Raw genomic sequence first — 50,812 nt, forward strand, 5'->3', positions numbered from 1 at the left:
GAGCAGGGAATGATCTCGCGGTTGATCGAGGCCAAGCCGGAAGAGTTGCGAGTGTATATCGAGGAAGCGGCGGGGATCTCCAAGTACAAGGAGCGGCGCCGTGACACCGAAAACCGCATGCGCCGCACCCAGGAAAACCTGGAGCGCCTGACCGACATTCGCGATGAGCTGGAGCGTCAGCTCAGCCGCCTGCAGCGCCAGGCACAGGCCGCGGAGAAGTACACCGAATACAAGAAAGAAGAACGCCAGCTCAAAGCCCAGTTACAGGCCCTTAAGTACCGAAACCTGGACGATCAGGCCAAGGCAAAGCAGACCGGTATCCGCGACCTGGAGCTGCGCATGGAGTCTTTCGTCACCGATCAGGTGAACAAGGATACCCAGATCGAGAAGTGTCGCAGCCAGTACACCGAACTTCAGGATAAATTCAATGAAGTTCAGGGCCGGTACTATGCCATTGGCGCGGACATTGCCCGCATTGAACAGACCATCCAGCACGCCCAGGAGCGCAGCCGCCAACTACAGACCGACCTGGAGCAGACCGAGCGGGACAGCCGCGAAGCCGAAGACAGCCTGCAGTTTGACCGGGAGAAAGCCGAGGGCTGGGAAGCCGAGCTGATGGAAATAGAGCCGGAGCTGGAACTGGTTCGGGCCGCCGAGGAGTCCTCCGGGGACGCTTTGCAGGAGTCGGAAGAGGCCATGCAGCGCTGGCAGACCGAATGGGATACCTTCAACCAGCGTGCCGCCGAGCCCCGCCAGCGGGCGGAAGTTCAGCAGTCCCGGATTCAGCATCTGGAACAGGTTCAGCAGCGCCTGCTGCAACGGATCGAGAAGCTCAAGGAGGAGAAATCCAACCTTCAGTTGGGCTCCGACGATGAAGAAATCGAACAGCTGAACGAACAGTTGGCCGAACTGGACCTGGTGGTCGAGGAAAAACGCGGTCGCAGCGAAGCGTTGGGCGAGGAACTGGAAACCCGCCGGGAAGACAACAACCGCCTGGCGGACGAGCTGGATCAGGCGCGCAGCAAGCTACAGAGCCTGCGCGGCCGCCACGCCTCCCTGGAAGCCCTGCAACAGGCCGCCCTGGGTGAGAAGAGCGAGGCCGTCGCCGACTGGCTGGCCGAGCAGCAACTGACCGACCAGCCGCGTGTGGCGGAAACCCTGACCGTGTCCGACGGCTGGGACAAGGCGGTCGAGACTGCCCTGGGCAACAGTCTGCAGGCGGTCTGCGTGGACGGTTTTGATGCGGTAGCCAATACCCTCGGGGGACTCAGCCAGGGTGAACTGGTATTGATGGATACGGCCCGCCGGCCGGGCGCCGTCACCGGTGACAAGGCGGAGCGCCTGCTGGACAAGGTTCAGGCCGACTGGGATCTGAGTGAGTTGCTGCGCGGTGTCTACATCGCCGAAGACTTGCCCTCCGCCCTGGCGCTGCGCTCACAGCTGGAGGCCGGCGAGTCGGTGATTACCCGCGACGGCCTGTGGCTCGGTCCCCAGTGGCTGAAAGTGGCCCGGGACACCGACGCCAGCGACGGTGTGATTGCCCGCCGTCAGGAGCTTGAAGAGCTCGACGCCAGCATTGCGGAACTCGAGGAAACCGTTGCCCGTCTGGATGAGGCCCGCACCGAAGGCCGCGAGGCCGTGCAGAACCTCGAGCGCGAGCGGGAAAACCAGCGTCGGGAATCCGACGAGCAGAGCCGCCGCGCCGGTGAGTTGCGAGCCCAGTTGAGTGCCAAGCAGGCCCGTATCGAACAGATCAGCGTTCGCCGCGAGCGCACCGAAACCGAAATCCGGGAAGCCAGTGAACAACTGGACCAGGAGGGCGAACAGCTCGCCGAAGCCCGGATGATCCTCAGCGAAGCCATCGAATCCATGGAAATGGACACCGATGAGCGTGAGCGCCTGTTGCAGCAGCGGGATGAAATCCGCTCCGGTCTGGATCAGGCCCGGCAGAAGGCCCGGCACGATCGCGACAAGGCCCATGAAATGGCCATGCGCGCCCAGTCTCTGAAAACCCAGCTGGACAGCATTCGCTTGGGTATTACCCGCCTGCAGGAGCAGACCCAGCGGCTGCGCGAACGCAAAGAACAATTGCTGGAAGCACTCGGCGAAACGCGGGATCCCGCCGAGGAGCACCAGCTTGAGCTGGAAGCGAATCTGGACAAGCGCCTGGCGGTCGAAGGGGAGTTGAGCGAGGCTCGCCGCGCCCTTGAAGAGGTCGAACAGGAGCTGCGCACCGCCGAACAGGCCCGGCACAAGGCTGAGCAGGAAGTTCAGGCGGTGCGGGCCCATCTGGAACAGGAGCGCCTGGCCGCCCAGACCTTTGAAGTGCAGCGGGCCGGGCTCGCCCAGCAACTGAAAGAAGATGAGTTTGACCTGGACACCTTGTTGGCGGACCTGTCCGAGGACGCCGAAGTGAAGCCCCTGGAGCAGGAGCTGGAACAGGTGGCCGGCCGCATTGCGCGCTTGGGCGCCATCAACCTGGCCGCCATCGACGAGTACCAGACCGAGTCAGAGCGCAAACAGTACCTGGACGCTCAGGATGAAGACTTGCGCGAAGCGCTGGAAACTCTGGAAAACGCGATCCGCAAAATCGACCGCGAGACCCGGACACGGTTCAAGGAGACCTTTGACGAGGTCAACAAGTCCCTCCAGGAGCTGTTCCCTAAAGTGTTCGGCGGCGGACACGCCTATCTGGAACTTACCGGCGAAGATTTACTCGATACCGGTATTGCCATCATGGCGCGGCCACCGGGCAAGCGGAACAGTACCATTCACCTGCTCTCCGGTGGGGAGAAGGCGCTTACGGCCATTGCCCTGGTATTCTCGATTTTCCGCCTGAATCCGGCACCATTCTGTATGCTGGACGAAGTGGACGCGCCGCTGGATGACGCCAACGTGGGCCGCTATGCCCGCATGGTGGAAGAGATGTCCCAGCACGTGCAATTCATTTATATTACCCACAACAAGATTGCCATGGAGATGGCGCACCAGTTGATGGGTGTTACCATGCACGAACCGGGCGTATCCCGCCTGGTTACTGTGGATGTGGACGAAGCCGCGGAACTGGCAGCGGTATAATGCGCCTCGGGCGAGCAGACAACGGAGTAATTGACGGTTAACGCTATGGGTGACTGGCTGACGATACTGATTATCCTCCTGATCCTCGGGATTCTGCTCGATGGCTGGCGGCGTATGCACAATGCCCGCAAAGACTCCCTGAAGGTTTCGCCCTCGGTACGCCGCTCAGCGGGGTCGAGCAAGGCGGCCGCCGACGACTATAGCGCCGAGCTTCCCAATGGCGGTGCGCGCGTGGTGGCCTATCGGGAGACGCCGGAGGATGAGCGTCCTTTCCATCACGCCCCCGTGGATGAAGTCGATGACGATCGGGACCTTGATGGTCAGGATTTTGATGATAGAGCGTTTGACGATCGCGAAGCGCTGCAGGAAGAGGACGGTGAGCTGGCCGAGGACGACGAAACCAACCTCGATCAGCAACTGGCCGAACTGGACAGCGAAGCGGCCGAAGCCGAGACTCGGCCGCCCGCCACCTCCAAGCTGACCTCTGAACGCCAGCGCCCGGAAACCCACCGGGGCATTCCGGAGCAGGTCACGCTGAATCTGGACGAATCGGTGCCCATTTTGATGGAAACCACCGGCGAAGATACCTTTGAGGACGATCCGGAGCGGATCGAGCCCACCTTGGGTGGAAACGCCGACAGCAGCGTATCCAGCGCCAGGGCGGCCAAGCCGGAACCCTCGAGCCCCGCCCGCAGTGAGGCTAAAAAGCCCGAAGCGCCGGTGGCAAAATCGCCCAAACCCGCGCCCGCAAAACCCGAGCCCCGGAAAGCCGAAAAAGGGCCCTCTGACCGTCGCAAAGCCAAACCGGAGGAGCCGCCGAAGGCGCCACCGCAGCCCGATGAGGTGCTGATCGTGAACGTGATGGCGCCCACCGGTGAGCAATTCCGCGGGGACGCTCTGTTGGACTCGCTGGTGTCAGCGGGCCTGCGCTTTGGTGACATGAACATTTTCCATCGCTACGAAGGGGCCAAAGGTGGCGGCCCGATCCTGTTCAGCCTGGCCAATATGGTCAAGCCCGGCGTCTTTGATCTGGACACCATGGCGGACTTCACAACGCCCGGCGTCAGCCTGTTCATGACGCTACCGCTTGAAGAGCGGGTCGAGCTGGACAATGTGGAAGTGTTCGACGAAATGCTCGAAGCCGCCCGGGCCATTGCCCTGGAGCTGGGGGGCGAGCTCAAGGACGAAAACCGCAGCGTCATGACCCGGCAGACCCAGGAACACTGCCGCCAGCGCATCCACGAGTTCGAGCGCAAGCAGCTGTCCCGGATGCCGCACTAGGCGACCTGGGCACGAGCCCACGCTGAACCGTCTGACAATGAAGTAACCCGACTGCCAGGATAATTCCGTACATGGCCAAATCGACCTCTGCCATTCCGGCCGAGACCAGCGCCCGGGCGCAAACGCTCCGGGCCGAGATTCAGGAACACAACTACCGCTACTACGCGCTGGACGAGCCCCGGATTCCCGATGCGGCCTATGACCGGTTGATGCGCGAGTTGCAGGATCTGGAAGCCGAGTATCCCGAGTTGGTGACGCCGGACTCACCTACCCAGCGGGTTGGACAGACACCGCTGAGCGCCTTCGCCACGGTCACTCACGAACTGCCGATGCTCTCCCTCGATAACGCGTTCGGCGAGGACGACCTGATCGCCTTCGACCGGCGGGTCCGGGATCGGCTGCAGGACGACGCCACTATTGAATACGCCTGCGAGCCCAAGCTCGACGGCATTGCAGTGAGCCTGCTGTACCGCGATGGCCTCCTGGTGCGCGGCGCCACCCGGGGAGACGGCACCCAGGGCGAAGACATTACCCAGAATGTCCGCACCATCGACTCGATTCCCCTGAAACTGCGTGGCTCCGGGTACCCACGGGTGCTCGAGGTGCGCGGTGAAATTTACATGCCCAAAGCCGGCTTCGAAGCCTTGAACGAAAAGGCCCGGGAAAAGGGCGATAAATTGTTCGTCAATCCACGCAATGCGGCCGCTGGTAGCCTGCGGCAGTTGGACGCGCGCATTACCGCGACGCGCCCCCTGGAGATGTGTGCCTACAGCGTGGGTTATGTCGAAGATGGCGAGGTACCCGCCAAGCACTCGGAAACACTCGAGGCGTTCCGTGACTGGGGCCTCAAGATCAACCGTGAAATGCGGGTAGTGCAGGGCGCAGATGCCTGTATTGAGTACTACCAGCAATTGGGCGAACGGCGGGCGCAGCTGGATTACGACATCGACGGTATCGTGTTCAAGGTCAACCGCCGGGACCTGCAGGACGAGCTGGGCTTTGTGGCCCGCGCGCCGCGCTGGGCGATCGCCTATAAATTTCCCGCTCAGGAAGAAATGACCCAACTGCTCGACGTCGAGTTTCAGGTCGGGCGCACTGGCGCGGTCACTCCGGTGGCGCGGCTGGAACCGGTGTTCGTCGGCGGCGTCACCGTTTCCAACGCCACCCTGCACAACCGTGACGAAATCGAGCGACTGGGCGTCAAAATCGGTGATACCGTCATCGTGCGCCGCGCCGGGGATGTGATTCCGCAGATCGTCTCGGTGGTCACCGACCGCCGCCCCGACGATGCGCGTGAGATTGAATTTCCCGACCACTGCCCGGTGTGTGGCTCGCCGGTCGAACGCGTACCCGGCGAGGCCGTAGCCCGCTGCGACGGCGGCCTGATCTGTGCCGCCCAGCGTAAAGAGGCCATCAAGCACTTTGTCTCCCGCAAAGCACTGGACGTGGATGGTCTTGGCGACAAGCTGGTGGATCAGCTGGTGGAAAAAGGCCTGGTTAACGCGGTGGCCGATCTTTACCACCTGACCCGTGAAGACCTGACTGGGCTGGAACGCATGGGCGAGAAGTCCGCGGACAACCTGCTCAAGGCCCTGGACAACAGCAAACAGACCACCCTGGCCAAGTTCATCTACGCCCTGGGTATCCGTGAAGTGGGGGAGGCCACCGCCCGCAATCTGGCCCAGTACTACGGCAGTCTGGATGCCCTGGCCCAAGCGGATGAAGAGCATCTGCAACAAGTGGACGATATCGGCCCTGTAGTAGGCCACTTCGTCGCCGAGTTCTTTGCCCAGCCCCACAACCGCGAGGCGGTAAAGGCTCTGCGCGACGCCGGCATTTCCTGGACGGAACAGGCGCCCATTGACCGTGGGTCCTTACCCCTGGCGGGGCTGACCTACGTCCTGACCGGATCGCTGGAATCCCTGACACGGGATGAGGCCAAGGAACGTCTGCAGGCCCTGGGTGCCAAAGTGGCGGGCAGTGTGTCGAAGAAAACCGATTACCTTGTCGCCGGCCCCGGGGCCGGCTCCAAGCTGAAAAAAGCCGAGGAGTTGGACGTGGATATAATGGACGAGGCCGGCCTGCTTGAGTTGTTGAACCAGTGGGAGCAGAACTGATGCGAGCGCTGAGTCTGATGCTGTTGGCACTGACCACACTGGTTGGTTGCGCCTCCGCTCCGCCCAAGAGCAGCGACAACATCTGCGACGTCTTTGACGAAAAGCGAGGTTGGTACAAAGACGCCCGGCGCGCCGAGCGCCGTTGGGGCTCGGACATCCCGACGTTGATGGCCATGATGTACCAGGAATCAACCTTTCGCCCCAAGGCCAAGCCGCCGCGCACGAAAATCCTGTGGGTGATCCCGGGTCCGAGAAAGAGCAGCGCGTTTGGCTACGCGCAAGTGAAAGACGAAACCTGGAAAGAATATCAGCGCATGAGCGGTAATCACTGGGCCAGCCGCAGCTATTTTGCAGACGCGATTGATTTTGTCGGCTGGTACAATGCCCAGAGTAAAAAGCGGGTTGGCATCGACAAAAACGACGCCCGAAATCTGTACCTGGCGTACCACGAAGGTCACGGCGGCTTTAAACGGCGAACCTTTGATCAGAAAGCGTGGCTGGTGGGTGTTGCCGGTAAAGTGGAACAGCGGGCTCGGCGCTATCGCGAGCAATTGAAGTCTTGCGAAAGGCGTTTCAAAGGCCCTTGGTGGTGGCCGTTGCGGTAACTGATGTCGGATTACGCGCTGTGCGCTAATCCGACCTACGGAACTGCGAGTAGGTCGGGTTAGCGAAGCGTAACCCGACAAAAACATTGGTCAGGCAGTCGTGAAAAGGAGCGGCTATGGATCAAGAATCGATTGTGTATGGTTGCATCAAGGACATGGCGTATCTTCCCTCGGAAGGGCAACGCCTGCTGGTCAATCGCGACGCGATGTTGACGTTGCCGCACGCGGACGATTGGCCGTTTTTGTCCCAGGAGATGTTTTCGATTCCGCAGGTGGAGGTTCGTCCAGGACACTACCAGACGGAGGTGATGCATTTCGGCGCATCCTATAAAGCCGTTGAGTATGAGTGGGATCAGTGGATCGCACAGTTTGAGGATTTACTGAGCAAGATGTATTGGGTCTCGGCCACGGTACACCTGGAAACGGAGTTGTGCGGCACGCATACATTCACCTGGGAGTCTACGGCAAGCTACCACAAGCCGGGCTCAGGAGATATGCAGGTACGCTGCGAGTGGTCGCACGAGGGTGCTCTGGCGGTTTGAAGGCGACGATACGATAACTTTCGGTTTAACCCGAGAGCCCGGCGGCTACGGGGTATAGCCATTGGAGACCCGCCGTGAACCCATCCATGGGGGCTTCTCGTCGACATCCATGTCTCCGAGAGTCTCCAATGGCTATACCCCGCATCCGCCTCAGCACTGACGTAAGCGAGTTGGGTGCGGCACCGGGATCGCTACGACCGCACGGAGGCGGATGCAAGGTAAGGGGTTTCGGAACCGTCGCTTCAGGGAGAAGCGATGGAGCCCCATGGGCCGCTCTTTGGCATCCATGCCATCGCGGCATTCGTGCATCCATGCACGTCACGGGTTTATGCGTTTCCGAAACCCCTTACCTTGTAGCCGCCGGACCTTCCGGCTAGCACGTAAGGTTTGTGTCGGATTACGCTTCGCTAATCCGACCTACGGGGTCATCCCGTGAGTAGGTCGGGTTAGCGAAGCGTAACCCGACAAGCCCGGCTATTTTGCATTCGTACTTGTTACGCTAAGAATGTTTGGCGTTGGCCACAATCAAAAATCGATCAGAGGTAATCAATGACCAACGATACTCATCCCGAATTTCGGTTTCGTCGGCTGCGGCGGACGGGCGCGCTGCGCGACATGGTTCGGGAAACCCGGCTTGAGGTCAGTGACCTGATATTGCCGTTGTTTGTCGAAGAAGGCATTGATCAACCCGTCGAAATAGGCAGCATGCCCGGCGTGGTTCGCTACCCAGAAGCCCAGCTCGCCGACAAAGTCACCAGCGCCTGGAAAAAAGGCATTCGGGCGGTACTGCTGTTTGGCGTGTCCCGGCATAAAGACGCCGAAGGCTGCGACACATGGAACCGCGAAGGCCTGATGGCGCGGATGATCCGCACCGTCAAAGCCGCCCAGCCCGAGATGTGCGTCATCAGCGACAACTGCTTCTGCGAATATACCGATCACGGTCACTGTGGCGTCGTCCATGGGGACGATGTCGATAACGATGCGACTTTGAAGAACCTGCAGAAGCAGGTCGTGGTGGCGGCCAAGGCCGGGGTCGACATGATTGCCCCCTCCGGGATGCAGGACGGCATGATCGCCGCCATCCGTGCCGCACTGGATGCCTCCGGTTATGGCCATATTCCGGTGATGTCCTACTCCACCAAATTTGCGTCCGCCTTCTATGGTCCTTTCCGGGACGCTGTGGACAGCAATTTCAAAGGCACCCGGGCCAGCTACCAGATGGACCCCGCCAATCGTCGGGAAGCGCTGGCGGAATCCCTGCAGGATGAGGATGAAGGGGCGGACATTCTGATGGTCAAGCCGGGTATCGCCTATCTGGACGTGCTGGCGGACATTCGAGCGCATTCCGCTCGGCCGCTGGCGGTGTATCAGGTCAGTGGCGAGTACGCCATGATCAAGGCCGGCGCCGAGGCCGGAGTGATTGACGAACGGGCGGTTGCCATGGAAAGTCTGTTGGCGTTCAAGCGCGCTGGGGCCGACTTGATCATTACCTATTTTGCCGAAACCGTAGCCGACTGGCTGAACGAATCCTGAGGTAGTCATGAAAGCGATTTTTGCCCTGATGGGCGCCAGTGTCCTGATGATTGTTGTCGGCGTGTTGCTGATTCTGAATCAGCCTGAATCCGAACCAGAGGAGCCGGCCCGGGATATCGCGGTCATTCCCGCGCCCGCCGAGCGTGATTCTGAAATCCCCCAAATCGAGGTGAATGCCGAACCCGGCAGTGAGGCCTGGTGCGAGCAGATGATGAACGTCCCCAATGCCGACTGGTCGCGGGAGGATTCCCAGACCTTTGCCGACCAGTGTATTTACGATTAACTGCTGAATGTTCTTCACCGACGAACGTCCCCATTTCTTCAATCCGCTGACGGGAAAGTACCGTGAAGTGGTCGCGGAATGCCTGCGTCTGTTGTACCAACGGCTATACACCGATCTGCGGGATTATGGCGCAGGCCTGAATCGGGAAGGGCTGCTGGATATTTTCAAGGAAGCGATAGCCCGCACTCCGGTTCTGGACAGTCGCGACGAGCCCGGTGACAGCGAGGGGCGCTTCAAAACCCAACGGGAACTGGCCGGTTTTATTGTCAATCGACTGCTCGAAGCCGGCTGGCTGGAGCGTCGGGTAGATGATGCCAACCTGCAGAGCAGCTACGGCTTTTCCCGCATGGGACGGCTGTTTACTCAGCCCTTTGCAGCCAACCAGCACAATGACTTTCGCACCCGGCACCGTAACACCCGCAATACCCGCAACAGTCTCCAGGCCTTTCTGGATCGCGGCGAAGTCCACGACCTGCTGGATGCCTACGAATACTCCGAGCGGATCATCAGCGACTTCACCGATGTGATTGCAGAGCTGGAGGAACGTAAGCGGCAGTTGGTCCGCGATGTTGAAGCCCGGCAGTTGGTGCAACAGGCCAGCGATGAATTTTTCGACTTTATGGAAAAAGTCTTCAAACCCGATCTGGAAGTCCGGCTGTCCGCCGATAGCGTAGAGAAATACCGGGACCAGGTGGCCCGGATCATCAGCCGCATTCGGCGCAAACGCAAATACGGAGAAGGCGACCCCGAAACGGCCGAGAAAGACTGGCGCGCGGTGATGGAGTTGCGCCTGCGAGCACTCTTGCCGCAACGGGTGGTGCCGGGTAGCTCGCTACTGGAAACCCTGCTTCAAACCATCGAGACGCGACTGAAAAATGCCTGCGATGTGATGTTGCCGGCCCTGCGCAAGGCCCTGAATACGTTTACCCAGCGGGCCGATATCATCATCCGCCAGCTAAGCTATATTCATGCCCAGAGCGGTGACGGCGCCCTGGAGCTGTGTCAGTTGTTGGCGGCGCAACCTCGCGAGCGACAGGACGAACTGTTGCAGCGTCACGGCGAGGACTGGTCCGCACTGCACTTGCGCTATATCGACCCAGGCCAACTGGTGCTGCGTGAGCGACGCGCCCGGGCCCCCATTCGCAGTGACCTGGACGATGATCAGCCCCTGGACCGGGACGCGCAACGACAGCTGTATATTCAGCAAGCCCTTGAACAGGCGTTTTCGCTGCAGGGCAAGGATGTGCGCGCCTACGTACAACAGGCGCTGGACGAACAGGGGCAGGTCAGCAGCCGGTCGCTGACCGCCGTGAGTCTCCCCGAATTGTTGAGTCTGGCGCGGGCCACCGAGGTGGGGGCGGCGGCCAACCTGTCCTCCGAGTTCGGTTTTCGGGTGCGTCAGGATGAGGCCTGGTTGGCGGAAAGCCCGCGCATTACCGAGGGTGATTTCTTCACCCACCGCGACGAATACATTATTGAACTGACCGAGGATGCCAATGAGCCCTCTGACCGATAGCCTAGAACGGGCCCTGGAGTCACACAACCTGACCCTCAAGGAGTGGCGGGAGTTGATTCAGCGACTGCTGGACTATGGCGTATTGTGCCGGGACGACAGTCAGGTGGAAGCCGAGCTGTACGATCGCTTTGAGCGCATTGAAGCCCTGGTGGATGACTACCTCAGCCTGATGGGGGTTCGTCTGCAACACGATACGCGCTTTCAGTTTGTCCGCCTGATCCCGCCCGGTGCGAGAGTGCCCGGCATTGAAGATGAAAGTGACGAGCCGTTTAACGGCGGTTTTCGCACCCGCCTGAATCAGGCGGAAATCGCCCTCGTGCTGATTTTACGCGCCGAGTATGACAAGGCGGTGCGCGAGGGTGTGATTGACGAACAGGGCTGCGCGACCCTGTCACTGGAAGCGGTGGCGCTGGCCAGCAAGAACCTCCTGCAGCGCAGCCTGCCCGAAGCCCTGGCGGAGCGCCGTCAGCTGTTCCGCCGGCTGCGTCAGTTGCGGCTGATTCATTACGCCCAGGAGGCGGATCTGGAGCAGACCGATAGTTGGATCAAGGTGCGGCCGTTGATTGTAAACCTGGTGAACAACGAGTGGCTGGATAATTTGCGGCATGACATTGAAGCCGAAGCGCCGACCGCGGAGGTGTCCGGCGAGGCCGAACCGGAAGGCGCATCGATATTTTCCGGGGAGCGGTGATGGCGGCCGAGATGGGTTACGGCGGATGCGCTGCGCTTATCCGCCCTACGCAAACCACGGCAGTCCGCGTAGGGCGGATAAGGCCAAAGGCCGCATCCGCCGTAACCCAAACTTGCCGTAACCCCAGCCACATGACCGAACAAGAACCAAGACGCACTTGGTGAGACCTGATTTATGTATCTGAAGAAGTTCATCTACATCCACTGGGGCAACATCCCCAATACCGAATGTGAATTCGGCCCGATCAATCTCTTCTCCGGAGGGAATGGTTCGGGTAAAACCACTGCGGCGGATGCCATTCAGACCATCATGACCGCCGCCCACGACAACCTGTTCCATTTCAACCCCGGACAGGACGAAGCCAGCCAGCGCGGGCGGGGTGGCAAACAGGTGCGCACGCTCGCCTCCTATGTGCTCGGCTGCGACGACGGTGCCTACGCGCGGCCCGAAGGTTGTGATGGCTACCTCGGCGCGGTGTTTTACCCGACCCCGGGAGAGACCAGTGAGCCGTTCACCGCACTGATCGGAATGCGTGCCCACCTGGAAGGCTCCGGCCAGCAACGGGTCGCGCGTCTGGACGAGCTGCAATTCATGTTATTGCCGGGTGTTCAGCTCGGCTTATCCGATTTACTGAAGAGCGATACCGGTGGCCGCTATGTGCTGCCCCTGGATCGGGCGTATGGCCTGTTGCGGAAACAGTTCGACCCTGAGTCCGTCGAGAAGTATGACAAGAAAAAAGCCTATCTGGGCCGATTGTATGGTCTGATCCGGGACCGACAGGATGCCGTGTCCGAACGGGAGGCGATGAACGCCGCCCGGGCCTTTTCGCGCTTTATGGCCTACAAACCGATCAAAGGCATTGACGAGTTTGTGGCCAACGAAGTGCTGGAACCGCGCGATCTGGGCGAAGCCATTCGTTCCGTGTCGGCAATGCTCAAGCGCATTCACGGCATGGAAGCCGATGCCCGACAACTGCGCGAAGCCATTGAGCGGCTCAACCAGGGCCGACTCACGGCCGGTCACTTTGTCGATCAATGGCTCGATTGGCAATTGCTCCATTACGGCCTGGCCCGGCGCCGTTACAACGACTGCCAGAACCGCTACCTGACCGAAAAGCGTAAGCAACAAACGCAGCGCGAGGCGGTGGAAGCGAACCGGCAGGCCATTGAGTTGAGCGAGCAGCGCCGGGATGACCTGCAGCAGCAGTTGTTGGATCTCAACACCCGACGCCTGGGCATTCCCGGGTTGCGGGAAAAAGACCAGTTGGCTCAGGAACGCAAAGCGGAGGAGCAACGGCTGCACGCGACGGTGCCGAAGCTGTTGGAACAACTGCAGAAAGTCGATCGCAATCGCGAGAGTGCCAAGGTATTGCACGACGGCTTGCGCCGCACCTCTTTGTCTTTGGTGTTGCCGGAGTTGGCCGATAAAACTCGCAATGCCCGCCTCAAAGCGATTGCCGAGGATGACACTCGGCTGGACGCCCATGAGCTGCTCAACCGGGACTGGATTGACATCAGCCCGTTGGAATCCCGTCTGGATCAGGCTCTGACGCAACAACAGCAACACCGCCAGTTGTGGTCGGACTGGTTTGAGAGTGAAGAGGGCACCGCCAATCTGCGGGATCGCCTGGCGCGCGAGTGTGACAAGCGCCAGCAGGCCTGCGATCAGGTACAGGCGCGAACCGAGCGTTTGGGGCGGGAAATGGGCGCATTGGAAGCCCGGGAAGTGAGCTATCCGCCCTACGTGCAGCAGGCATTGGCGGAACTGCACAAGCAGCTTCCCGAAGCCGATGCCCGGGTGCTGTGCGATCAGGTGGAGGTGACCGAGCCGGAGTGGCAGTCCGCCATCGAAGGCTATCTGGGCGGCGCCCGTTTTGGTTTGATTGTGGACCCGGATTATGAGGCCGAGGCCATTCGATTGGTTCGCTCCCTCAGTGGCGTCGGTCAGAAGGCCCGGGTGATTCAGGGCCACAAGGCCCGGCGGGATAATGAAAAGCTGGGTGCCTTGCCCCAGGGCAGNGTGGTGGAAGTGATGCAGTTCAACCACGACACCGCCGAGCAATACCTGAAGGCGAGCTACGGCTCAGTGCAGCGGGTACCGGATGCGGANACGCTGCGCAATACCCGNCGNGGNGTCACACGGGACTGCCTGGGCTCGGGNAATTANTCNCTGTTCCGCTGCGATATNGCCGACAGCGANCTGGTGTTCGGNCAGAGCGCCCGTGAGCGCGCCCTGGCGGCCCGCCGACNGGAGCAGGANGCGTTGACCCGNGANTGGCAGGCGAGCCGGGANCTNGCCGTCGAGGCGCAACAACTGCTGGCCGCCGTGGACGGACTGCGTGTCCCCGAGCATGGCGACTGCCTGCAGACCATGCTCAGCGCCCAGCGNCGCNTGCAGTCNNTGGAGCAGCAGGCNGAGCAGCTCGACCTGAGNGCCGGTGANGCNCTGGAAGAGGAGCTCCAGGCGTTNAAGGGCCGGGTGGATGANCAGGCNGCTCAGGCNCGGGCGCTGAANGAGGAGCGNGCCAACCTGCTNGCGGAATTGAAGAANATCGACAGTCGCTGCCAGACTCTGGATCGGGATCAGGACCAGACTCTGGCNGTGGTGGAGCAGTGCGAACAGAGCCTGGAAGGCCTGGATGCGCTCGCGCCGGGGTTCGATGCCGAGGNNNGGTTGGCCGAGGTCGACGAGGANCTGCGCGAGGCCCGCTATTATGAGGCCCGTCTCGCGGACGTGCAGGGCGAGCTGAAAAGTGCCCTGCACAAACTGCAGCAGNGNGTNNTGCAACACAATCANCAGTGCCGCCCGGCGGACGCNTTCGCGCTGGAACTGGACTTCAGNGACGAGTTCGGACGGGAGAATTTTGCCCGCATCTGCCAGTTACGCCGCCAGTTCGACAGCCTGTACAACCGGGACAAGAACCACATCCTGGCNCAGCGNCACAGCGAACTGCAATCCCTGCGGGACAGCTTCAACAANGCNTTTGTCACCAACCTCTGTCACTCGATCTACCANGCNATCAANGATGGCAAGCGGGTACTGGAGGACCTTAACCGGGAGCTGGAGCACCACCGTTTCGGNGCGGACCGGGAGCGNTTCCGGTTTGATTGGCAGTGGGTGCCGGAATTCAAAGAGTACTGGCAGTTTTTCAAGGCGATCATCGATAATCCCAGTCTCGGCGACGGTGCCACCCTGTTCGATATCGAGCTTGAACCNAAGCANCAGAANGTGCGCGAGCGGCTGATGACCATGCTGCTGGATGAGGACGAGCAGAAGGCGCTNNGGGATCTGGAGCGNATCGCGGATTNCCGGAATTACCGCCGCTACGAAATCTACAAGGAGCCGGANGGCAAGCAGCCCATNGCTCTNAGCCAGTANGGNACCGGTTCTGGTGGCCANTTGGAGACGCCNGCGTATATNATCCGCAGTGCGGCCATTACCTCGGCGTTCCGCTTTGGCGAGGGNAACAGCCATTTGCGNATGGTNTTGGTGGATGANGCCTTCTCNAANATGGATGAACACCGCTCNCGGGAGGTNATTCACTACCTGACCGAGAGCCTGGGNNTNCAGTTATTGTTCATCATGCCCAGCAGTAAATCCGGTCCGTTCCTGGAGNTGATNTCCAACCAGTTTGTGTTCAGCAAGTGCGCCACCCGCGAGCGGGTAGGGGAGTTGCAGACCCGGGTGGTGTTGGATCGACAGGANTGCGACCGGGAGCGGATTCAGGAATTGATGGCNAACCACCGCCAGACGATTCGCCAGCAGGCGGAGTTGGATTTTCTGGAAGAAGTCGAATGATATCAAACGATACNNTNCAATCCCGGTTCAACCAACTGCGTACCAACAAAGCCTTCGAGCTGTTTGTGGTGGGCATNATCATCTTCTCGGCTCTGGTCATCGGGGCCAAGACCTATGATATNCCGCCGCTGATCTCCAACGCGATTGTCATTACCGACTGGTTCATCACCATCTTCTTNCTCNTGGAAATCACCATCCGTTTCCTCGGGGAACCGCGCAAACGCGACTTTTTCAAATCCGGCTGGAACATCTTTGACACCACCATCGTGNTNGTCAGCCTGATNCCCATTGAAGACAGCGAACTGGCCCTGGTGGGCCGCCTGGTNNGGGTNTTCCGGGTGCTGCGNATGGTGTCCATCATCCCGGAGCTGCGCACNNTGCTCATCTCCNTGCTCAAAGCNCTGCCACAGCTCGGTTATGTGGCGCTNATGATGTTCATCATNTTCTATATCTACGCCGCCATCGGCAGCATGTTNTTTGCCAGNGTCAANGANGAGCTCTGGGGNGATATCGCCATCAGNATGNTGACNCTGTTCCGGATCATGACCTTTGAAGACTGGACCGATGTGATGTANGAAACCATGGTGGATTACCCNTTCAGTTGGGTNTTCTACGTNACCTTCATNTTCCTGTCGGCNTTNGCGTTTCTGAACATGATCATCGGGATCGTCGTNAACGTNNTGGACGAGCAGCACCGCAAAGAGCGCCAGGANGAGGGCGAGCCNACCTTGCGGGAGTTGCAGANTGAGCTGCGCGAANTNAAGGANCTGGTGCGTCAGTCGAGCCNACCCCGAACACCTCAGGAGTAACCTCATGGCCACAATNGATTCCNTNNTNGATCGNCTCGATCAGCTNNTCGACCGGGCGGAGCGTTTNCTGCCNGNCNCTGACCCGACGATTGACTGGACCGCCCAGGCCTTTCGCTGGCGGACNNNCAANGGTCGNGGNTTTCTNCAGGCGGTGNGCCACCCGCATCGNGTGGCGCTNGANGCCCTGCAGAATATCGATNCCCANAAAGAGGCCCTGGTGCGCAACACCCGGCGCTTTATTGAGGGCAAACCGGCCAACAATGTGCTGCTCACCGGCGCTCGGGGTACCGGTAAGTCCACCCTGATCAAGGCNGTCTGGAANACCTTNTCCGATCAGGATCTGAANNTGGTCGANGTGGACAAGGCCGACCTGCCAANCCTGNNCGATATTCTGGTGTTGCTCGAAGAGCGGCCNGAGCACTTNATTGTGTTCTGCGANGACCTGTCCTTNGAGGAAGGTGATATCAGTTACAAGGCCCTGAAATCGGCNCTGGATGGGTCGATTGCCGCTCCGGCGGANAACATTGTGTTNTACGCNACCTCCAANCGNCGNCACCTGTTGCCCCAGACCATGCGNGACAACCTGGATGTCAGTTATGAAGAGGGCGAACTTCGCCCAAGCGACAGCATTGAAGAAAAAACCTCCCTGTCGGACCGGTTCGGCTTGTGGTTGAGCTTCTATCCGTTCAGCCAGACCGAGTACCTCGCCGCCGCCCGCTATTGGNTAGAAGCGTTGGGCGGACACTGGAATGAAGACGTGGAAGCGGAAGCTTTGCTGTGGCACCGGACCCGGGGCGCCCGCAGCGGCCGGGTTGCCTGGCAGTTTGCCCGGGACCATGTCGACCCCGCCTGACGCAAGCGACGTTACAAACTGTTAACAGCCCTCTACAAAAGGTTACAGATTCGTGACCCTGGCTTTGCTAGAGTGGCTTACATAACGACCAACTGCAAGGAATCCCCCATGTTCAAACCGTTTATGGCGGCCGGTGCTCTGGCAACGGCGGCGCTGCTCTCCAGTACCTCAGCCCTGGCGACCATTGTTGAATTCGAGACCGAGCTGGGTAATGTTCAGGTCAATCTGTACGATGAAAGTACCCCGGAGACCGTCGAGAACTTTCTGTCTTATGTGGAGTCCGGCGCTTACGACAATACATTCTTTCATCGCCTGGTGCCCGAGTTCATCCTCCAGGGCGGCGGTTTCCGATACATCGAAGACAGTGGCGATGTGAAGAGCATTGAGACCGGTGATCCGGTGATCAATGAACCCGAGTGGTCCAATCGGCAAGGTACTATTGCCATGGCCAAGCTGGGCACCGATCCAAACAGCGCGACGTCCCAATGGTTTTTCAACCTCGAGAACAATCACGAAAACCTGGATGTTCAGAACGGTGGCTTTACCGTGTTCGGTGAAGTGATCAGCGGTATGTCGGTTCTGGAGGACATCGCCGAGCTGCCCCGTTTCAATCTGCAGGGCGCGTTCACCAATCTGCCGCTGCGCAATTATGGCGAAGAGGAGCTGGAAAACGATGTGGAAGTCGATTCCACCCATCTGGTGAATCTGCTGTCTGTGCGCATCATTGACGATGCGGAGAACTCGGCGGCCGATCTGGACCCGGTTCCCAATACGCTGATCGATTCCGTGGAAGACAAGGACTCCGGTGGCAGCTCCGGTGGTGCCATGGGCTGGTTGACGTTGATGCTGGGATTGTTGGGGTTGCGGAAGGTTTTGGTGAGTTGAGATCTTGTCGGGTTTCGCGCTGCGCGCTAACCCGACCTACTGGAAAGCAACGAAGTCCCTCGTAGGTCGGGTTAGCGCAAAGCGCGTAACCCGACAATCAAGCTCCGAGATTTCACACTTCAATCGAATCAAACACCGTAACCTTGCGCCACAGGTGCGAACATTCTTCCACAAACTTCTGGTGGATCGGGTGCACCTGGTAGGCGTTCTGACCTTCAACATCATCAAACATCAACAGCTCGGATACCTGGTAGCTGTTATCCACCACGTCCCGCTTTTCCGTTGAGGCCGGCACACCGATGTGAATGCCGCGCACGGTTTCAATGTCCTTGAGGGTTTTCAGACCCGCGATCAGGGCATCGCGATCTTCTGTCGATTCCGGATTCTTCAACCAGAAAAACACCGTATGGGTCAGCTTCGGAATCGCCACGGTTCCGTGCTTGTGGTGTTTGTGGTGGCCATGACCGTGGTCACCCTGATGCTTTTCTTCACCGTGATTGTGGGCCTGAGCCGAGGGCAGCATGGCCGCAGCGCCCAAAGCCGCTGCACCGGTGATGAATTGCCGACGATTGGAGAGATCTTTCATTGTGATTGTGCTCCTGTTGGGAGGTTTTTATGAAGGCCGGTGTCGGTCAGGATGACCAACCGGTCTTGTGGTGAAAGGTTGAGTGCCGCGTCCCGCTCAGGGTTCAATTGCAATCTGCGTCCCTGATGCGACTCGTGATAATAAACCCCAAGCGCCGTTTCGCCACGCTCGGCGACAAGCGCTTCGAGCTTCCAGAAGGGTAGGGAGCCCTTGATGCCGTAATCCCCGGTTGGGCGGAAATAGATCTCAGCGCCACCCTCAGTGAANAGTTCATCAAACACCAGGCGCAGCTCCGGACGCAAGGCNACCTGGGCCAGAAGATGACTGAGAATCAGCGGGCTGATGATGGTTTCACCACGCTGGTGCCCGAGCAGAATGGCGTTGTCCGGATCGCTCAGCTCCACCAGCAGTTGCGGCGGATCATCGGTCTGTTTCAGGTGCTCTTCGAGAATGCTCTGTCCGACGATGGCACGGGCGTCGGCCTCTTCACCACTGTTTACCCGGTCACTGCTGGTCAGAACAATGCTGTCATACTGGGCGGGTTCAATGTCATACAGCTCGCCTTCCTGCATGAAGTCGGTTTCGATATGTCGACATTGCGCTTTGATACTGCCCATGTGGTAGCGATCAATGAAATTCTCCCTCTCCTGAGCCGACAGAATTGAGACGATGTCCAACTCAAACCGATACTGGCGATAACTACCCAGCTCGTGCACCAATGCGGGAAGGCGATCGTTCCAGCCGAGAATCAACACTTTCTTTTTGGTCAGGCGGTTGGCGGGTTTATGCTTGTCATCCAGCGCTTTGCGCTCAAGCGGATTCAGCCGGTACCCCGAAGCCTTGAGTGGCTGGGTATCATTGAATTCCGGAGCAATGAACACGACTTTATCCGTCTCGGTTACGACGGTGTCAGAAGGAGCATTCAACTGCACACGCCAGTGCTCCTCTTCCCGGCGCAGCAATCCGCAGATCACAGCACGTGGACAGCGCACGGCGATGGACGCGAGAGAATCACCGGCAAAATGTTCGCCGCTGCGGACATAAAACTCGTTACCGCTCTGATCGGTCAGCAGCTCATTGTAGACCTCTGATAAACCGGGATGAATCAGATTCTGGGCCATGAGGCTGGCAATGGTGGCATCCCCTGGGACCACCTGAAGGGGCCCGGAATAAGCGCGGCGGGCGATGGGCAGCTTACGCAGGTCCTGGATTTCCGCCACGACAAATGGCCGGGTGACATTCTGCCTGCGGGCCAGAGCATCCAATGACATCAGTGCCTTGATGGTCTCTACATCGGCGCTGACCAGACTGTTGAGTTCGTGGGAATCGCTGGGAATGATGACCGCGGCGGCGTTCAGACAGGCCGCCCGATGCAGGGCATCGGGCTGCAGAGCACTCCCGGAGCGCAGCACAATCTGCCTGGCTTTGCGACCGATGCCCGGCTCGGCGCGCAGTTCTTCAGCCTGTAGCGCCGACATATCCTCTGCCAACACCACCAGTTTGAGACGGGAACTGTCGTGCCCCAACAGGTGCTGGCGCATCGACCCGGAGGCACTCAAAAGCTCTCTGATCAGGGGCAGGGTGCGGCTGTTCCAGCCAATGATGACCACATGATTCCGAAAGGCCACTGGCGTCAGGCCCCGCTCAAGCGCGGTCATCCGGGCGATCAATGAACGAGTGAGAATGGCCACCAGGGTACCCATGAATACCACATAGCCACTGACCGTGAGAATCGTCGACACAAAGCGCAGCCAGGAGCCCTGATCATCGCCCAGATAGCCCGGGTCCGTCAGGCGCAGAAACGCCCACCAGACCGCGTCACCCACGTCTTCGCCTTCGCCGGCCGGGAACGCCAGGAGGCCGCCGGTAATGGATATGAGGGCGATGATTGCACCCACCACCAGCAACTGAAAGAGAGCGCCTTTGACGAATTGGCGCTCAACAAAAAATTTGACCCGGTCTATAAAACGCAGTGGCAGCATGGCAGCTCCTGTCCCGACGAGCTCAGTGCATCAGTGAGGGCTGCCAGTATACCGGTTTTTGCGCTCAGTCCAATTCAGAACCATGACGGTCAGGGAGGGCAACATGGTGAGCGTCACCAGTGTGGCGCCGATAATGCCCGCCATAACGATCACCCCGACCCCGCGGTACAGCTCGCTGCCGGCGCCGGGCAGGAACACCAGGGGTGCCAACCCGACAATGGTGGTGATGGTGGAAATGGCAATGGGGCGCAGGCGTGAGCTGACCGCTTCGCGCACCGCATCGACCGAGTCCATGGCCTCCTCCTTGAGGTTACTGATGGCACGGTGAACGATCAGAATCGGGTTATTGACCACGGTGCCCATGAGAATCAGAAANCCNAGCATGGAGATCATATCGAAGGGCTGACTGATGCCGCCCAGGCCGAGCGCGGAGGTGGCGCTACCCAGGAGGTTGAGCAAGGCGAGCCCGGCAATCCCGCCGGCAATGCCCAGCGGAATNGTGGTCATGATCAGCAGCGGATANCCCCAATGGGTAAAGATGGCCACCATCANCAGATAGACAATGAACAGCGCGACCAGATAGTTNCTGCTCAGNGACTCCCGGGTGGCGTCCAACTGGTCGGCCGCCCCGGAAATATTCAACGTCACCCCCGTGGGCACCTGCCCATTTTCCTGCAGATAGCCTACGACGTCTTCGCGCACGCGCTNGACACCGGTCTCCAGGGCGACTGAGCGGGGTGGGATGATGTTCAGCGTTACGGTACGGCTGCCGTCGAGCCGGCGGATGCTACTGGTATCCACCGTTTCCTCCATCCGGGCGAAATCGGACAGGGGCAGGGTACCGCGCTCGGGCACAAAGACGGCGATATCCTGAAGCGTATCCAGNTCCGCGCCGGGACCCTGCTGGTTGTANAGNTAGATNTCGATTTTGTCATCGGCGAGGAAGAACTCATTCACAAAAGCTCCGTCGGTCAGCGCCGACACGGAGAAGCCGATGTCCTCGGTAGTCAGNCCGAGCTCCGCCGCCCGATCCCAATCGGGGCGGATTTCCAGTANCGGCTGGGCCAGGGANAGACTGGAAGGNCGGGTCTGGATGCTCGGGTTGTCAAACACGGCCTCAGCGCGCGCGTAGGCGGCCTGCGCCACCTGAAACAGGCTGGCCAGATCCGGCCCGGAGATATCCAGGTTGACGCTGCGTGTGCCGCCGTCGTTGCTGCTGATGATCGAACCGCGCGCNGCAAANGCCCGCATTCCGGGATAGGTTTCNTATTGCTTGACCAGGGCGGCCATCAGNTCCTCGATCTGCCCGGGATCCTTGGATTCGGTGATGATCCTCAGGCTCTGGGGCGAAATACCCAAGTTGATGTATTTCATCGCCGGTACCTCGGTTTCACCCCGTTCGAAGGCTTCCGGCTCATCGTCCACGTAAGGCATGAAATACTCCTGAAGCTCCATGCCGATGGCTTCCATGGTTTCAAGGTTATAACCCGGNGGGGCATTCATGGAGGCGAAGGTTTTCGGCTCTTCACCCTCGGGCAGGTATTCCGCNGGNGGNGTGAGGAACAACACAATGGCNCCACTGATCACAATGGTGGCGACNATGGCACTGATACGCCGCCGGGGTGTTTCGATCAGCCAGTGAATNTGCCGNGTGATCCGCTGCTGAAGCGGATGGGCTTCGTCGCCACCGGANGCGCCTTCAAATTTCAGCCNNGCGCTNGCGGTGGGGATGACGGTAATNGCCACCAGCATGGACACCAGGATCGATGCGGAAATGGCGATCGCAATATCCGANTAGAGCTGNCCCGCCTCTTCGGCGATAAACACTACCGGCAGAAACACCATTACGGTGGTCAGGGTAGAGGCCAACACCGCCGGCCAGACTTTCTGGACCCCGGCAACGGCGGCCTGCAGTTTCTTCAGCCCTTTGCGACGCTCGAGTTCGATGCTTTCGAGCACCACAATACTGTTGTCCAGGGTCATGCCGATGGCGAAGGCNACNCCNGCCAGGGAAATGACNTTNATGGTNCGGCCNGCNATCANCAGCCCNAGGAANGCCGCNATGGTACAGATGGGAATNCCCACCACACCCAGCGCAGTGGCCCGAAACGAACGCATGAACGCGTACATTATCCCGGTTGCCAGCAGGGCACCAAGAATCAGGTTTTTCCAGACATTGAACACCGAGGCCTGCACATACACCACATCATCAGCGGTCAGGGCCAGTTCCATGCCTTCCGGGTTGAGCAGGTCCCGGTTGATGTTTTCCACCTCGGCCATCATGGCGTCCTTGATGGCAATCACGTTGGAACCGCTCTCCCGGCGCACCGACAGACTGATGACGGGACGGGTGTTGACGTAAGAGGTCTGGCGAATTTTGAANTGATCGAGTTCGACGTCGGCCACATCGGACAGCCGGGTNATGCTGTCNCCNCGGCGCTCCAGGATNAGGTTTTCCAGANCCTCCAGGTCCTCGAAGCGACCCATGGTGCGCAGCAGGTAGCGCCGCTTGCCGCTTTCCACTTCACCGCCGGACAGGTCCCGATTGCGCTCGCGGATGGCATCGCGCACTTGCGTGAGAGTGATTTCCCGCTCCGCGAGGCGCTCGGGGTTCAGGTGAATCTGGATCTGGCGTTCGGCGCCACCCCCGACGTTGACTTCAGACACNCCGGGCACGCCGGACATACGCGGCCGGACATTGTCTTCGATAAAATCACGCATCATGTCCATATCCAANCCCCGAGGATTGCCCTCCAGCGGGGAGATTCTGAAATACATGAACGCGTTGGAAGAAAACGACGTGGCGTAGACACTCGGCTCGTCGACGTTTTCCGGGTAAGAGGGGACCTGGGTCAGGGCGTTATTGACGCGGATCAGGGTTTCGTTGATGTCCACCCCAAATGGAAACTCGAGCTCGATCTGGGCGGAACCGAAATCGGCACTGCTCTGCATTTCCACCAGGTAGGGAATGTTCCTCAGGTACTCCTCCTGTTCGATCAGGATCTCCTTCTCCACATCCTGGGGCGTGGCGCCGGGCCAACTGGTACGGATGGAAATGGTACGGACTTCCAGGTCCGGAATCATCTGCACCGGAATGCGCAGCGCGGCCAGGATACCGAGTACGCAGATGATCAGAACGGTGACAGTGACCAGAATGCCGTGACGAACAACCCAGGAAAACATCAGCGACTCCCTCCNTGGTCATTCGCGTGACTCTCTGCAATGCGCTCGGGGACAACGTTTTGGCCTTCCTGCAAGGCTTCATTACCCAGGGTAACCACCACATCGCCCGACGAAAGACCCGAGCGGATCTCCACCCAACCAGAGGCACTGATTCCCGGAGTGACCTGTTGCTCGCGTACACCGCTGACTTGCCCCTGTTCCGCTTCGGTAATCACCCAGACACTGACCCGGCCATCCGGGTAGCGGATCAGGGCGTCACGCGGTACCGCGAGCCCGGTACGGTCGGTATTGAGCTCCAGAAGCCCCGAGGTGGACAGGCCGGGAATCAACTCCGGTGCATCGTCGGGCGGTGTCACGCGCAACAGAAACGTTCGTGCGCCGGTCTCGCTGAGTGGCACCTTGCGATGCACCCGTCCGATGACTTCGGTGTCGGGGTAGGCGTCAAACCGTAGGGAGAGGCTGGATTGTTCGCTGACCCTCGGGAAGTACCGCTGGGGCACCTGGAAATGCACCCGCAGTGGCGCACTGGCCACCAGCTCCATGAGCGGGTTGCCGGGAGACACCCACTCGCCCAGATCCACCTGACGAGAGCTGACCACACCATTGAAAGGCGCTCTGAGCTGGTGTCGCTCCAGTTCCGCCTCCAGGCGATTCAGTCGGGCCCGGGCGGCATCGCGATTGGCCCGGCTGACCCGCTCCTCCGCTTCCAGGCGCCGAATGTCACTGGCGGCAATGGCGCCATCGCGCAGCGATCGGGCTTCATTGAGCTGCCGCTCGCTGTCGGCCCACTGCGCCTCGGCGCTGGCAAGGTCTGCGGCGGCCTGATCCCGATCGATACTGACCAGCTCGGAATCCAGCTCCAGCAGCAGATCCCCAGCCTCGACCCTGTCCCCGGCATCCACGGCCAGCCGGGACACCAGCCCGGCCACCTGGGGCGAGAGCAGCGATCGCTGCTCGGCGGTAACCGAGCCGGTCAGGGGAACCGTTTCGATGACCGGCCGCTCAACCACCCGAACCGCCTCGACTCTGGGCGGCTCCTGGGCCGAGGTCCAGGACGCCGCCAGAAGCAGTAACAGNCCATACAATGGGCGAGGGGAGGCGATCATAGTCATACCGGTTTGTCTCCTGAGTTCCTTCGATGCGATCCAGCATACCGTCTGAGGGAAGCGGCGCAAATATCCACCGCGTTAAGATTTGTCGTCAAACCCGCGCAGAGCGGGGCGTTTTGCTCGGCTTTATGCTAGGGTATGCTTCCCGGTGCGGGCGCTGTGGCGCCGTCGAGGGCCAGTCCTCCGCACCCTGGTACCAGAATTACGGAATACGCAGTATGAACGATCAGTACGACCGCCGGAACGCCGCCTGGCGCGCCGCCCAACAATGGCGAGAAAAGGCCCAGTCCAGCTCTCGGTGGCGAGGCCCCAAGCTATTTCTGGCCTGGGTGGTGTTTGGCCTTCTGATGCTTATTGGCCTGGTCATAGCGCTGGTATTTTTGCTGGTGGGCTGGCTGGCCATGCCGCTGCTGCGCCGGCGCTTTCGCAAGCGCACCGAACAGATGCGCGCCCAGGCTGAGCAGGCCGCCCGGCGAGCTGGTGGCCATGGTCCCGGCTCCGGCAACCGGGGCAATGTGATCGAGGGTGACTATTCCGTTGATAAATCCTCCTCCGAGAGCGACCGCCATGATCGCTCATAGCGCCAAGGGGCTGGTCATCGCCCTGGTACTCGGCGTGCTGTCTGGCTGCGCGCTGTTCCAGCCGGATGTGAGCCGCAACGCCTGGCCCGAAGACATACCGCCCCGCTCGGATTTTGAGGCACTGTACGCGGCGGATGAGCGCAATCAGGCGGTCCAGTCCCGGGAGGAGTATCTGGTCTGGATTACCCGCTTCTATGAAGGCTGGAAGCTCTATCCGCAGGGCTGGAGCGACCTGGTGCCGGACATTCTGGCCGAAGTGGAGGATCCGGACGAGCGCGCCGAGCTCGAAGCGGAGCTGTACGAGGCCGGGCGTTTCATCGCCAGTGAATGGTCGAAGGATGCCGAGACCCGCAAGGTGCGTACCCGGCAGTTGTCCATCTGGGGCAATGCCATGCGCGAAGCGGTCACCCGGGGAGAAACCCGGGAAATGATCGAGCAAATCGCGCGCGACGTCGATCGACTCAAGGCCCAGCACCTGACCTATTCCGATATCACCCCGGGGCGCTACTACGCCGAAGATGAGGATGATGTATTCCGCTAAGGGGTGACTTGGGTGCCACCCCGGCCTGTCAGGCAGGCTGGGTGGCGCTGTCCAGTTCCGCCAGAACCTGATTCACATAGCTCTGCAAGACCTCTGGCGACTGCTCCAGTAGATTATCAATATCCCGGGTGCCCGGTTTGGCGTGATCCTTCTCTGCAACGTACTGCCGTGCCGCCGCTTCCAGCACCTGACTGAACNCGACCGGCTGCTCAAAATAGGCCTCGGGATTCGCCTCGCAGTAATGAGTGAAGGCCGACAGNGCTTCCACCACCGCNGTTTTGTAGTAGGCCGGATGCAACTGCTGGGTCAGNCGGTCAATCAACTGGGCAAAACTTTCCTCGCCCGAGGTCATGGAACTGCGCACCAGCTCGCACTCCAGCGTTGACTCCTCACTGTCCCGGTCGCCGAANTCCAGGGTGACGGCGTGCGCCAGACTCTGCCAGATGGCCTTGAGAAAATCATTGTCCAGCCGTGTCACCAGCCCGCGCGCCAGACGCCANTCAAACCAGTCCGCNTCCAGCGCATGGAACTGNTCGGCGGCGCTGCGCGGCAGGGCACCGGGNTCGGGTTTGCTNAACTGGACTTCCTCGGTGAAAATCCGCCGCTGGTAGGTCAGTATGTCNATCAGCCGCNGCGTCACGGTCGACGGCGGCAGCACGCCCAACTCATCCAGAGAACAGTAGTCATCGCTGATTCGNCCCTGGCGCAGGCACAGTTGCATGAANTTGTGCAGATGAATGGAGCGCAGCCCGTCNAACAGCTCCGGACGCGTGCGCACCAGGGTGCCNATCTGGGCGAGCATTTCCTGGGCCAGGGTCCGCTCTACNGGGTCNTTNTANGTNCGNNATACNCCNNCCATCAGCTCGTCATTGCTCAGNTGGGCNCTNACGATGAANTCGNGNTTTTTGTCNCCCANNACCACCAANAGGTGNCGCATGGCGAGCACNGACAGNCTNCCGGCGAGATCNCTNTGNAANCGATTCAGTGCCGCGAAACAGTAGCGGGCCATCAGCCATTGATTCAGCTCNCGNGNNCGCCGGTAGAGCATTTCCANCCANTGCTGCANNGTCACCGGCTNGCCNTCATGCTGGCCNACCNGGGNGTCCANNTCNCGCTTGTGNAGAAAACCGGCGAGCTGNTTNTGNAGCTCNATTTCCGGNNNCTNGGTCAGAGANTCCCANATGGNCTGNGCTTCCGGCGCNAGNTCGTCCCANTGATNCAGNCAGNGCGAGCAATCNCGAGGNGCCAGNGGNTCCANCTNNACATCNCGAATACTCANNGCATTCACNCGNGANGCGCGNTAGGCCAGATTGGCCGANGCNTAGCCGACNTGNTCNTGCTCGGTNCGCANCTGNAGGGAGCGAATNGCNTCNAACANNGACTCGATCTGAGGCATCTGACACAGTTCGTGGGTCATCAATAAGGTNAAAACGGCGACTTCCTGATTGATCCAGTGCTTGCGAATATGCTCGATTTCCTGGGCGAGGCTTTCGCTGAACCACTGAGCATCGTACAGGCGGTAATCTTCCTCTTCGCTTTGCANCCAGGAGAGNGTCANNTAGACCTTGCCGTTGATCTGATANGTNTGGGAACTGGCCAGGCTCTGCAGGCGNCGGGCNGGNCGCCCNGTCANCTTCAGNGCCGGGTTGGCNCCNACCTGNCCATAGGCNTTGACCAGCTCGGGNGCGGGCAGGGCNNTCAGNGGCTGAATNTCCTGGAGCGTTTCGGCGATCACNCCGTGCTCAGANAGAATNNCTTTGGTCACNTCNTTATCGGTCANCACCACCANNGCGATGTTCGACTTGATGAACTTGGTGGCTCGCCGACGCAGTGACAGTGGGTCCAGATGATCCGGCTCCAGCAGCCCTTCGTGCATGATCAGGCCGGTCCAATACAGGCTCTGGGCCCAGACCAGCGGTACATTGTCGTTGGCCACCCGCTCTTGGGAACCGGGCTGTTTCTTTTCCGCCGCGACCCGATCGTCCGGCAGATANTACAGCTCGGGTAACAGNCCGATGCCATCCACGTTTACCATCAGGGATTCCAGCCTGTCCCGATAGTGTTGCGCGGTGGATTCATTGCCGTCGAACAGCGCCTGAATGTACAGATAGGTGAAAAACAGNGGCCACTCGGACTCAACATGCTCAAAGTTCGCCAGTTCCGAGTGCTCGTAGTACAGGCGTGAAGTTTCCTCCAGCACAGTCTGGTGACCATCCCAGATAAACCGCTTGCAGCCGTAGTGGCCACCGAGTTTACCCAGAATTTCATCCCGGGTCCGGGTGACCAGTTTTTCCCGGCTGACCGCAAAGGCGGGAAAGCCGATGATGCTCAGCAGCGCGCTGTCCACCTCTTTGGAAACCGACTCTCTGGGCAACAGAGACGCCAGCGTGGTGCGCGCCAGGGAAATGGCATCGGCCACCACATGAATGGTGGCCCGTTTGGGCCCGGTAGGACCAAACAGGTTGAAACCGTCCAGCGCCTGGAGCGCGGCCTTTGCCATACCCACCGAGCTGGCGTTGATTTCAGTTTTACCGTTATTGATCTTGTTGCCGCGCTCCCAGATGCCGTAATCCGGGGTGCGGTAGGCGCTGGAGATGTAATAAACGAGGTTCTGTACAAAATCCACCTCGCTGAAGGTGGTGACAATCCGTAGGCCCGAGGCGGTCATCTGGGCGAGCATCAGCAGGTACAGGGAGGTGGCATCAATCTGTAAGTGACCCCAGGCGTCATCGGCCACCACCGTCAGGCCACTGGCGGTATCGTATTTGGCGTGCAATGCATCCAACGGGTCGAGGGACGACTTGAAAGTTTCGACCTTGTCCGACTGACGCATCATGGATTGCAGCAGTCCGCGCATCAGCTTGATGGTCGCCTGTTCGAGTTGGTCGCTACGGTCCCGGTCACCGGCGTGGCGCAGAGCCATACCCAAGGCCCAGACACAGACAACGGAGTAGACATTATCCCGCACCCAGGCGTCCGTGTAGTCTCCGTGATGGTTTACACTGGTGCTGGCCGGCAGCAGCCCGGTGACCGGGTGTTGCCGGCTGAGGATCACCGTATCGATATCCTGAAACAGCTGGTTCAATACTGACTTGTTTTTCATAGGGTTGCTTTACACCGCGTTGAGCAGGCAAGGGGAGCATGCTGTCATTATATGAGTAGAACTGAACCGTTGATATGACAATTTTTCATCCCCGGGCCTAATTGACACGCACCGGGTAAACACAGCATATTCCGTGCCCAAGCCGCTCCGACCCGATCCGGGGCAAGAGTTTCACTGAGGTATCCGTGACACTGAATTTTACACCCGCACCGCTGGACGATCCGCTCTACTACCTGCGCAACTTCGAGTGGGTACTCGGCTGGGTGCGACAGCGCTACGGCGACCTGCTGCCGCCGGCCGAACTGGCCTTTATCGACCAGGCCCTGGCGCTGCCCGAGGCCAGTCGTGGCCTGCTGGTGCGCATGGTGATGCGCAAAGGGGACCTGTTCCGGCCGGAAACGCTCGAGTACCCGGAGCTTGAACCCTTCTCCAAGGCGTCCGCCCCACTGCAGCAGTTGGGATGGCTGGTTGAGGACCCGCAGATCAGCCTGGAAACCTTATTCCGGTTGTTCACCTGGTCTTCGTTGAAAACCGTATTTATAAACCGGTTGGAGGCCCAGGGTATACCGCCAACGGCCCGCAAGAGTGAAGCCCTCGACAGGCTCAGGGGCGAGCTGGAGCCAGAGGATTTAGAGCCGAGACCGGCGTCGATCTGGGGCTTGGCGCCACAGGCCCTGGTGCAATTGACGGTCATGCCCCAATGCGATCGATTGCGCTGGCTGTTTTTCGGCAACGGCTATCAGGGCTGGTCCGAGTTTGTCCTGACCGAGCTGGGTCTGTACCAGTACGAACCCGTGACCTTTGATGAGCGCTCCCGTCCGGTGCATAAGCGCACCGAGTTAGAGACCTTCTGGCAACTGCTCGAATGCCGCCAGCAGTGGCACGAGGATGAGTCGCCGGAAGCGGTTCTCGAACAGTTGCCGCCGGAACCAGAGGAGCAACCCTGGCTGGCCCGCCACTATCACCGCCTGTTGTTCAAAATGGCGCGCCACTGGGAGCGCACCGGAGAATTGGAACGGGCCCGGGACAGCTACCAGCGCTCGTCCTATCCCGGTGCCCGCGGTCGACTACTCCGGGTGCTGGAACGCCTGGGGCACCATGAAACCGCCTTCGAGTTGGCCCAGGCGGCACAGAAGGCGCCCGAAAGCGAGGCCGAGCGGCAACAACTGGAACGGCTGCTGCCGCGACTGAAACGCAACCTGACCGGAGAGCGTCAGCGCCGGACAGCGCCGCCCGAAGTGCCCGAGGTCCATTTGATCCTGCCCCAGGACCCATCGGTGGAGCGCGCCGTGGCGGCATACCTGACCACCCCNGAAACGCCGGTGTACTACGCCGAAAATACCCTGCTGACCGGCCTGTTCGGCCTGCTGATGTGGGATGCCATCTTCGAGCCCTTACCGGGGGCGTTCTTCCATCCATTTCAGCGGGGGCCGGCGGATCTTTACTGGCCGGATTTTGTCGAGCGCCGCGCGGNCCGTTTCGACGCCTTGATGGCACAGCTGACCACCGGCGCGTACCGACAGACCATTCTCGACAACTTTGAGCGCAAGGCCGGACGACAGTCCCCTTTTGTCGCCTGGGGCGCCCTCGACCAAGAGCAGCTGACCCAGGCCCTGGAGTGCATTCCCGCCNAACANCTGGCTCTGTGTTTTCAGCGTTTCCTGCAGGACCTCAAAGCCAACTGCGCCGGCCTGCCGGANCTGATCCANTTNTGGCCCGATGAGCGTCGCTATCACCTGCTTGAAGTCAAAGGCCCCGGGGATCGCCTGCAGGACAATCAGAAGCGTTGGCTGGCGTTTTTCAGGCAACACCAGATGCCCGTGTCCGTCTGTTACGTCCGCTGGAGTGAGTCGGCGGATGACTGATACCACCTATACGGTTTCCGTTCGCGCCCTGTGCGAATTCACCGCTAAACGCGGCGACCTGGACATGCGNTTTACCCCGTCACCCAGTGCCCGGGAGGGAATGGAAGGTCACCTCTGGGTGACGCGTCGCCGCCCGGACCACTACCGGGCGGAGGNGACCCTCAAANGCGAATACCAAAACCTGACGGTGCGGGGCAGGGCGGACGGCTATGACCCCGAGCAAGGCCGCCTGGAGGAAATCAAAACCTTTCGCGGTAATCTCAATCTGATTCCCGACAATCACCGGGCGCTGCACTGGGCGCAAGCCAAAGTCTACGGCGCTCTGTTGTGCGCAGCCNAGGGGCTCGAGTCGGTGGAATTGGCCCTGGTGTATTTCGATATTGTTCGGCAGGAGGAACACCANCTGACCGAACACTGGTCGGCGGAGGATCTGAAGGCCGAATTTGAGGCTCAATGCGACGCGTTCATCCTCTGGGCCGAGCAGGAGCTCGCACACCGGGAGCGGCGCAACCTGTCCGCCGAAGAACTTCAGTTTCCCTACCACGATTTTCGGTCCGGCCAGCGGCCCCTCGCCGAAGCGGTTTATCAGTCCGCCGCCACCGGTCGCTGCCTGCTGGCGGAGGCGCCGACGGGCACCGGGAAAACCCTGGGGACGCTATTCCCCCTGATCAAAGCGTTGTCGACGCAGTCNNTGGATAAAGTCTTTTTCCTCACGGCGAAAACCCCGGGCCGTCAGTTGGCTCTGGACGCCTTACAGACGCTGGACCTGCCGGAGCTGAGAACGCTCGAACTGGTCGCGCGGGAGAAAACCTGCGAGCACCCGGATAAAGCCTGCCACGGCGACTCCTGCCCACTGGCCAAGGGGTTTTACGATCGTCTGCCCGAAGCGCGGCAGGCCGCCGCCCGGGAGCGCTGCCTGGATCAGGCTCGCGTGCGGGATATTGCCCTGGCCCACGATCTGTGTCCCTATTATTTAAGTCAGGAAATGGCTCGCTGGAGCGATGTCATCATTGGCGACTACAACTATTACTTCGATCAGAGCGCCATGCTTTACGCCCTGACGCAGACCCACCAATGGCGCACCGCACTGCTGGTGGACGAAGCCCACAATNTGATCGAGCGCGCCCGAAGCATGTACTCCGCGGCGCTGGACCAACACCGGTTTCGGCGCACCAAAAAACAGGCCCCCAAGGCCTTGAAGTCCCGACTGGAGTCGCTCNATCGCAGTTGGAATGANTTCAATCGCNCNTTGCCNGANGANCAGGANCTGGTGTTGCAGACGNAACCGCCGGAGCCGNTGATCGGNCANCTGCAATTGACCGCGGCGGCGATAACCGATTATCTGGCCGAGCACCCCTTTGCCCTCGACAGCGAGCTGATGCNATTTTATTTCGACGCGCTGCAGTTTCTGCGCATCGCNGAGCTGTTTGATGAGCGNGACTTNCTGTGTGATATCGANTGGCGCCCACCGCCGAGCGNGAAGGGTGGCAAGCGCAAGGGCACCGTGATCCAGCTACGCAACCTGATTCCCGCCGCGCAACTGAAACCACGCTTTGAGGGCGCNCACAGTGCCACCCTGTTTTCGGCCACCCTNAACCCCGCCGGTTATTACTGCGACCTGTTGGGACTGCCCGACACGGTCGTGGCCATGACCATGCNNTCNCCNTTNAANGCCGANCAGNTCACCGTCCATACGCACCGCAACCTGTCCACGCGCTACCANGATCGNGCCCGGTCCATTGCGCCCATCGCNNACCTGATTGCCGAGCAGTACNAGCANCAGCCNGGNAANTACCTGGCTTTTTTCAGCAGCTACGACTATCTGCAACAGGTGCACGAACANCTGCGNGANCATCANCCCGANGTNCCCACCTGGGCNCAGGAACGNAANATGAACGAAGCCGCTCGCGCGGACTTTCTTGCCGCGTTCAANGAGCACAGCAGCGGCGTCGGCTTTGCGGTNCTGGGTGGCGCCTTTGGCGAAGGTATNGACCTGCCCGGNAAACGCNTGATCGGCGCCTTTGTNGCNACGCTCGGNTTACCCCANATGAACCCGATCAATAACGANCTCAAGCAGCGCCTNGANGAACAATTTGGTCAGGGTTACGATTATGCCTACCTCTATCCCGGCCTGCGTAAAGTGGTGCAGGCCGCCGGCCGGGTGATCCGGGGAGAGGATGACACGGGAGTGATACACCTGATCGACGACCGTTTCGCCCAGCCCCGGATTCGCCGTTTGTTACCCGAGTGGTGGGCGCTGGAACGCTAAAGGCGAGCTTGTCGGATTACGCCTGCGGCTAATCCGACCTACGAGAAAGATTCCAGTGGCATCAAGTAGGTCGGATTAGCGAAGCGTAATCCGACAACCCCCTCCATTCGTGACCACCATCACACATTAACTCAAACGATTGGCAATATCCGCTCAGTTTGGCACAATTCCCGGCGCCAAAGAATTTCGTAGGAGTACCTTCGTGCCCATAAGGACCGTGTTCCGCCGCCTCGCATCGCGTCTTTCAAACCCGCTGACCCCCGGCGAACTTCGCCACGGTAGCTTCTGGTTCAGCCAGTTTCTGATGATCGGGGCCACCGTGCTGGGTGTTTACCTCGCCTCATCCGAAGGGATGAAAGTCGCCATTCAGTTCAATGAACTGACCCGTCTGGAGCGCAATTACTACCTGCGCCAATNACTTGCCAATGAACTGGAAGCGAATGCCCGTCTGGTGCAGGCGTACGCGGAGAGTCTTGATGGCGGAATTCAATCTCATAGTTTCTTTGAACAGAATCCGTTGACGCTTGATCAGTACGTCTGGACCGTTATGGGTGAGTCCGAAACCACGCTTGAAACCCCCAGTATTTACCTCAGTAGCACTCAGCGGTTCTATCGGGAAGTGCCNTCGATCTATCACCGCCTGAGCAANCGAATGATCGGNGCCCAATACGGTGCGGAGCAGNTACGCGAAGCCGCACAACCGATTCTTGACGATACCATCCCGGGCCTTCGGGATAGTGCCTCGACCCTGAAACAACACCTTCAACAAGCCGGAATGGACGTCCACTNATGCCCTCTACACTNCATCGCTGCCCCAACTGTTTTCACCAGACCCTACTGGAATCCCGCGTCGGCCGTCAGGCGGTCATGCAGTGCGATGGCTGTCTCGGTGTNTGGTTTGAAGANGGGGCNCTGAATCAGGCGNTCGCCCACAAACACGACNANATCAGCGTTTACGANCACGAACAGANTCTCGGAAAGNGAATNGGGGTAGGGGGNCGANTGTGTCGTCGCTGCGATNTCAACATGGAACGCNTNNACNTGNTGGANCAGTACGAAGTGGANGTNGACTGCTGCCCGGACTGTGACGGCGTATGGCTGGACCAGCCGGAGGTCGAGCTGGCCTTGAANTCNCCGCAGCTGAACAGTGCCTTGNCGACCCTGTCGAAACANCTGACCTGGCGCTCCATGGTGTTTCAGTTNCTCACCGGCATGCCNGTGGANTACAACCTCAAACCTCANCGCACGCCCTGGGTNACCTACGCCATGATGGCGATNTGCATNNTGCTGTTTGTCGCCGGNCAACTGANCGGNCAGTGGGAAAACACGCTNTANCTCTANCTCGGGCTACACTCCGATGCACCCACTCAGTGGCAGNTCGGTCAGTTGCTCTCCCACCAGTTTATGCACGGTAGCTGGTTACACTTGGCGGGCAATATGTATTTCCTCTGGGTGGTGGGCGACAATATCGAGGATGTATTGGGGCACTGGCGATACTTGGGCGTCTACCTGGGAGCCGGCGTTCTCGCTGCGTTGGCCGAACTGGTCTTTTTTGACAGCTCCCAAGGGCCGCTATTGTTGGTAGGCGCCAGTGGTGCCATTGCCGCGCTGTTTGGCCTGTATATGATGTGGTTCAGGCGCGCCAGCCTTACGGTAATGATTCTGGTCCTGCAGTTTAAAGTCGCGCCCCACTGGTATTTTCTGGTATGGAGCTTGACCAATATTGTCGGGATGATCATGGGCGAGAGCAATGTCGCCTACATGGCGCACCTGGGTGGCTTCCTGGCGGGCATTCTGGTGGGGTGGCTGCTGTACCCTTGGGTCCTCCGTAACAATCCGCTGCTGAACTGGCTCAGCCAACCAGAGGTGAAGTTGCGGCGCACAAAACACATCAGCTGACCGTCACCGGGGCACGGGGAGCTCAAACCTTGCATTATGATGATAAATGTGCCATTTTGGCCACATGATTGCCGGAGTCCGCGACGATCGGCGTTAATCACACCCATTATTAAAATAACGTATGACGCAAGGCACCCACACACCAAAGGGGCTACTCCGCCGGGCTGGCACAGGGTTCGGCGTGGAGATTGTGGCTCTGATGTTCGCGCTCATCAGTGTTGGCCTCATGGCCTGGCAGCACTGGGGGATGAATCTGGTCATGCCCATTGCCTCGGAGAACGGTAATCCCGGCTGGGTGGAGGATGATCGCTCCGAGAACGGCAACTCCATCGTTCACTACCAGCAGAATGATGCCTACCACATGCAGTGCGAAATACGCACCGCCATTACCTATCCGTTCTGCAATCTGTTTACCGCCCTAAACCCCGAAGACCAAAGCGTGGATCTCACGCAGTACACCACCTTGCATCTGGATCTGTCACATCAGTCGTCGACCCGCGACAGTCTGCGCATTTACCTCAATCACTTTTTTGCGCCCGACGACCAGGTCTGGTTTCCGTACAAGAGCAATCAGCAGGTGATCAACCCGCGCGAGGACAGGCACTCTTACACGCTGAAACTGGACGAATTCTACGTTCCCCCCTGGTGGGTGTACGCCAGCGATCTACCCGCTGAACAGACCACACCGCAACTGACCAACGTCCGTCATCTGGTGCTCTCCACGGGTGACAGCTCGATCCCCCGGAAAGTCAGCCTCATCCTCCATCACGCCGAGTTGAGAGGAAAGTGGATTTCCGCCAATGCCCTGTATCGAGGCCTGATCTGGGCCTGGATGCTGTTGGCGTTACTGTATTTTTCCTATCGTGCGGTTCGTTACAGCCGTGAAGCCAAAGCGAAACACGCTGAAACGGAACAGCTCCGGGCGGTCAATCGACTGCTCGACCTGAAAAGCAAACGGTTTGAAGACTTGGCAACCCATGACACCCTGACCGGGCTATACAACCGCGCGGGCCTTCGCCCGCACCTCCAGGAAGCGGTGGCAGACTACAAGAAAACGCAGCTACCTTTCTCCGTGCTGATGATTGACCTGGACCACTTCAAGGCGATCAATGACCGCTATGGCCACGACGAAGGCGACCGGATTCTGAAAGCCTTCGCTCAACTGATCAGTGAGCGTTGCCGACACAGCGACATTCCCGCCCGGTGGGGAGGGGAAGAGTTTGTGGTGGTCTGCAAAGGCTCATCCGCCAAGGCCGCAAAAGTGCTTGCCGACGATCTGTGCCGAACCGCCCGGGAGGCCGAGCTGGGCAAAGGTTATGTGGTGACCTGTTCCATCGGTGTGTCAGAAGTCAGCGGCACAGGCATCAGCGCGCTGTTCAAACGGGCGGATACAGCTCTGTACCAGGCCAAAAATAGCGGACGGGACCAGGTCGCCGTTGCCTGATATCTGTTGGCAAATCCTATGAAATGTCGGGAGTCAAAAGCAAAAGGGCGAAGGCTGTAGCACCTTCGCCCTTTTGCGTTCAGGGGGTTGCGCCCTGTGCTTGCAAGGTGATCCAACCGGATCCGTCGCCCAGAATCCAGCGACGGTAATCCTCTTGGACCTTTTCCAGTGAGGTGGACTCAATCAAGTCAGCCATTTCCAGATGAGTATTGAAGTTGCCGTCATTGCGATAGAAGTCGTGACGGTAGCGACTGGCTTCGCTGATAAAATCGTTGGGTGGCTGACGGAATTGCTGGAGCAATCCGCTTTTCATCTGCTCAAATTCCGCAGGCTTCACAGCCTGAAGCGTTTCATCAAATTCCCGCATAAAGCGCTCTACGCGGTTTTCGATATCGGGAAGGGACCGTTCTGAGCTTTGCACCAATGCGATAAAGGCGGGGTAGTTCTTTGCCCAGGTATCACCGGTCTGCACCCAATAGCCCCATTGTTCCTCCGTTCGTAACTGAATGAAAAAGGGCTGATGGCTCAGGATTCCCAGCAATTTCAAAGACGCTGATGCAGTGGTTCGCTCATCTTCCGGCACGCCGGGTATCCAGGCGCGCAGCCAGGCAACATCGGTATGGTCCACGTCGCGATGTATATCAAAGGCGTCGTCCTGGCCAAAATTGATGGTTTCGGTCACGTGAATCGGGCCTGGACGACGATCGGGCCCCAGAGCCGCTTCACTTTGACGAGCCATGGCTTCAACCTGTTCGGGCAGGTAATGGCCGAAAGCATACAACCGAAGCGTACTGGTCTCTTTCACTTGCTGGTAGTAGGCGCGGACGTCCTCAACCGTAATGGACTCGTTTTCGGTCAGGAAGGCGTCAATATCCCAGTCAAACGCCTGCATGGTCCGGCCCAGCCAGCGCATGGTCTGCTGACCGGGGGCGTTTTTCGCTTCACTTCGCAACCACCGCGCCAGGTTATCCCGCTGTTGATCCAACTGGTCTTTGTTGAACTCCAGTGTGCTGAAGTTCTCCATAAGCTCCGCTACCAATTCCGGGTGGCCCTTCACCGGCCCGTGAATAGTCAGATTTTGCATATTGCTGTCCGAGCGGTCGAAGGCCACGTGGATTCCTTCTCGACCGGCCCGGCTGGCGACATGGGAGTTTTGGTGAATCAACAAGCCATTAAGCAGGCAGCCCAGGACGAAGTGTCGGGCATCCGTGACACCCAGATCCGTGTTCCAGACATAGTGCAAATAACCTTGACCGTTTTGATGGTGTGTGGCGTGACGAAACCAGACGTCCAGGGCCGGTTCGTCGACAAGTTGGGTAAATGCCTGAATATCGTGCTCCACCTCATCCTCACTGGCGTCTGCCCACTGGACCAGTGGTGGCAGATTCAACACCAGGGTCTCTCCGTGCTTCTGCCAGGTTTTAAGTTGGTTCTCAGTGATGGCGCGAACTGCGTATTGGCCAGACATGTGCGGAATGTCCGTATCGACTGACTCACCTTGGCTGATGTGCCAGACTCTCACGGCTTCTGGGTTGAGTTGATCCAGCACCGCCTGTATCGCATCGGGATTATAGGGGCCAAATTCCGCGTCCAGCGCATTGATGTACTGCGGACTGAAGGTCTGCATACGGATGCTGCTGTGGATCGCATGCCTGAGCGGGGCAGGGGGTTGCTGGGAGGCAAAGCGATGGTCAGCCTGTCGCTTGTATTCGTTGTAGTAAGCTTCGGTCACGCCCTCGCGGCGGACCTGCTCAATGTAGGCGAGGGCCGCACCAATAACCTGGTCACGATTGTCCATGCCCGACTTGGTCGTACTGATGGTCAGACGGAGCAGGCCATCGCCCCCCAAAAAATCGGGTTGCACATCGACGCCCACATCGTTGGCCCAACCCTGGTCCTTCAGAAAGTGACTGAGTGTACCGGGTTCTTCGGAGCTCAGGATGTTTGCCACATAGTGATTGGCTTTGCTATGCCACTGGTCGACGTTGTTTTCGATACCGAACTCCAGATGCAGCTGACGCAATTCCGTTTGGGGCCGGTAGTAAATATGCTGTCCACGTTCAGTATCAGTAATACCTGGGACGGCCACCTTGGGGCGCTCCGCATCGCGCCGGGGCAGGTCGCTGAAGTGCTTGCGCACCAGGGCCTCCTGCTCATCGAGATCCTGCTTGCCAATCAGGGTCAAGGTCATCACCGATGGGCCGTAATAGCGCTCAAAGAAATCAACCATTGCCTCGTAAAGGCCGCTATCGCCTCCAGGCAAGGTCTCCAGGTTGCCGACGCCCAACTGGTTCAGCGGGTGTTCCGGATTGCCGGTGAGCCCCCGCAGCCGATGCAGTATTCTCGGGTCCTGACTTTTCCCCATAGACCATTCATTGTTGATAGCATGACGCTCCTTCTCGCTGTATTCCCGATCAAAGAGTGGCGCACGGAAATAGTCACTGAAACGATCGAGCGCCCCGTCCAGGTAGTCGTCCGGAATCTGGAAGTAATAGGCCGTGTGATCGGTCGTTACGTGGGCATTGGAGCCACCGCTGTTTTCGCTCAAGTAAGTCTGCAGCGCGTTGGCCTCGGGATACTTCTCAGTGCCGAGAAACAGCATGTGCTCAAGATAATGTGCCAGGCCCTGAAACTCCGGCGGATCCTGATACATGCCCGCGGGAATCGCCAAAGCCGCCGCAGACAACTCGCTTTCCTGCGCCTGAATCAACATGACTTTAAGTCCGTTATCAAGCTCCAGGTAGCGGTATTGCCGTGGATCCTGCTTGCTTTTGATGACCGGCACGTACCCCGGCGCCGGAGGCGTAGAACTGCACGAGGAGAGTCCAATCAGAGCAATCAGGCCGAACAGAAAAACCGAAATACTCGGAAGAATAGGGTGGTAAGAGGAGAAGCGAGCCATACCAAGTCCTTCTATCGATGAATTGTTATTGTCACGACAGGGTAGAATCAGATGCCATCCCTGCGGTGACCGTAATAGTCACAATGACACTCTAGCGCAGATAAGAGTGCTTGGCCAATCGACTTATGTATTGGAACACTGGATATTGACCATTTGAATTGATGCTGACACTCTTTCCTGCCTATCCACAGAGGCAACCTTCATCACGGGGCAGGATTTTATCGTGGACGGTGGCATGACCCGGAAAATGATCTATGAGTGACCACCCAATTTGCCCCTGCGGCAGCCAAGCAACCTACAAAGAGTGCTGCGGCCAGTACCATAGCGGAGCGCCGGCGCCCACGCCGGAGGCGCTGATGCGCTCCCGGTTCAGTGCCTTTGTGCAGAACAAGACCGATTACCTGATGGCCACCTGGCACCCGTCAACCCGCCCCGAGCACCTGGACTTGAGAGATAGCCCGGATTGGGTGGGGTTATCGGTGCTCGGCAGCGACACCAACGGCGACCGGGGCCGCGTCCACTTCAGAGCGTACTACCGAGCAGGTGGCCAGTGGCGCTTCCTGGAAGAACACTCCGAATTCGTGCGTGAGTCAGGGCGCTGGTTCTATGTCAGCGGAGAGACCCGTGATGAAAGTTTCAAACCGGGGCGTAATGATGCTTGCCTGTGTGGTAGTGGGCGGAAATTCAAGCGGTGTTGTGGTTGAGGGGGAGCCTGCGGAGTTTGGGTGGCTGCGGGACTCGGGCGAGTCTCCCATTGCAGAAGATGCAGCCAAAGTCCTTTCTTCAAGGTTCGAGGAATACGGTATAAATCAACTAACACATTGATAAATATAACTTTTTTAGGTTTGATTGTTGCCTGAAAATGTCGTATATTTGTGGGCGATGATATCGTTTATAGTCAGGATGCAGGCTGTGCCACTTAAGTCACTGAAAAGCAAGGTGAAATACAGAATCAGTAGAAGCTCCGGGACTGTGTTTACCCCCGGGGATTTCTTTGATCTGTCTGGTCGTGACCAGGTCGGTCGCGCCCTACGGCAACTGGTTGCTGAACAAGAGTTGATCAGGTTCGGGCAGGGGCTCTATGCCAAGGCAAAGCGTTCGTCATTAACCGGGAAGTTAATACCCGAAAAACCGCTGCCCGAATTGGCCAGAGAAGCGCTGAGCAACAAGCTTAAGGTACAAGTGCTATCCGCCCGCGACCTGGAGCGTTACAACAACGGCGAGTCCACCCAGGTGCCGACGGGTCGGGTCATTGCAGTGAAAGGACGAGTGTCAAGAAAAATGGCCTACGATGGAAAGTCCATTAAGTATCAGTATGTCTCTTGATCAGGCTATCGTTGGAGAGATAGCCGCAGAGCTCGGTATAAATCCTGCCTTTGTCGAAAAGGACTGGTATTCCGTCCAGGCGCTGAAGCTCATTAGTCAGCACCATAGCGAAGATATTACAACCATTTTTTCTGGTGGCACCAGCCTCTCCAAGGGGCATAGGTTGATTCAGCGCTTTTCAGAAGACTTGGATTTTCGATGTCGTTACAATGCGGCCAACTCCGGCAATAAAAGCAAACTCATTCGAAGGACTTACCGAGAGAGCATTATTGATCAGCTTTCCAATGCCAGTTCGCTCGCTTTGTCAGAGGATGCGGTAACCCGTGCCGGAAACTACTTCAAGTTTCCCCTGACATACCCTCAAGCCTATGAGGAACACTCAGCATTGCGTCCAAACCTGGAAGTCGAATTCAGTTTCACTCAACCACAGCTTGAGCCGCAAACAAAGCCCATCCAGTCGTTAATGGCGCAATTTACCGGAGGAGAGCCAGAAGCATATATCTTATGTCTGTCACCTATAGAGATTGCTGCCGATAAGCTCAGCGCGCTGACGTGGCGTGTTCTCAAGAGAGATCGAATGAGCAGTAAAGATGACCCTACCATTATTCGCCATCTGCACGATTTGTGTGCGCTAATTCCAGCAATCAATGCAAATTTTTCTGTATTCGAAGAGGCTGCGCGCGCTTCATTCGAAGTTGATCAGAAATCGACATCCCGGCAGACAAACGAGGGATTTCATGGGTCAGCAGCCAGAGCACTTGACACGCTCATGAGAGATGGCACCTATAAAGCGGAGTACAGACAATTCGTTGATGCAATGTCTTACGCGAATGACGACGACAATATTGACTTTGAGAGGGCATTGAAAGGCTTTAAAAATTTAACCGAGCAGCTACGATAAAGCGCACTACCAGGGAAAGCGGTAATGGCAAGTTCGAGGCTCGTAAAAAGGCGAGTGACTACGTTTTATCCAATACAAAAAGCTGCAAACAAATGTCTGAAGATCCCCTGAAAGCACTGTCCGATATGGCCAGCGATGCCCACGCACGCATCCAGGCCACCCATGAGCACATGAATCCGGTGGTGGGAGTGCGCCGCAAAATGCGGGACGCCGGCATTCCGGCCGACGTGATGACGATTGACTGCCTGCGGACGCGTCGGCGTATTAACTTGATCCTGCACGACGAGCAGCCGGGCGTCTTACTGTACCAGTTCATCACGATTGAAGACGAAGTGAAGGACGACTTTCAGAGTATGGCGTTTTCGCAGGTCAATACACAGACGCTCTATGGATGGAGACGTATTTTGCGTGAGAGCCAGCTCACCGACTAAGTCGCCGGCCCCCTCGCGCTTCTCAGAGCGGGCATCGGAAACCTCAATGGTGGTGGGACCCAAAGTCACTTTTCCAGGTGTTTCTTAAAGAAGTCGATGGTGCGCGACCAGGCCAACTCCGCCGCCTCTTTGTCATAGCGGGGCGTGGAGTCATTGTGAAACCCATGGTTGGCGCCCTCATAGGTGAAAATCTCGTAGTTGACTCCGTGTTCTTCCAGCGCTTTTTCATACTCCGAATACTGACTGTTAATACGTTGATCCAGCTCTCCCAGATGGATTTGCAGAGGGGCCTGAATGTTTTTCACGGTGTCCAGATCGGCGGGCGATCCGTAGTAAGGGACCGCCGCCTGAATCAGGTTGAAATGCTCGGCGGCCAGACGGTTGGCGACGCTACCACCAAAACAGAAGCCCACTACACCCAGCTTGCCATTGCTGTTTTCCACCGCTCGGGCGTGCTCCGCCGCGGCCACCAGGTCGGCAAACACCTTCTCACCATCCAGCCCCGCCTGTAGCGCACGGCCCTCGTCATCGTTGCCCGGGTACCCACCCACCGGATGAAGCGCATCCGGAGCAAAGGCGATAAACCCTGCCTTGGCCAGTCGTCGTGCCACATCTTTGATGTAGGGATTGAGTCCCCGATTCTCGTGCACCACCAGGACCACAGGAGCGGGCCCTGTGAGCTCACTGGGATACACCAGATACCCTCGGCCCTCACCGTGCCCCTTGGGCGAATTGAAAGTTTGATAGCTCGGCCGGATATCCGGATCATTGAACGAAACCTGCTCCGCCAGCGCATAGTTGGGCAGTAGGGCGCTCATCAGGGTAGTGGCGGTATAGCCGCCCACGGCCACTCCGGTCAGACCGCGCAGAAACTGGCGTCGGTTGATCGCGCCGTGAGCGTACTGATCGTAAAGCTCGAACGCCTGGGGAGGGATATCGGTTGTGCGGTTGCGCTGACTCATCGGGACTGCCTTATGAATGGTATGGTTCATTACAAGCCAACTAAGGCCTGCCAATGGTTGTGAGTGGGGACCTGCATACTCTCTGTTCGATATCGCTGCCAGACATGAAGGCTTTATGAACTTTAGCGTAGGGGATAGAAACGGCCATCGGCGTGGGTTCGTTCAACTTTCTTGCTGCAAGGTCGACCAGACAGCCACAGCGACTGGGCAACTCCATAATATCGTACTCCCAGCAAACCTCGCTGTGATGCCGGTATTCACCCGGCCCTTGAGGGGTATCGCTCACCCAGGCCGCTCCTGAAATCTCCGCTGAATATGCCTCTGAGGGCAGTGAGGCATCGTTTGCTACCAGAAAAATGCCCTGGCTCATTTGCCGAGCGGTGGGGCTATCACAACCGACCAATTGGAAGAACCGGTCAAAATCGTCAAGAGCATGGATGTAGGGTTCCACAAATGCGACGGCTACTCCTGAAGCCTGAGCGCCGTTTTTCGCTACGTCCATAAACATTCCCCATAAGTTACCCTGAATCTGTCTTTGAAATCTTGATCGCATGGCGTCTTGAGATGCTGCATACGGCGCCATAAGCCCTGACTGAAAACGCATAACATCTGTACCCGTCAATCGGGTCATGCGTCGAAAATAAGGCCCACTGGTTTCAAAGTATTCAGTCCTCAACGTATCGGAATTATCGGGTAAAAGTTCACCGCAATGAGCTTCGTAGGTGCGCACCCAGGCAGTCAGGACGGCCGCCTGGTCACCTCGGCCACGCTCTAGGGGATAGCCAAAATAAAAATAGATTGATCCTTCAAATCCCGGCTCGGGAACGCGATTGCCATTGAATATAGTCCTCATAACACGAGGCTCCCGAAACTGACTCCAGAACCACAAAGCCCGGTAAACCCGGCTTTCACGCTCTGCTTTGGCAGCAAGATCCGCTTCGATTTCGGCAATTTTCCTGTCACGATTAACTTCTCTCTCGGATGTTCTTTCAGCCTTTCTCATAATGGCCGGCATTGTCGCATCACGCAATATTGATCGATCGTTACGATCCACCTCTACCTGTGATCGGGTAATTTCAGAAAACTGCGGAAACTGAGCTTCAAAGCGTTCGTTTTCACGATCAGTATTCGCCTTCTGAACAGCATTATAATTCGGTAGGGCGGCGGAATAGTACTTCTGTGCGACGGGCCTCAGCCAATCGGGAACCTCATCAGGGGGCAGCAAGCCATCCGGTGGTTTAACATTGCTAGAATCCCTGTCAAGGCGGCTTACGACCCATAGTTCAAACGGATCGGCTCTATTTTCACCGGTCATCGGATCGGTATCTCTCATGGCATTGGTGATTTGCAATCGGGTGGCCGAAACCAGTTCAGAGGCGTCTTTCTCATCAATAATCCTTTTGAGTTCTGACGAATCCTGCGCGCTGGTTTCCAGGATTACGACATCAGGCCGGTCTCTCAGGTTGCAGTCTGGATTTTCAGGAATTTCCCAATAGAACATTTTTTGTTGTGTCGCTTTACAGGTGTCCAGAAAGTTCTGGGTCGTGTAAAGGTGGGCGATGTCGCAAGAGTAAAGCTCGGTTTCAAAGACCGCTTTGTCGGCGCAATTGCTTCCGCTATCCGATGCCCTCTGCGCCAATGTAATGGAGGGAAGCACTAAGAGACCCCACAAGAGTAAAGCCGCTGGCGTTCTCATTATGCTGTTCATAGCTTTTCCTATCGAATGAGGTTCGTCCCACTCGCCACGTCCCTAACTCTCCCTTTCTGAGCAGTTCCGAAGCACCGACTGGCTTGGCTAACCTAAAGACGTCAGAATGACTTGTACGGTTTCCCTGATTATTATCCATTTTTCCGGATGCAAATTAGAAGCCAAGATAAATTTTCCGATTGAATACAATACTGTTCCAGAATAAATGTTCTTTCATAGCGCACACATGTAAACAATATCGACATTAAAAATTTCCTTAACTCAGGTTCTGCTGTCTGCTGTGCTATGAGAACATTGCGTATTCGTCCCTCGACTCAACTAGAAAGACGGTAAGCGTTTAATACGAGGCAGACTGCCCTTGACGTTTATTCAGACGAGCCGGGCACACCCGGCCCATCATCAATGTATTACCGGTCTGTCAAGAGCGTGTAAGCTCCCAGCTTTGGATGGCTCCCCTCATTGTTGCTTTGCATGCAATTTCTCGTTTTCACGGATAGAGTGAGAGGTTAAGATCATGATTTTAAAAACAAATCCCTTATTTCGTGTGCTGCTCTATGTGGTTGCGTTCGTGGTCACGATCGGTATCAATCAGGCTTGGGCGCAACCAGCTGCGTCAGATTTTTGTGTGGTAGGCACCAAGCCAAAGCAACTATATGAGCCCGCCGTACGGTCCTATTACCTGCACAACGAATTCGTCATGGCCGAGTACGGAGAAGTGTTCAACTCCTTCAAGATAGCCGAGATGAGAGGCGCACCAAACGCGGATACGATGGTCCGCTGGCTAACAGAGGCGAAGGCAGCCTCCCCCCAGATCGACCGGAAGAAGTGGGGTGTGGTCATAGAACCACCCACATTTGTCGACTTCAACCGAAGCTGTGAGCGCTTGAGCAAGACCAGTACTCCGTTTGTAGACGGGGAATTTCCGATCGTCTTCAACACCCATACGCCTCGGGTAATCGGCGATATGTGCGCTGAAGAGCCGGAAATACGGTTTGACGTCAGTCGGTACTCTCTGATGGGTGTCAATATCGAGCTGGGGGACTTCTACAAACCGGAGTATTCATCGGACCGCCCGTTTCCCTACGTCGAACTGGAGAGTGAGGCGGACCGAAACCGGAAACTTCCCGCCTTCATCCGTGCCTTGATGGGGGTCAGGATGGCGCAATGCGATGACCTCCCCGCGTCGATGACGTTTGTGGCGGAATCGGAGGACACATCTGTCATGACGGCCTCACTATTGTTTCTCGATCATGGGATACAGATACTGACCCGAGACGACGCGACAGCTGAGCGCATTGTGGCGGCACGGACGCGGGCGAAAGAACAGCTCGCCGCCCGGCTCGATCGAAGTTCGAACTGGGAGGAGCGCGCAGCCATCGGAGCGGCCATCGTCATTACCGGGGTTGCGGTGATGACCATGAATCGATGCAACGACCGGGGTAATTTCGGCAACACGACGCTGCCGGATTGCGAGTAAGCTTCAGCAGAGCCGGGCCGAAAACTTCAAGCCGGGGCGCAACGACAGCTGCCCGCGCGGCAGCGGCCGCAATTTGAAGAGGTGCTGTGGCTGACAGAGGCCACGGGGTAGGGAGGCCGTTAATCAAAGATGTGGCTTATGACATCCATCTGCTGGCGCAGGATTCTAAGGATAAAAATATCGCGCTCACGGCGACGATAGATTACCGGGTGTCGCTGGTAGTCCTGACGGCGAACGCCTTCTGCGATTTCCGGGCATTCGTAGCCCATTGATGGCGAGCTTGAGAGCAGAGCGAAAAAACCTTCCAGACCCTCCCTATAGGCATCTGCCTGGTGAGCGCCGAAATTGAGCAACGTATATTCGTAAATGGCTGCAAAATCCTGAACCGCACGATTGGAATGCTTATACGCCATGCTTACGCTTCACCTCGGCGGCGACATCACGCAACGTCAGGTCACTTTCGCCACTCTGCTCGCCAGCTTCGATAGCCTGCCTGAGTGCCTGAGCTTGGCTCTCCTGACGCTCCAGCAACCGCAGCGCCGACCGGACGACCTCGCTGGTAGAGCCGTAACGACCGGATTTGATGAGGTTCCCCACAAACTCTTCCAACTGCGGGCCAATGGTAACGTGGGTAATACGAGCCATAGGAGCACCCCATTTTTATTAGATTACACAGCTATACTACATCGGCATTGGCCGGCAGGCGGGGCACGATTGCCCCAAGTGGAAAACAGAGTCGTTGTCAAACTCCGCTATGGTCGTCCATTTTTCTTGAAGCAGCTGCTGCGGTCAAGGTGGCGCGCTGAACGCGAAGCCCTACAGTAAATCCACAGGCTTTATTTTACTTTCAAAGCGACGGGCCAGCTCCTCTCGCTTTTGAGTGATTTGCTCTGCTGGCTTAACGGCCAGCTGGTACAGGGCTCGCTTTCGTAACTGTTCGATCTCTCCTAATAGAGCTTGTTCATAGTCCTCTCTCTCAAAATACTCCTCTGTCTTTATCAATGCTATTTCTGTGCCGACAGTAACAGTGGCAAAAACAGCCCCTCCACAAGCGGCAACGAATGGTCCGGATGCAACGCATGGCGTCGCAGCTCCGACCCCTGCGGCTCTGCTGGCAGCTCTACTTGCGGCGCGACGAATCATGGCTTGCCTTGCAAGCGCCGCGCCGCGGGTGGCTATAGTTCCTGCGATTGCGGAGCGCCCAAAATTAACAGCCGCTGACTCAACCTGTAAAGTATCGGGTGTGAACACTAAAGTGTTGTCAGCATCCACTTGGCGCTCTGCACCGCTATCCTGATACGATAGGTCCGTCTTGTTGCTTTTTAACTGTTGTGCAAGCCAGCGAGTCGTTTCGTTAACGTAAGTTGATAAAGTCTCGTTATGCGTTTGCAGTGCGAAGGTGGACGGCGTTATGCTGCTGACCCTGCTCGCCATTGGTGCCGGAACCTATGTCTATATCAACCGCAAAAAGGTGTTGAAAAAGATCAACCCGGCCAGCGATCAGAATTTTATTTACCAGTCCGATCTGGTGCAGGGCGGATTGAACACACCGGACGATCGGGGGTACACCCGAGGCGACAAAGTGTTTGCATTCATCGATAAGCTGGTGCCGTTCTGGGGCGATGACGACTACGCCGATAAGGTGCTGGGCACTGAGCAGAAATCGCTGGAAGACTTGAAGCGCGATAAACAGGCCGGGATCGATCCGGGTCTTTACTGGTGGGGGTAACATGAGCGGAAACAAGGTAATTATCACGGTAGGCTCAATGGTGGTTGCATCGCTGATCACCGAATACATCAAGCGCCGGGTGTTCGCGTGAGCGTCCTCGGCTTTCTGCGCGAACTGGTGCAGCCGGTGACCGAACTGGTGGACAACCTGCACACCAGTGACGCGGAGCGCTACGAGCTGAAAAACCGGCTCGTGGATCTGCAAAACGAAATGGCCGGGAGGTTGCTCGACTATGAAAGCAAAGTCCTTGACGCGCAGACCAAAACCATCACCGCCGAAGCGAACGGCCAAAGCTGGCTGCAACGCAGTTGGCGACCGATTACCATGCTGACGTTTCTGGTGCTGGTGGTGCTCGATACCCTCGGGCTGACCGCGTTCCGGTTATCCGGCGAGGCCTGGACGCTGCTGCAGATCGGTTTGGGTGGCTACGTGGTAGGGCGCTCAGCCGAGAAAATCGCCCCGCAACTGAAACAGGCAATGACGAAGCAATGAACGAGATAGCGGAGAAGCTGAAAAAGGTGGACGGTGGAAAACTGAACGCGGCGGCGGTGGCGCTGCTGACGCTGGTGCTGTTTGTGTTCGGTAATCAGATGCGGGCGCTGCCGGAAACGGTCGCCGATATGGCCCGCACCCAGGCATTGCTCGTGTACCGCATTGAGCAATTGGAGCGGGCCGTGGCCGATGATCAGGCCAGTAGGTCAACCGGTCCGATTGGTAACCAGTTCGACCGCTTCGGCCACCGACACGCGCCTCCGTCGCTCAATCTCTCTGAGTCGATCCCGGTGCGCTTCCAGCTCGATCACCTCGGCTCGGGGGAGTTTGTCCGACAGATAGTCAATGCTCGCCTGAGCCAGTCGGATAGCCTCTAGGGCGTCATACCAGCAACTGACGATGTACTGCAGCCAGGTCAGTTGCTGCCAAGTGAAAGCGGGCTGGTGGCTGCCACTCTCGAAAAAGTCCCGGTGATTGAATCGGAAATACTCCGGCCAGCTCTCGGGCATGATCCGCCCCCGTTCCTCCAATTCCAGCAACCGCACCGCGTAGGGCGGCGCCCCGTATTTCAGCCAGCGGCGGGCCGTGCGCTCGGATACGCCGCACACTTTCACGATCTGACGCCACGATGGGCGGAAATTCTCGTCAAACTTCATCCTGAATGCTCCTTGTGTTGTTACAGGAGCGGGGAGAATGGAGAAAAACGCGCCATATTTTTAGAACATTTTGGCATACCCTCAGCGCGGGTGCGGGCGTAGGGGGTTGATTCGCATAGTGTTTTCTGTGTCAGACCACAGATGGTATTTAACATAATATACATTATACGAAGTATGGTATTATCGATGGACGTAGAAACAATCAACAAATCCGATGCTTTACTTCTCTGAGGGATCACTCTATGCCTTCATCTCAAGCATTTACATCCAGCTCAGCGCTAGCCATCTGCGGAATGATTGGCGCCATTCAGTCACAAAACGTTCCAGAGACCGTTGCTTCATTGTTCGTCATGACAACGGGCCTCTCGAGTCACATTATTCTTATCTACCGAGATCGCTAATGAGAAGCCTCATCTATAGCCATCCGCGCCGCCTGAAGAACTATATCAGCCCTGTGGTGATTGCAATCATAATACCCCACACCATCGGGTAGCCGAAGTACCAACGCAACCACACCAGCAGCGTGCCTCGACGTATCCAGTCCAGATTGGTACCGGATGGGCTATTTCAGCTTCATGTCGTTCTCAACCGATGTCACCCCTTTCACTTCACGTGCAATACTGACGGCCCGGTTAATATCAGCCCGGGAGTTTACGAAGCCAGACAACTGCACCACGCCTTCGCTTCCGCATTTTATTTGCAAGCCCGGATTGACTTTACCTCCGGCCGCCCCCAATCTATCGATTAAACACACTTGGCGCATCCCCATGTACCGACCCAACCCATCAAGACATCGCCGCAAGTCCGGAGCCTTCAACGCTTTGTGGCTCACTTTGCTGGTGCTGTCAGTGGGATTGTTGGGCGCCGGGGCTGGTGGCGTTCAAACCTCGGACCACTCGCTGGGGGTCGGCTTATCCGGCGCCTTTGATCCGGTGGTAGGCGCACCGTCGTCCACGGTGCTCAATGCCCTTCCCAATGGAGAGCGCCAGTCGTCAGAAGGAACCGACGAAGGCGATCATGCATTCGCCGCCAATAACGCATTTAATGGCACAGTCGCCGAGCTGTCGGCGCCCTCCTCTGACTATCAGTCACCGACGCCTCCCAGGCTGAAGCACCCGTTAAACCAGGCTCCACGAGCACCGCCACTCCTCTAATCCGTCCCAGTTTTCACTTCTTTTACGGATTAATCGAGGAAACCCCATGAAATCCCTGCAAACGCGGGCCATCGTGTATGGCCTGGTGATTCTGTTGGGCGTGCTGAGCGCCCTACCCAACCTGCTTCCCAAATCCATCAGTGAGGCCTTGCCTTCCTGGTACACCACCAATCAACTCGCCTTGGGCCTGGACCTGCGCGGTGGTTCTCACTTGTTGTTGAACGTTGATGCGGCAGATCTCGGCTTTGAGGCGCTGTCCAGTGCCGAGCGTGCGGCGGCTCTGGACGATGTTATTGAACGCAGCCTGGAGATGGTCCGGCGTCGCCTGGACGAGACCGGGCTGACTGATCCCACAGTCACCCGCCAGGGTGAAGACGGCATTCTGGTCCAGCTACCCGGTGTGGATGACCCGAGCCGAATTCGAGGGTCGGACGGGATTCTGGAAATATCCGCCAAAGTTGAGATAAGCTATTGATAACAAAAATATTTTCGCTATTCAGAAACCCTTGATCTTTCATTGA

Annotated in this window: 39 protein-coding genes and 1 pseudogene; 29 read left to right on the plus strand and 11 right to left on the minus strand. The window is 58.2% G+C overall.

Features of this window, described 5'->3' with window-relative positions:
* The 13 genes from smc to CMG77_RS09440 all read left to right on the plus strand — a co-directional run.
* The coding region (gene smc / locus CMG77_RS09380; protein WP_286904253.1) for a chromosome segregation protein SMC at positions 1–3,078 on the plus strand (3,078 nt) is incomplete at its 5' end.
* 45 nt (positions 3,079–3,123) lie between these two features.
* The gene (zipA, locus tag CMG77_RS09385) at positions 3,124–4,359 is read left to right on the plus strand and encodes a cell division protein ZipA (RefSeq protein WP_286804595.1); all 1,236 of its coding nucleotides are present in this window, start codon (positions 3,124–3,126) and stop codon (positions 4,357–4,359) included.
* Positions 4,360–4,430: 71 nt separating this feature from the next.
* Positions 4,431–6,476 carry an NAD-dependent DNA ligase LigA gene (gene ligA / locus CMG77_RS09390; RefSeq protein ID WP_123637351.1) on the plus strand — a complete coding sequence of 682 codons (2,046 nt, stop codon included), beginning with the start codon at positions 4,431–4,433 and terminating at the stop codon, positions 6,474–6,476.
* A complete protein-coding gene (locus CMG77_RS09395; protein WP_286804596.1) occupies positions 6,476–7,081 on the plus strand; it encodes a transglycosylase SLT domain-containing protein in 606 nt (201 codons plus the stop codon). The genes ligA and CMG77_RS09395 overlap by 1 nt, the downstream gene beginning before the upstream one ends.
* A gap of 116 nt (positions 7,082–7,197) precedes the next feature.
* Positions 7,198–7,623 carry a hypothetical protein gene (locus tag CMG77_RS09400; protein ID WP_024460151.1) on the plus strand — a complete coding sequence of 142 codons (426 nt, stop codon included), beginning with the start codon at positions 7,198–7,200 and terminating at the stop codon, positions 7,621–7,623.
* 549 nt (positions 7,624–8,172) lie between these two features.
* A complete protein-coding gene (hemB, locus tag CMG77_RS09405; RefSeq protein WP_286875669.1) occupies positions 8,173–9,156 on the plus strand; it encodes a porphobilinogen synthase in 984 nt (327 codons plus the stop codon).
* 7 nt (positions 9,157–9,163) lie between these two features.
* On the plus strand, positions 9,164–9,439 hold the full coding sequence (locus CMG77_RS09410) for a DUF3012 domain-containing protein (protein ID WP_123637353.1): 276 nt from the start codon (positions 9,164–9,166) through the stop codon (positions 9,437–9,439).
* 7 nt (positions 9,440–9,446) lie between these two features.
* Positions 9,447–10,955, plus strand: coding sequence for a Wadjet anti-phage system protein JetA family protein (locus CMG77_RS09415; RefSeq protein WP_123637354.1), 1,509 nt, complete (start codon positions 9,447–9,449; stop codon positions 10,953–10,955).
* A complete protein-coding gene (locus CMG77_RS09420) occupies positions 10,936–11,646 on the plus strand; it encodes a DUF4194 domain-containing protein (RefSeq protein ID WP_286875667.1) in 711 nt (236 codons plus the stop codon). The genes CMG77_RS09415 and CMG77_RS09420 overlap by 20 nt, the downstream gene beginning before the upstream one ends.
* 174 nt (positions 11,647–11,820) lie before the next feature.
* Positions 11,821–15,444, plus strand: coding sequence for an ATP-binding protein (locus CMG77_RS09425; protein WP_286904254.1), 3,624 nt, complete (start codon positions 11,821–11,823; stop codon positions 15,442–15,444).
* A complete protein-coding gene (locus tag CMG77_RS09430) occupies positions 15,441–16,253 on the plus strand; it encodes an ion transporter (protein WP_286904255.1) in 813 nt (270 codons plus the stop codon). The genes CMG77_RS09425 and CMG77_RS09430 overlap by 4 nt, the downstream gene beginning before the upstream one ends.
* 4 nt (positions 16,254–16,257) lie before the next feature.
* Positions 16,258–17,106, plus strand: coding sequence for an ATP-binding protein (locus CMG77_RS09435; protein WP_286904256.1), 849 nt, complete (start codon positions 16,258–16,260; stop codon positions 17,104–17,106).
* A 108-nt stretch (positions 17,107–17,214) separates the two neighbouring features.
* Entirely contained in the window at positions 17,215–17,991 is a 777-nt protein-coding gene (locus tag CMG77_RS09440) for a peptidylprolyl isomerase (RefSeq protein ID WP_286904258.1), read from the plus strand.
* Positions 17,992–18,103: 112 nt separating this feature from the next.
* On the opposite strand, the gene CMG77_RS09445 is transcribed toward CMG77_RS09440, so the two are convergent.
* From CMG77_RS09445 to CMG77_RS09460, 4 genes are all read right to left on the minus strand, one after another.
* A complete protein-coding gene (locus CMG77_RS09445; protein ID WP_286904259.1) occupies positions 18,104–18,577 on the minus strand; it encodes a Dabb family protein in 474 nt (157 codons plus the stop codon).
* A complete protein-coding gene (locus CMG77_RS09450; protein ID WP_286904260.1) occupies positions 18,574–20,559 on the minus strand; it encodes a CASTOR/POLLUX-related putative ion channel in 1,986 nt (661 codons plus the stop codon). Before CMG77_RS09450 ends, CMG77_RS09445 begins: the two co-directional genes overlap by 4 nt.
* A gap of 30 nt (positions 20,560–20,589) precedes the next feature.
* On the minus strand, positions 20,590–23,742 hold the full coding sequence (locus CMG77_RS09455) for an efflux RND transporter permease subunit (protein WP_286904261.1): 3,153 nt from the start codon (positions 23,740–23,742) through the stop codon (positions 20,590–20,592).
* A complete protein-coding gene (locus CMG77_RS09460) occupies positions 23,742–24,854 on the minus strand; it encodes an efflux RND transporter periplasmic adaptor subunit (RefSeq protein ID WP_286904264.1) in 1,113 nt (370 codons plus the stop codon). The genes CMG77_RS09455 and CMG77_RS09460 overlap by 1 nt, the downstream gene beginning before the upstream one ends.
* Positions 24,855–25,069: 215 nt before the next feature.
* Between CMG77_RS09460 and CMG77_RS09465 the strand changes: the two genes are divergently transcribed.
* Entirely contained in the window at positions 25,070–25,432 is a 363-nt protein-coding gene (locus tag CMG77_RS09465) for an FxsA family protein (protein WP_123637362.1), read from the plus strand.
* Positions 25,419–25,973 carry a hypothetical protein gene (locus CMG77_RS09470; RefSeq protein WP_286875654.1) on the plus strand — a complete coding sequence of 185 codons (555 nt, stop codon included), beginning with the start codon at positions 25,419–25,421 and terminating at the stop codon, positions 25,971–25,973. The genes CMG77_RS09465 and CMG77_RS09470 overlap by 14 nt, the downstream gene beginning before the upstream one ends.
* A gap of 28 nt (positions 25,974–26,001) precedes the next feature.
* Here CMG77_RS09470 and CMG77_RS09475 read toward each other — a convergent pair whose 3' ends face one another.
* Positions 26,002–29,076, minus strand: coding sequence for a phosphorylase b kinase regulatory subunit alpha/beta (locus CMG77_RS09475; protein ID WP_286904266.1), 3,075 nt, complete (start codon positions 29,074–29,076; stop codon positions 26,002–26,004).
* 185 nt (positions 29,077–29,261) lie between these two features.
* On the opposite strand from CMG77_RS09475, the gene CMG77_RS09480 reads away from it, so the two are divergent.
* The 4 genes and pseudogenes from CMG77_RS09480 (at position 29,262) to CMG77_RS09495 (ending at position 36,553) form a co-directional block, all read left to right on the plus strand.
* A complete protein-coding gene (locus CMG77_RS09480; protein ID WP_286904267.1) occupies positions 29,262–30,941 on the plus strand; it encodes a VRR-NUC domain-containing protein in 1,680 nt (559 codons plus the stop codon).
* A gap of 100 nt (positions 30,942–31,041) precedes the next feature.
* The gene (locus CMG77_RS09485) at positions 31,042–33,210 is read left to right on the plus strand and encodes an ATP-dependent DNA helicase (protein WP_502691826.1); all 2,169 of its coding nucleotides are present in this window, start codon (positions 31,042–31,044) and stop codon (positions 33,208–33,210) included.
* A gap of 789 nt (positions 33,211–33,999) precedes the next feature.
* Positions 34,000–35,109: pseudogene (locus CMG77_RS15880) on the plus strand (rhomboid family intramembrane serine protease).
* Positions 35,110–35,308: 199 nt separating this feature from the next.
* On the plus strand, positions 35,309–36,553 hold the full coding sequence (locus CMG77_RS09495; protein WP_286804531.1) for a GGDEF domain-containing protein: 1,245 nt from the start codon (positions 35,309–35,311) through the stop codon (positions 36,551–36,553).
* Positions 36,554–36,632: 79 nt separating this feature from the next.
* On the opposite strand, the gene CMG77_RS09500 is transcribed toward CMG77_RS09495, so the two are convergent.
* Positions 36,633–39,455: an insulinase family protein gene (locus CMG77_RS09500; protein ID WP_286804515.1), complete on the minus strand. Its 2,823-nt coding sequence runs from the start codon at positions 39,453–39,455 to the stop codon at positions 36,633–36,635.
* A gap of 254 nt (positions 39,456–39,709) precedes the next feature.
* Between CMG77_RS09500 and CMG77_RS09505 the strand changes: the two genes are divergently transcribed.
* The 4 genes from CMG77_RS09505 to CMG77_RS09520 all read left to right on the plus strand — a co-directional run bounded on the left by CMG77_RS09505 (position 39,710) and on the right by CMG77_RS09520 (position 42,113).
* On the plus strand, positions 39,710–40,159 hold the full coding sequence (locus tag CMG77_RS09505; protein WP_286804516.1) for a YchJ family protein: 450 nt from the start codon (positions 39,710–39,712) through the stop codon (positions 40,157–40,159).
* Positions 40,160–40,367: 208 nt separating this feature from the next.
* The gene (locus CMG77_RS09510) at positions 40,368–40,781 is read left to right on the plus strand and encodes a DUF6088 family protein (protein WP_170162844.1); all 414 of its coding nucleotides are present in this window, start codon (positions 40,368–40,370) and stop codon (positions 40,779–40,781) included.
* Positions 40,771–41,682: a nucleotidyl transferase AbiEii/AbiGii toxin family protein gene (locus CMG77_RS09515; RefSeq protein WP_286804517.1), complete on the plus strand. Its 912-nt coding sequence runs from the start codon at positions 40,771–40,773 to the stop codon at positions 41,680–41,682. The genes CMG77_RS09510 and CMG77_RS09515 overlap by 11 nt, the downstream gene beginning before the upstream one ends.
* A 92-nt stretch (positions 41,683–41,774) precedes the next feature.
* Positions 41,775–42,113: a hypothetical protein gene (locus CMG77_RS09520; RefSeq protein ID WP_286804518.1), complete on the plus strand. Its 339-nt coding sequence runs from the start codon at positions 41,775–41,777 to the stop codon at positions 42,111–42,113.
* Positions 42,114–42,178: 65 nt separating this feature from the next.
* On the opposite strand, the gene CMG77_RS09525 is transcribed toward CMG77_RS09520, so the two are convergent.
* Both CMG77_RS09525 and CMG77_RS09530 read right to left on the minus strand, forming a co-directional pair.
* A complete protein-coding gene (locus CMG77_RS09525; RefSeq protein WP_286804519.1) occupies positions 42,179–43,075 on the minus strand; it encodes a dienelactone hydrolase family protein in 897 nt (298 codons plus the stop codon).
* 40 nt (positions 43,076–43,115) lie between these two features.
* Entirely contained in the window at positions 43,116–44,783 is a 1,668-nt protein-coding gene (locus CMG77_RS09530; protein WP_286804520.1) for a hypothetical protein, read from the minus strand.
* 514 nt (positions 44,784–45,297) lie between these two features.
* Between CMG77_RS09530 and CMG77_RS09535 the strand changes: the two genes are divergently transcribed.
* Entirely contained in the window at positions 45,298–46,260 is a 963-nt protein-coding gene (locus CMG77_RS09535) for a hypothetical protein (RefSeq protein ID WP_286804521.1), read from the plus strand.
* A gap of 119 nt (positions 46,261–46,379) precedes the next feature.
* On the opposite strand, the gene CMG77_RS09540 is transcribed toward CMG77_RS09535, so the two are convergent.
* From CMG77_RS09540 to CMG77_RS09550, 3 genes are all read right to left on the minus strand, one after another.
* Complete coding sequence (locus CMG77_RS09540) at positions 46,380–46,673, minus strand: type II toxin-antitoxin system RelE/ParE family toxin (RefSeq protein ID WP_286804522.1); 294 nt, start codon at positions 46,671–46,673, stop codon at positions 46,380–46,382.
* Entirely contained in the window at positions 46,663–46,905 is a 243-nt protein-coding gene (locus tag CMG77_RS09545; RefSeq protein WP_286804523.1) for a type II toxin-antitoxin system ParD family antitoxin, read from the minus strand. Before CMG77_RS09545 ends, CMG77_RS09540 begins: the two co-directional genes overlap by 11 nt.
* 171 nt (positions 46,906–47,076) lie before the next feature.
* Positions 47,077–47,694 (minus strand): hypothetical protein, encoded by a 618-nt coding sequence (locus CMG77_RS09550; RefSeq protein WP_286804524.1) that lies wholly within the window; start codon positions 47,692–47,694, stop codon positions 47,077–47,079.
* Between CMG77_RS09550 and CMG77_RS09555 the strand changes: the two genes are divergently transcribed.
* The 5 genes from CMG77_RS09555 (at position 47,672) to CMG77_RS09575 (ending at position 50,766) form a co-directional block, all read left to right on the plus strand.
* Positions 47,672–47,989 (plus strand): hypothetical protein, encoded by a 318-nt coding sequence (locus tag CMG77_RS09555; protein WP_286804525.1) that lies wholly within the window; start codon positions 47,672–47,674, stop codon positions 47,987–47,989. The genes CMG77_RS09550 and CMG77_RS09555 overlap by 23 nt on opposite strands.
* Before the next feature lie 87 nt (positions 47,990–48,076).
* Positions 48,077–48,481, plus strand: coding sequence for a 3TM-type holin (locus CMG77_RS09560; protein WP_286804526.1), 405 nt, complete (start codon positions 48,077–48,079; stop codon positions 48,479–48,481).
* Positions 48,478–48,858: a hypothetical protein gene (locus CMG77_RS09565; RefSeq protein WP_286804527.1), complete on the plus strand. Its 381-nt coding sequence runs from the start codon at positions 48,478–48,480 to the stop codon at positions 48,856–48,858. Before CMG77_RS09560 ends, CMG77_RS09565 begins: the two co-directional genes overlap by 4 nt.
* A gap of 836 nt (positions 48,859–49,694) precedes the next feature.
* Positions 49,695–50,291, plus strand: a complete 597-nt coding sequence (locus tag CMG77_RS16200; protein WP_502691825.1) for a hypothetical protein — start codon at positions 49,695–49,697, stop codon at positions 50,289–50,291.
* A gap of 46 nt (positions 50,292–50,337) precedes the next feature.
* The gene (locus CMG77_RS09575) at positions 50,338–50,766 is read left to right on the plus strand and encodes a preprotein translocase subunit SecD (protein WP_286904272.1); all 429 of its coding nucleotides are present in this window, start codon (positions 50,338–50,340) and stop codon (positions 50,764–50,766) included.
* The last annotated feature ends 46 nt before the right edge of the window (positions 50,767–50,812 follow it).

The organism is Marinimicrobium sp., assembly GCF_002695945.1.
In the GTDB taxonomy this organism is placed as follows: Bacteria; Pseudomonadota; Gammaproteobacteria; order Pseudomonadales; family Cellvibrionaceae; genus Marinimicrobium; species Marinimicrobium koreense.

What these genes read in the sequence shown, in the direction of transcription:
- CMG77_RS09545 (WP_286804523.1), bottom strand. Translation starts at nt 46,905, where the DNA reads ATGGCTCGTATTACCCACGTTACCATTGGCCCGCAGTTGGAAGAGTTT.
- CMG77_RS09550 (WP_286804524.1), bottom strand. Translation starts at nt 47,694, where the DNA reads ATGGCGAGCAGGGTCAGCAGCATAACGCCGTCCACCTTCGCACTGCAA.
- CMG77_RS09420 (WP_286875667.1), top strand. Translation starts at nt 10,936, where the DNA reads ATGAGCCCTCTGACCGATAGCCTAGAACGGGCCCTGGAGTCACACAAC.
- CMG77_RS09555 (WP_286804525.1), top strand. Translation starts at nt 47,672, where the DNA reads ATGCTGCTGACCCTGCTCGCCATTGGTGCCGGAACCTATGTCTATATC.
- zipA (WP_286804595.1), top strand. Translation starts at nt 3,124, where the DNA reads ATGGGTGACTGGCTGACGATACTGATTATCCTCCTGATCCTCGGGATT.
- CMG77_RS09495 (WP_286804531.1), top strand. Translation starts at nt 35,309, where the DNA reads ATGTTCGCGCTCATCAGTGTTGGCCTCATGGCCTGGCAGCACTGGGGG.
- CMG77_RS09525 (WP_286804519.1), bottom strand. Translation starts at nt 43,075, where the DNA reads ATGAGTCAGCGCAACCGCACAACCGATATCCCTCCCCAGGCGTTCGAG.
- CMG77_RS09530 (WP_286804520.1), bottom strand. Translation starts at nt 44,783, where the DNA reads ATGAACAGCATAATGAGAACGCCAGCGGCTTTACTCTTGTGGGGTCTC.
- CMG77_RS09535 (WP_286804521.1), top strand. Translation starts at nt 45,298, where the DNA reads ATGATTTTAAAAACAAATCCCTTATTTCGTGTGCTGCTCTATGTGGTT.
- CMG77_RS09500 (WP_286804515.1), bottom strand. Translation starts at nt 39,455, where the DNA reads ATGGCTCGCTTCTCCTCTTACCACCCTATTCTTCCGAGTATTTCGGTT.
- CMG77_RS09395 (WP_286804596.1), top strand. Translation starts at nt 6,476, where the DNA reads ATGCGAGCGCTGAGTCTGATGCTGTTGGCACTGACCACACTGGTTGGT.
- CMG77_RS09445 (WP_286904259.1), bottom strand. Translation starts at nt 18,577, where the DNA reads ATGAAAGATCTCTCCAATCGTCGGCAATTCATCACCGGTGCAGCGGCT.
- CMG77_RS09520 (WP_286804518.1), top strand. Translation starts at nt 41,775, where the DNA reads ATGTCTGAAGATCCCCTGAAAGCACTGTCCGATATGGCCAGCGATGCC.
- CMG77_RS09515 (WP_286804517.1), top strand. Translation starts at nt 40,771, where the DNA reads ATGTCTCTTGATCAGGCTATCGTTGGAGAGATAGCCGCAGAGCTCGGT.
- CMG77_RS09470 (WP_286875654.1), top strand. Translation starts at nt 25,419, where the DNA reads ATGATCGCTCATAGCGCCAAGGGGCTGGTCATCGCCCTGGTACTCGGC.
- CMG77_RS09540 (WP_286804522.1), bottom strand. Translation starts at nt 46,673, where the DNA reads ATGGCGTATAAGCATTCCAATCGTGCGGTTCAGGATTTTGCAGCCATT.
- CMG77_RS09410 (WP_123637353.1), top strand. Translation starts at nt 9,164, where the DNA reads ATGAAAGCGATTTTTGCCCTGATGGGCGCCAGTGTCCTGATGATTGTT.
- CMG77_RS09415 (WP_123637354.1), top strand. Translation starts at nt 9,447, where the DNA reads ATGTTCTTCACCGACGAACGTCCCCATTTCTTCAATCCGCTGACGGGA.
- CMG77_RS09575 (WP_286904272.1), top strand. Translation starts at nt 50,338, where the DNA reads ATGAAATCCCTGCAAACGCGGGCCATCGTGTATGGCCTGGTGATTCTG.
- CMG77_RS16200 (WP_502691825.1), top strand. Translation starts at nt 49,695, where the DNA reads ATGGGCTATTTCAGCTTCATGTCGTTCTCAACCGATGTCACCCCTTTC.
- CMG77_RS09465 (WP_123637362.1), top strand. Translation starts at nt 25,070, where the DNA reads ATGAACGATCAGTACGACCGCCGGAACGCCGCCTGGCGCGCCGCCCAA.
- hemB (WP_286875669.1), top strand. Translation starts at nt 8,173, where the DNA reads ATGACCAACGATACTCATCCCGAATTTCGGTTTCGTCGGCTGCGGCGG.
- CMG77_RS09440 (WP_286904258.1), top strand. Translation starts at nt 17,215, where the DNA reads ATGTTCAAACCGTTTATGGCGGCCGGTGCTCTGGCAACGGCGGCGCTG.
- CMG77_RS09400 (WP_024460151.1), top strand. Translation starts at nt 7,198, where the DNA reads ATGGATCAAGAATCGATTGTGTATGGTTGCATCAAGGACATGGCGTAT.
- CMG77_RS09565 (WP_286804527.1), top strand. Translation starts at nt 48,478, where the DNA reads ATGAACGAGATAGCGGAGAAGCTGAAAAAGGTGGACGGTGGAAAACTG.
- CMG77_RS09505 (WP_286804516.1), top strand. Translation starts at nt 39,710, where the DNA reads ATGAGTGACCACCCAATTTGCCCCTGCGGCAGCCAAGCAACCTACAAA.
- ligA (WP_123637351.1), top strand. Translation starts at nt 4,431, where the DNA reads ATGGCCAAATCGACCTCTGCCATTCCGGCCGAGACCAGCGCCCGGGCG.